Origin of the sequence: Legionella busanensis, assembly GCF_900461525.1 — a bacterium.
Classification (GTDB): Bacteria; Pseudomonadota; Gammaproteobacteria; order Legionellales; family Legionellaceae; genus Legionella_C; species Legionella_C busanensis.
The window spans coordinates 115,343-173,013 of record NZ_UGOD01000001.1; the positions used below are offsets into that span (position 1 = coordinate 115,343).

Sequence of the window (57,671 nt, forward strand, 5' to 3'; positions counted from 1 at the left end):
AAACTGGCTGTATTATTTATTCATAATATGAATTTAGTGCTAAGCTGTAACTTAGCATGATAAAATTTGATTTGTTTTAATTTTAAAATAGATGAGGTATGAGTTTTGTTTGAACGTCCGCAAGGCGGTGAGCGTGCCGTTTTGGTGCAATTGGCTTTACCAGGACTAGATACTGAGCAAGCATTATCCGAATTTAAAGAGCTTGCACTATCTGCGCAGGCTGAAATTGTTGCTTGCGTACAAGGCGCACGCTATACGCCGGAGGCTAAATATTATGTTGGCCTTGGTAAAGCAGAAGAGATTCGTGAACAAGTTCTTACACATAATGCCGAACTTGTTTTAATCAATCATGATCTATCGCCTTCACAAGAGCGTAATCTTGAGCGATTGTTACAATGTCGAGTGGTAAGCCGCAGTGGACTTATTCTTGATATTTTTGCTCAGCGCGCCCACACATTTGAAGGAAAACTACAAGTTGAACTAGCACAATTACAACACTTATCAACTCGTTTAATCCGTGGTTGGACTCACCTTGAGCGTCAAAAAGGGGGTATTGGGTTGCGAGGTCCAGGCGAAACTCAGCTTGAAACAGATAGACGTTTATTACGTGAACGTATTAAGACGATTAATAAACGATTAGAAAAAGTTCGGAAAAATCGTGATCAAAATCGACGAGCACGTAAAAAGGCAGCCATGCCAACAGTGTCTTTAGTTGGTTATACCAACGCTGGTAAATCAACTTTATTTAATACACTAACTGGCGAAAATATTTATGCTGCTAATCAACTTTTTGCAACACTAGATCCTACCATGCGGAAAGTGCAACTTTCAGGCTCTGCTTCTATAATTCTCGCTGATACGGTAGGATTCATTAGAGATTTACCACATCAATTAGTTGAGGCGTTTCGAGCAACGCTTGAAGAAACAGAACAAGCAGAGTTACTCTTGCATGTTATTGATATTGCTGATCCGAATTGGCGTGATACAGTTAGTGCTGTAGAAAAAGTATTAACAGAAATTGATACAGCAGATATTCCGATTATTCAAGTTTTTAATAAAATTGATCAACAAGAGGGTTGGCAGCCTAAAGTTGATTGGCAAAAAAATAATTGCAAAGTTTGGCTCTCAGCTAAAACAGGAGCAGGTGTCAATTTATTGTTGGAAGCTATTGCAACTCAATTGCAAGGTGTTGCATTAGAGGAAGAGTTTTTTATACCTTCAAGTCAGGCTCGCTTACGTGCCCAATTGTATGAGTTGGATGCCATAGTAAATGAGACTGTCAGGGAAGATGAAGATGGGTGGTATGTAACTGCTAAATTAACGCAGACACAAAAGCGTATGTTGTTTGCAGATAAATATAATCTTAATTAAGCACTCTATAGCGCTGTCCCCTAAACGTTGGACAAAGATAAAACTTAAGGCAGCGATATGAGATTGTCTTTTATTACTAGGGCTTAACCATGCGTTTAAAAATTTTAATTACTGGATTATTTCTTCTTAGTGTTACAGCAAGTTATGCAGCAGTGCTTACCACTCTTAATGGTGAAAAAATTCCTTTTACCAGTTTAAAAGGGAAATGGGTTTTAATTAATTATTGGGCAAGTTGGTGTCAACCTTGTTTAGATGAAATTAAAGAGTTAAATCAATTTTATCAACTTAACAAAGACAAAATTTATTTGTTCGCTGTCAATTTTGATGAGTTATCTAACCATGAACAACTAGGATTAATTAAAAAATTAAATATAAATTATCCAAGCTTAGCTCATGATCCACGCGCTATGTTAAAGTTAGGTGATTTACGAGGTGTTCCAGCGACCTTTGTTTTTGACCCGGCTGGAAATTTTCGAGAAGCCTTGTATGGCGGCCAGACAATTAATTCTTTAAAGAAAGCTATTCAAGGTTAGTTTAATTAAGTAAAACAACTAATCTTATAAATGATTGTCTAATTCCAGTATTTTGAAACTAGGAACTGGTTATGTCACAAATAGAGATTAGTCAATGTTTAGATGGTGTATTAATGCGTGAAGGCGCTGGCGTAAAATTACATCGTTACATCGGCCTTGAGCAAACCAATCACTATGAGCCTATTTTGTTATTTGATTTTTTCGATAGCAGTGAGCCTTTAGATTATTTAGGCGGTTTTCCAGCCCATCCTCATCGTGGGTTTGAAACTATTACTTATTTATTGCAAGGTAATTTACTACATGAGGATAACCATGGACATCAAGGTCTAATTGGTCCTGGCGATGTGCAATGGATGACAGCGGGGAGGGGCGTTATTCATTCTGAAATGCCTGCTCAAACTGAAGGTAAATTAACAGGGCTACAATTATGGTTAAATCTACCTGCTGCTACTAAAATGTCGCCTCCGCATTATCAGGAATATACAGCAGGCCAATTACCTATAGAGCACCATGACAATGGTGCCGTAATAAAAGTCATTGCTGGCAAAACAATAGATGGTACTGAGTCACCCATTAAGGGTATTGCAACAGAGCCCTTATTTCTTGATATTAAATTGCCTATTGATACCCATTTTACTACTCTTATTGCAGATACTCATCAATCTATTTTATTTAATTTAGCTGGAAGCGTAAGTATTGCAGGTAAAAATATTGAAAAAAATCAATTAGCTATTTTAAGTTCTGGTAGAAATTTAACTGTTAAGACTGAAGAAGATGCTCACTTTTTACTTATTGCAGCTAAAAAGCTTAAGGAACCTATTGCGCGTTTAGGACCTTTTGTAATGAATACACATGAAGAAATTATGCAAGCCCTAGATGACTTTCGTAATCAACGTTTTTAATTTATTTGCTCAAGACGACTTTCCTTAAGTAAGCTCTATTTTGTTCTAAAAATGCCCTCAAAGTATAATTTTTAACTAAATTTATCTTGGCTCCGCTGAGTAAATGATGTATAATCACTGTGCACACAGGGCTGCTAATCGTCATTAACAAGGTTTAAATCCTCTGCAGCTTCATTTATTACGATTAAATCTATATGAGAGTGTCATGGCGATAACATTAATATTTTATATCATTTTGCTGCTGAGTTTAGTCTGTGTTATAGGCATGTTTTATAAGTTAAAGCAGCAGGGTTCTGTAAGTTTATCAGTAGTAGATTATATCAAATTAATTGGCAGTGGTATTATCGCCTTTATTGCAGATACGCTAGGAATAGGTAGTTTTGCTGTTAATGTTGCACTAGCTAAGTTATTAAATACATTTCCTGATGATCAATTACCAGCTGTGAATAATGGTGCTCAAGTTATTCCCGGCGTCATTGAATCATTTTTCTTTATGAAACTTATTGATGTTGATTTGAATACATTATTAACCTTGGTCATTGGTGCCTGTATTGGTGGCTTAATTGGCGGCACTATTGTTAGTCGATTAAGTAAGCAAGCAATACGTTTAGGTATGATGTGCTGCTTTGGTGTTATCATTGCTTTACTTATTTGTCATCAATTACGTATTATGCCTGTTGGCGGCGATTTAGTAGCATTACATGGTTGGAAACTAATAATAGCGTTTATTGCTATGGTAATTTGCGGCGGCCTAACGTCCGTTGGTATAGGCTTATTTGTTATGGTGCAAGGTATTTTATTCTTATTAAATGTATCTCCCTTGGTCGCTTTTCCAATCATGACAACTGCTGGCGCTATGCAGCAGCCTCTCACTACCCTTGTATTTTTGCAACAAAATAAAATTCCTTTAAAGAAAACATTAATTTTAAGTATCGCAGGATGCGTTGGCGTTTTACTAACATTACAAGTATTTACTCATTTGACTGTTACCTGGTTACATTCCCTTCTACTTTGCATCATGATCTATAATTTATATGCAATTAGTAGAACTTATTTTTATAATAAGTCTTTGCAAGCTGAAGCTAAAGCAACAATGTCTTTGACTGTAGTGGATTAATTTTAACAATAAATATTATTGACCTTAGTCAAAAAAGCTCTTATCGTTTTTGTTAGTTACTTAACTAAAGTGCAAATTTCTTATACGAAAATTGAGTGCTTAGAGTAAAAGTATGTTAAGGACAGGTAGCGAGCTTATAATTAACGTGAGCTCGACATAAAAGAGACGTGGCTCTTTTGTGTCGCTAAACGAATGTTATCCCGTAAAATGCGAAGTATTTATACGGGATCCAGATTAAATATAACTAAATTCGACATAAACTATAGCAAATCTAATTTATGTCGAATTCACGTTAGTTAACTTTTGTATTTAGTGATTTAAGGATGATCCATGAAAAAAATAATAATGTTTTGCTTTAGTCTCTTATTAACGTTCAATATTTATGCATTTAATAATCGCTTTGATACGATGGTAATTTTTGGTGATAGCTTGTCAGATAATGGTAATTTATATAATTACATGTGGCATTATTTACCTTGGTCACCACCTTATTATTTAGGTCGTTTTAGTGATGGGCCTATATGGGTTGAATATCTTTATGCTGATCTTTTTCCTGAAAACTATACAGAAGGCTTTCAAGATTATGCCGTAGGAGGGGCAGGGGCTGTGCTTTCTTATAAAGAAAATTTACCTTTTACACTTGCGGCAGAATTAAACAATTACTTTTATTGGCATACTTACGGTAGAAAAGATACTACCTTATATACTATCTGGATTGGCGCTAATAATTATATTAATGAACCAACGAATGTCGAGGATTTAACAACTGGTGTTGTAAATGCCATTGGCAATGCTGTAGAGCGGTTGATTGCGAAGGGCGGTAATAAATTTGTGCTAATTAATCTGCCAGATTTAGCTCGCTTGCCTCATGCTAAAAATTCCTCAAGACAATGGTTATTAACTTATTTAGCTGAAACTCATAATAGTAAATTAACAGCTCGCATTGAAGAATTAAAACTAAAATATCCTGACGTTTTATTTCTTTATTTTGATGCTTATAATTTTTTTAATCGATCTATTGATCATTCAGAAGATTACGGTTTTATAAACACAGATGAGCCTTGTTATTTAGGCAGTTATACAGGTTGGCTTACTACATTAAAACCTGATGATGAAACCTTATTTGCAAGCTTAAAAGCCCATTCACCAAAATTCACGCAAACAGAATGGCTATTAATAAAAGATAATCCTCAATTGTATGAGGCAGCTTTAACCAGTTATTTGTATAATTTGTTACCTGCAAATAAAAAAAATGAAGAGATGCAATGTGGAAGTTATGTTTTTTGGGATCAAGTTCATCCCACAACAGCTGTCCATAAAATAATAGCTCAACAAGTGAGAATATTAATTGATAAGGCAGGTTTACAGCCTGTGGTACCCGATTAAACAATTAAAAAGGTTTATTGATGACAGATGATTTTATAAGTAAATCGCAACGGAAAAGAGAAGCGCATGCGCTGCAGGATATTGGTGAGGAATTAATGTCTTTATCTGAAGCAAAATTAGCTGCTCTCCCCTTGCCCGATAATTTACGCCAAGCGATAATTGATGCGAAATCGATTAAAAGTCACGGTGCTTTAAAGCGACAAACTCAGCTTATTGGTAAGATAATGCGCTCTGTAGATAGTGAGACCATAATTGCAGCTTATGCAGAAATAAAAGCAGATGAAAGTGCTAAAACCGCTGCATTTCATGAATTAGAACAGTGGCGAGATCGCTTAATTGCAGAGGGTAAATCTGCACTTACTGAATTTATTAATGCATACCCAAATGCTGATCCGCAATCTTTGCGTCAATCAATTAAAAAAGCCACGGATGAAAAACTAAAGGGACAACCTAAGGGAGCAAGCAAGGCATTATTTCGTTTGTTAAGGTCTTATCTATAATGAATTATTCTTTATTTATTAGTTGTGCAAAAGGTTTAGAATATCTGCTTGAAGCGGAATTAAAAACGATTGGATTACAAGTTACGCGGGTTAGTCCTCAGGGTGTTTATGGGGAAGCAAATGAGGCTATGATTTATCAACTATGTTTATGGTCTCGCCTTGCCAATCGAGTTCAATTGATCTTATTTAGTGGTCAGGTTTTTGAAGAACAAAGTCTATATAAACTTTGTCATCAATTCCCTTGGCAAACAGTGTTTACAGCTGATAAAACATTGGCTATCGAGTTTCATGGTACTTCAACACATATACGTAATTCTATGTATGGCGCTCAAGTTATTAAAGATGCGATTGTCGATCATTTTCGCAAATTAAGCGGACAGCGCCCTACCGTGGATAAAGATAAACCCCAGATTCGTTTGCATGCTCATTTAAAAAATGATGTATTAACTGTAAGTTTTGATTTGATAGGGTATAGCCTTCATCAGCGTGGGTATCGCTTGCAATCAGGTGAGGCGCCTTTAAAGGAAACATTAGCGGCTGCATTATTAATGCGTGCTAATTGGCCACAGTTAGCGGCTAAAGGTTATGCTTTTCATGATCCTTTCTGTGGGTCAGGCACTTTAGTTATTGAAGCAGCCATGATAGCTGGTCATATTGCGCCAGGATTACTGCGTCAAGATCAATCATTAATTTACTGGGTTAAGCATCAACCTACTTTATGGGAAAAATTGCGTGCTCATGCCCTTACTCAAGTTAAGCCTGCTAAATTTAAATTAAAAGGAACAGACACAAATCCTAAGTTAATTGCTCATGCAAAAGCTAATGCAGAGCGAGCAGGTGTATTGCCATTAATCTCCTTTACCCAACAGGCTATTAAAGATTGTCGTGCAGAAAGTGCACATGGACTGCTTATCTGTAACCCGCCTTATGGAGAACGTTTAGCGGATGCTACGCAACTTATTCCTTTGTATCAACAAATAGGTACAATAGCTTATAGCGCCTTTCAGGGTTGGCAAATGGCCTTCTTAACTTCTAATCCTATGTTAGCTAAAGCAGTAGGATTACGTGCTGTCAAGCAATATACTTTTTTTAATGGGCCTTTAGAATGTAAGTTATATTGCTTAAGTTTAAATACCGAAAATCGCTTAAAAAATAATGCCAATGCAGCCACTCTTTCAAGTGGCGCTCAAATGCTTACCAATCGTTTACAAAAAAATTACCAGCACCTAAAAAAGTGGGCCAAGCGTGAGCAAGTTAGCTGTTACCGTGTTTATGATGCAGATCTTCCTGAATATGCATATGCTATAGACATCTATAATGACTACGCTGTCTTACAAGAGTATGCAGCGCCTGCAACCATCGCGCCGCATAAAGCAGAAAAAAGAAGTTTAGAAGTAATGCAGGTTGTGCCGAAGGTGTTAGGAATTGCTGCCGATAAATTAGTTGTTAAGCAACGCAAGCAGCAGAAGGGAACAGACCAGTATCAAAAAATAAACCAAACAAAGCGAACAATCATAGTTAATGAAGGACAAGCAAAATTTAAAGTTAACCTTTATGACTATTTAGATACGGGTCTCTTCTTAGATCATCGTTTATTACGCTTAAAGTTTGCTACCTTAGCAAAAGGTGTACGCTTTTTAAATTGCTTTTGTTATACCGCTACGGCTAGTGTACATGCAGCCCTAGCAGGTGCTCTAACGACTAATGTTGATCTGTCAAAAACGTATCTTAATTGGGCCCAAGAAAACTTTAAGTTAAATAATTTAAATCTGACCCAACATCATTTTATTCAAGCAGATTGCTTAACTTGGCTAAAAACTGCTCGTGATAAATTTGATGTTATTTTTCTTGATCCCCCTAGTTTTTCTAATTCCAAACGAATGACGACTACCTTAGATATCCAGCGCGATCAAGAGACATTAATTGATAGCGCAATGCGCTTACTTACTCCTGACGGTAGCTTGTATTTTTCAACTAATTTTCGCCAATTTAAATTGCTTGCTGCAATTAACGAAAAATATAAAGTGCAAAATATTACTGCAGAGACAATTGATCTTGATTTTAAACGTAATAAACGTATTCATCATTGTTTTTTAATTAAACGTTTAGACTCAAAGTAGGTGGAGCGTGGTTAAAGTTAATTAGAGAGGTAAGCTTTTTGAATTTTACAATTATGTTAAGAATGTTGCATAATTGTAAAATTAATTATATAGTCTGTTCTTTAGACATTGGAGGACTAAAATGAGCAGACCTACTTATCCGCAACAATCAACTAGTACTATTTTAGTTGGCTTAAATTCTGTTCCAACACCTACAGTTGTCGTTACTCAAGACAATAGGAACCATCATCACCACCAACACCAATATCCTGTAGCATTACAGCCGCAGCAAATTATAGTGCCTACTTCTAATCCGCATAACTATACAACTTATCATACGCATGCACCTGTACATTACAATTCACCTCTTAGAAACCATAGTAGGCGGGATCCTCGAGAAGATTGCCATAATTCCCATACTCATAACCACTCTTATCACCCTCATAGATAGGCAATAATTCAATAACTTTGTTTGATACCGTGATTATTTTACGGTATCAAATTTTTATATCGCTATAAGCAAGAAACAAGCGCATACAATAAAAAAAGATAATATAAATTTTTAAACTTACATTAATTAGTTATTCTATTAGGCTGCCAATGCACATCATCAATAAACATATTAATGTATTTCATATTGCCAGTAAGGATTGGATCTTTGCTCATTATTTTTAATTGATAGGTAATAGTAGCGTTCTCTACATAATGTGGTTTTGATAGAAGAGCAATAAAATTTTGTGATTGGCCAGAGTTTGATATCATAACTATCGTTGCATTAGGCGGGATAGTAGAGAAGTGATTACGTATGTTTTTACCAGTTAATAATTCAATAAATTGCGATAATGGTAAAATACCTGCTTGCTTCTTTGGTTTATCAGTAAAATAACTAATATAGGTTGGTGCATCTCGTAAGGTTAAGCTATAGCTATGATCTTTATTTTTAATAAGCTCACCTGTGCTTGATTGTTGTAAAAATAAAAAATTACTGTTAATCGCCCAGGTAAAACTTGTAAATAAAAGTAAAACAGCACTTATTAAAGCTTTCATAGAGTTTCCCTCGTTTATTACCTTACTTATTGATCATAATTTATTGATTATAAAGTATTTATAAATCTCTCCTGTGAAAAATATATAGCCTTTTTGTCTAAATCTAAAATAATAAACAAGCAGCTATTAAGGTTTGCTGCTACTATTAATTTAGTTATATTTAATCTGGATCCCGTATAAATGCTTCGCATTTTACGGATAACATTCGTTTAGCGACACAAAAGAGCCTTTGTCTCTTTTATGTCGAGCTCACGTTAATTAGAATAAATTAGCCGATAGTTTATCTAATAAACGACTGCAGGGCAAAATTAAACCAGTAAAATAAATATGAGGTATTTAAACCGTCTACTCCAAATAATTTATTAGCCGCAAGGAGTTATGCGTATTAGGTTTAACTTATAAATGAGAAACTGCTCTTCAAGGAGCGTGATTAATGAGGATAAAGCAATCAGCTAAAAATTCTAGTTTGCAGCAAGAATCTGCTTACTTAAAACAAATTATTAAAATCCAATCCTTATTAGGACAAGCAAATTTTAATTTAGATGCATTTATGCAGCTTGTTGCTGAACAACTCCAATTACTTACACCAGCAACTGGGACAGTGATAGAATTGGTAGAAGAGAATGAAATGGTTTATCAAGCGGCAACAGGCATACTTGCTAATCATGTTGGTTTACGCCTTAATAAACAAGGCAGTATTTCTGGCTTATGCGTTGCGAAAAAGGAAGTGCTTTATTCAGAAGATACAAAGCAAGATGAGCGTGTTAATAGTGAAGCTTGTAAAAGATTCGGGATACGTTCACTTGTGGTTGCCCCTTTAATTTATGAGAGCAAATCTATTGGGGTTCTTAAGATTTTATCTGATAAACCACAAGCCTTCTCTATTAAAGATAGGCATATATTACAATTAATGGCTGGTTTTATCGCTTCAGGTTTGGCACATCAAATTTTATGTGAAGCCAATGAACATATTTTAAAGGAAAGAACTAAAGCCTTGAAACAATTACATGAAGCACAAGAAAAATCATCTTACTTAGCGCATCATGATTATTTAACACAACTTCTTAATAGAAAATCATTTGATGAAATATTACAGCGCTCCATGGCACATGTAAAACGTCATGGCTGTTTATTAGGTTTAATGTATTTAGATATTGATTATTTTAAATCGATTAATGATACCTACGGACATGTTATAGGGGATAAATTATTAAAGGCATTTAGTGCTCGTATTAAACGCAGTATACGCGAGTCTGATACTTTTGCTCGTCTAGGTGGTGATGAGTTTATCATTCTTTTAGAGGAATTAACTGCCGAGCAAGATGCTATTGTTATAGCCAATAAACTTATTAAAAAGGTAAGTGATCCTTTTAAATTTAATGATTTGACTCTAGTGCTTACCACAAGTATTGGTATCGCTTTTTATAGAGGAGAAGAGGATTCTGCTACTAAGTTGTTGGCAGACGCTGATTATGCACTTTATCAAGTTAAACAAGCAGGTAGAAATAATGTTAAAATTTATAAAAGTAGTGACTAACTAATTAGCAAGTTTAAATATGAGCGAATGTCCATTTTCCTATGATAAACAATACGTTCCCCGCGCCTACAGCACCAGGAATATACGTCGCTGATAAGGTTAATTGGCGATAAGAAAAGGATGCCCAAGGCAATATGCCAGGAAAAGGAATATTATTAAATATATCAGGGCGAGCTGTAACTAAAATTGAATAACCTATACCAATGCTTGTATGTTCATTGAAATGAGCCATTTTTAAAAAAGCATAGCCTACTGCTGGTTCAATGTTTTTATGAGAATCAAGGAAGGCGATAGCAGATAATCCATGCCAATCTCCTTTTTCGTCATAAAAACCTTTTCCTAAGCCGCCTCCCCATGCTTGCTCATTATAAGATTTAATTTTTTTAGCACTATAAGTATAACGGTTATGCCAAGCATACCCAGAAAAATAGAGTTCGTTATCTCCTTGTTCCCATACTTGATAAAGCCGCTGGCAAGCAGCTTTGAACCAATATGGCCAATTTACACAATGCTCGATTTCTCCAGCATGGCTATATTGCAAAAAGAATGTTAGCAACAGCACAATGAGGGCTCGTTTCATAAGCTTGCAATTAAATTTTTGTCTTAATTCCCAGATAGAATATTTAGTGCTAAAGTGACTTTAACATACTATTGTTATAAAGCTAATATTTACATAGGAAAGAGAGCATAACATGGACTTGTTTCGTAAAAAATTAATTATTGAGCATAGTCATTCCGAGGGTCATTTAGCGAAATGCTTATCTGCTTTTGATCTAATCTTTCTTGGTGTTGGTGCCATTATTGGCGCAGGTATTTTTGTTTTAACAGGAATAGTCGCTGCTACCCAAGCAGGACCTGCGATTATTTTTTCTTATGTAATGGCTGGATTAGCGTGTGCATTCTCAGCTTTATCTTACGCTGAATTAGCTTCTTTAGTAGGCGGCTGTGGAAGTGCTTATGGTTATGCCTATGCTGGATTTGGTGAGTTAATTGCTTGGATTGTAGGATGGGATTTAATTTTAGAATACTCAATTGCTGTTTCCGCAGTATCAACTGGTTGGAGTGGTTATTTTAATGATTTATTAAAAACAATGCGAATTGGTTTGCCGGATTATTTACTGAAAGGACCATTCGATGGCGGCTGGATTAATATTTTAGCGCCAAGTATTATACTTTTGTTAGCTGTCTTATTGATTTGGGGTGTCAAAACAAGTTCGCGATTTAATAATTTAATGGTTTTCATTAAATTAGCTGTAATATTATTATTCATAATTATAGCAAGTATTAATGTTGAACCAGCAAATTGGTCACCATTTATGCCTTTTGGCTGGGTAGGCGTAATGCATGGCGCTTCTTTAATTTTTTTCGCCTACATTGGTTTCGATGCTGTATCAACAGCGGCTGAAGAAGCGATTAATCCGCAGCGTGATTTACCTTTAGGTATTATGGGTTCATTAATTATATGTACAATTCTATATATTATTGTTTCAGGGTTATTAACTGGAATAGTGCATTATTCTTCATTAAATGAACCTTCGCCTATAAGTCACGCTATGTTACTTTTAGGGCATAAGGTTGCTGCAGGTTTAATTGGTGTTGGCGCAATTGCTGGGTTAACGACAGTCATGCTTGTTATGTTTTATGGACTTACACGTATTTTTCTTGCTATGGCCAGAGATGGCCTATTACCTAAGCTCTTTGCACATACCGGCACTCATTCTAAAACGCCTGTAAGAATTATTTTAATTTGTGGCATTCTTATGGCTTTAATTGCCGCCCTAATACCAATAAGTGATTTAGCTGAATTAGTTAATATTGGTACCTTGTTTGCTTTTATGATAGTTTGTATAGGCGTGATTATTTTACGCTATCGCCATCCAGAATTACCTCGTCCTTTTAAAACACCATTGATGCCCCTTATTCCAGTCCTTGGTATAATAAGTTGTATGTATCTTGTTATCCACTTACCATGGGTTACAATGCTACGCTTTATTCTATGGATGGTTATAGGCTTAATTATTTACTTTGCTTATGGCCAATTTAATAGTACGTTAAATAAGCAAGAACTTAAAAATTAAGACCAAGGATCTATTTTGGCTAAGGAAAGTAAAGAAAAAATTTACCCGATGTCGCGCGCATTAAAGCGATTAGCCGAAAGCGCAGTAAAAGAAAAAAAAATGACCTATGGGAGTATTGTTAAAGAATTAGGTGAGCAAGGATTAGGTCTTATCATTGTTCTTTTTGCTTTGCCAAGTGCTCTTCCCATTTCAGCTGTGCCCGGCTTCTCTTTTATTTTTGGACTTCCCATTGTTTTTGTTGCATTGCATATTATTATTGGAAAGCATCGAATGTGGCTACCAAAATTCTTATCAGAAAAGGAAGTTAACACTGAAAAGCTTGTTAAAATTATTAACAAAACTTTACCCTACTTAAAATATATTGAAAAGTTATTGAAACCCCGATTGTGCTTTATGACTTCCCCTATTATGGTGAGAGTACATGGTATTGTGTTACTTCTATTAAGTCTACTTCTGTTATTACCTATCCCTATGAGTAATTTTATTTTTGCCGGTCTTATCATTTTGTTTGGATTGGGTTTAACAGGTGAAGATGGTTTGTGCTTATTAGTAGCTTATTTGGGCGCTATCTTATATAGCATATTTATTACTACTTTATTTAAAGCTATTTTTTAATAACTTTTAATGAGGTCGAAAGCTTAAAATAATAGGCTACTTAAGCAGCAACATAATAGCAGCAGCTACGATCCCGGCCCCAGGAATTGTTAATAACCATGAGAAAAATATTCTTTTTAAAATAGGTAGGTGAATCTTTTCTAAGCCGCGGCTTATACCAGTACCGGTAATAGCTCCGGTAACAGTATGAGTAGTAGAGACAGGAATTCCAGATTCAGTAGCTATAAAAATGATAAAAGCGGCACCTGTTTCGGCCGCGCAGCCACGTAGAGGGTTTAGCTCAGTAATTTTGGTCCCCATCGTATGTACAATACGCCAGCCTCCGGCTAAAGTACCTAAACTAATAACTAAATGACAACTCACTACCACCCAAAAAGGCACATAAAAAGTATCGCCAAGCCACGAAGAAGAAAATAGCAGTACTGCAATAATACCCATTGTTTTTTGGGCGTCATTACCACCATGCGTTAAACTTAAGAATGCAGAAGAGATTAGTTGAAAGCCTTTAAAAGAGCGTTGTAGGGCTTGTTCATTGTGATGCTCAGTAAACTTATTTATCAGGGTTGTCAAAAAAAATCCCAATAACAAACCAGCAAGAGGCGAAATAATAATACCAGATAATACCTTAAAAAGGCCTAAAGGCTTTAACACGCCTAATCCAGCTTTAGCTAAAGCAGCACCTGCAAGTCCACCAACTAAGGCATGTGAAGAGCTTGAGGGTAAACCATAATACCAGGTTACAAGATTCCAGAAAATTGCACCACATAAGGCAGCGAGAATTAAATAGGGTTCAACAATACTTGTATCAATAAGTCCACTACCAATCGTCTTAGCAACAGTCAAATTAAAAACTAAAAATGCAATAAAATTAAAAAAAGCTGCCCAGATAACAGCTTGCTTTGGCGTTAAGACACCGGTAGTAACAATGGTAGCAATTGAATTAGCTGCATCATGAAAACCATTGATAAAATCAAAAATAAAGGCAACTAGGATAACAAATAATATAAAAAAAGGTTCCGAAGCCATCATCTATCCATGTTTTTAAATTTTTTTATTTTTAGGGAAAATTCTAATCTGGGTAATTCTAGCCTTCTTCATCGTTTCAATAACAGCAGAAAAATCTACAAATTCAACTTGCTGCCCAATTGTTGGTACAGAGCCAAGTTGATTTAAAATTAAACCGCCAACTGTTGTAATTTCTTCTTGCTCACTTGTGAGTGTCAATGGTGTTTGTAAAGCTCTTTCTAAAGCAAATATGGGACAATTTCCTTTAACAGTCAGACTACCGTCTGGATGTTTTATCCAGGCATCTCGAGTTTTATGAAATTCATCTTTAATAACGCCAAGCACTAAGTGTAATAGATTATCAAGCGTAACAAAACCAGCAATATCACCTTGGCGATTATAGACTAAGGCAAAATGTGGCATTCCACTTTGAAATTGACGTAATAAGGTTAAAGCAGGTAGTCTGTGTGAAATTTTGGGAATAGGTCTAGCAAAAGCCCGTAAATCTACTAATTCATTGTCATCTTTATTATGCAGTAAGGGTTGTATATCCTTAACATGTAAAAGGCCAATTATTTTCTTTTCTTGCTGACTGTAAACAGGGTAGCGGCTATAGCGATAACGTTCTAATGTAGCAAGCAGTTCTTTTTCTAAGATAGTGCTATCTAATGTTACCATATCATGATAAGAGCACATAACATCAATTGCTTGTAATTTAGCAAGTTCAAGTGTGTGAGCCAAGATATTACTTTCTTGAGAGGTAAGCTCACCATGTAATTGGCTTGAGCGAAGTATAAGTTTTAATTCCTCAGTAGAATGGGACTCTTCACCAGGATGCACTTCATCTAAACGTAGTTTTTTTAAAAAGAAATTAGAGCAAGAATTAAGAAGCCAAATAATTGGATACATTAGCCAATAAAAAAAATACAGAGGTACAGCTGTCCACAAACTAATTCGCTCACTTTGCCTGATTGCCCAAGACTTAGGAAGCAGTTCACCAATAACAATATGAAGAAAAGATAACAACGTAAAAGCGAAAGCAAAGCTAATAAATTCAATCAATCCTGGCCTAGTTATACCAATGTATATTAATAAAGGCGATAATAAATTTGCAAAAGCAGGTTCGCCTACCCATCCTAAGCCTAAAGAAGCTAGAGTAATGCCTAGCTGGCATGCAGATAAATATGCGTCCAATTGTTTGTGTACACGGGCTAAAATGACACCACGCCAGGGGTACTGAGTTGCAATAATTGCCACCCTTGTTGATCTTAGCTTGACCATAGCAAATTCTGCTGCTACGAAAAAAGCATTTAGAACAACAAGTATAAAGCCAACGAGTATCAAAATAATGTTGATCATAATTAAATATAATAACTTGTTTTAGTCATTATTTGAGATGTTTTATTCATTAAATACTTTAAAAATGTTGGGAATTCAACTGCGCCTGCTTGCTTAGCCATTTCAGCATGATGTGCTTCATCTTCTTGCATTTGTTTTAAAATAAGTGCTGTTTTTTTATCTTCTGCAGGTAGTTTTTCTAAATGTTTTTGTAAGTGAGCACTTACTTGTAATTCTGTTTCTGCTAAGAAGCCTAAGCTAAATCGATCACCGATTAATCCTGCAAATGCACCTATTGTAAATGAACCGATATACCAGATTGGATTTAATAAGCTAGGTGTGCTGTTTAATTCAACTAAACGCTCTTCACACCATGCAAGGTGATCAATTTCTTCTTCTGCTGCACTTATCATTTGTGCTTTTACATCAGTTAAACGTGCTGTTAATGCTTGCCCTTGATACAAAGCTTGCGCACAAACCTCACCGGCATGGTTCACTCTCATTAGACCTGCAACATGTTTTTTCTGATTCTTTGTTAATGTTTCTGTAAAATTCTTATTTTCAGTTGGAGATGATCGCTGACTAATCCGTTTTTGTGGCGGTAAAAGCGTACGTAGAGCCACGTCAACTTCATGAATCATTTGATCAAGGAGACTAAATTTTCTCATATGGAGCTCACTTACATTAGCTAAACTGAACTATTTTAAATTTATAAATCTAAGTTTAACATTAAAATACCCTTATTTAGATAATAAGGAATTATGACTTTTAATTCTAACTGTCAAATACTTTTTCAGCAGACAATTCTCTATTTAAAGAAAATATCAAACAACGCAATTATTAACCCAGTAATTTTTGTATACTTATTAATATTTAATGCCAGGGTACATACTTTTAATTGAGTTTTTATTAAAGGTTAGTTAGAGTGTTTATTCTTTTGGTGAAAAGGACTTAACTATGACGCTTTTACATTTAATTATTTTAATTATTATTGTAGGTGTTGTGCTTTGGGGGATTAATGCATTTATTCCTATGGCACCTATGATAAAAGGCTTATTAAATTTCTTAGTTTTTATTTTATTACTTATTTATATTTTGCAATTCTTCCATCTTATTCCAACTATAATACCCTTCCCAAATTTCCCTAGGGCGGGATAGGTATTGATTACTGCCAAATAGCAACTATTTGGCAGTAAGAACTATTTACGGCCCAGGAGAGTCATTCATATTATTGCTTGGTGGAATAACAGGGCCTGCTGGTGCATCTTCATCTACCATACTATCATCTACGGTTTTTTCATCTTTATTTTCAGCTTTTTTTGCAGTTTCTGGAGATTTACTGCCGACCTTTGGCATTGTTTGTGTAGTAGTGTCCTTCTCAGTAGGACTCGCTGTAGGTGGCTGTAAGTCAGCATGAACTAATAAAGGTATAGCAAAGGTAGCTCCCAATATTGAGAGTAATTTTTTTTTCATACTATCTCCTTGTAATTTAATTTTAAAAATATTTAATAGCGCCAAATGAATTTTAGCGCTATCTTTTATTAGTGTTGATTTGGGTGAGATAAATAACTTCCATAATAATTGGTCATTGTTTTTTTCCAAGCTTTAGTAGACATATCTGGCCAATTTTCTTTATCAAAACCAGGTGACGCTTGTAAAACCTTTTTATCAATAGATACAATAAAGCATTCTCGCTTTAAATCATAAGAAAATAAGCCCCAAGGAAGAGCAAATAATTTTTTGCCTACACTTAAAAAGCCTCCATAAGATAATACTACATAAGCGACTTGTCCTTGTAGTTTATCAATCATAAGTGTTTCAATTGCACCTAAATTTTTGCCTCGCAAATCTTTAACGTCAGCACCAATAACATTGTCTGTATTAACTATTTGCATGTTCATAACTAACCTCCACTTATTATATTAATAACATATGTAGGTTTTATCCTTTTAATGGAAAGTTATTTAATAATTATATAATCTTCTATTTCTGAGTACTCAATAAAGTAATAGTTATATCTTTTATAAATTATTTTCTTGCAGTGAAAAGGCTTTACAAAAAGACTTAGCATGATTTATGCCTATTTTTATTTAATGATGGTAATGATAAGTCATAAGTAATTCTTCAAAAGCAAAATACATACATAGCTTCCCATTTAACTACCCATGTGTTTATTGCGTTCTACTCTTTAATTAATATCTTAATAATAAGGATAAGGTGAGTAATGTTTCCAATGTTTATATGGCCCATATTTGCCTTTATAGTACCAATTATTATATTTGTAGCCTTTATGCCAGCCATGATAACCATTCTTCCACCAAATCTTTTTGCCATGATAGTTATGGTATTTCCAGGAATTATTATATTTCCAATAATTATGCCCATAATGGCCAGCTAACATCATCTTATTACCTACGGAAAGCGCTTGATTAGAACTAGAGAAAACAACAGGTGTTATAATAAATGATCCCGAAAGAACAGCAATTTTTACTATCTTTGTTATCTTCATATCCGACTCCTTAAATAATTGTTAAGTCTTCAATGAGCTAATAAAAATAAGCAGTCATTATCTAGCATTATAGGTAGGTAAACCCCTAAGTTCAAATATTATACAAAAAATTTTTACCAAAGGACTTATTTAATAAGCTAAGAAAAAAAGCTAAAGAAACAAGATTATAAATAATATCTAGTTAGCCTTAAGTTAGAAAAAAGAGAAAATATAATGACTACCATTAATAAATTATTTTTTATCATTTAACTTCTTAATAATTTGCTGACAAAAAAAAGGTAAATCAACTGGGGTTCTTGAAGTAATTAGATTATTATCTACTACCACTTGCTCATCAAGAAATTGTGCACCTGCATTAATCAAGTCATCCTGAATAGATTTAACGCCAGTTACTTTTTTACCATTTAAAATTTTAGCAGAGATTAACACCCAACCAGCATGACAAATAGCTGCAATAATTCTACCTTGTTCATAGGTATTTTTCACTAAACGTATCATTGCTGATTGTATACGCATTTTATCAGGGGCATAACCGCCAGGAATAATGATGGCATCAAAATACATACTGCTTGCCTCTTCTGCCGTAACATCAGCTTTAGCTTCATAACCTAGTTTACTGGTATAACTTTTGATTTCTTTCCCTATAATTAAAGGTTCTATTCCTTCCTCTTGTAGGCGTAGGTAGGGATACCAAAATTCTAACTCTTGATAGTCATTTTCAATTAAAATGCCAACTTTTTTATTCGTTAGTGCCATGGCCTTACCTCAATTAGTATGATAATCAATTTAAAATCGATAGGACTCACCAATTTCTTCGTTAAAAAACATTTTTAATTCGCTCATTTAATCTAGCTAAACTCTCTCATTAAAAATATTTTTTGTCTTAACCTTGATATTTTTGGTAAGTTCTATTGAGAGTTGTTAAGCCTTTGCTAATCATAGTACAAAATTAACATTCGTCTTGTGATCAAGCAACGTTTATTGCCAAGCTAATTATTATATAAACTTAATTATAAATCATTATACAGATTTAACTGTGAAATTTATAAATTAATTAACTAATCAAAAATTATTGTTATGATGTAAGTTTAATTTTATAAGTGTTGCTGTGTTTAAATTTCCACAGATAAAAATTGCCGATGGTACAATTGAGTCCTTAAAGTGGTTAGCTTTGCTGTTTATGACTGTTGATCATGTTAACCGTATTTTTTTTAATTCAAGCTATTATTCTGCCTATAGTATTGGACGATTAGCGATGCCTTTATTTGCCTTTGTTTTTGCTTATAATCTGGCTAGGCCTGCAAATCTTACCAGTAAAATTTATTTAAAGATGAGTAAAAGGCTCTTATTATTCGGGCTTTTAGCAACGCCAGGGTACATTACGATGTTACATTTAAAAAGTATTCTGCCGTTAAACATCATGTTTACTCTTTGGGTCGCTGTAACGACTATTTTTATTTATTTGCAGAAAGGAGGGCAACCTCTGGCTTTTTGTATATTTTTTCTAGGAAGCTTATTGGTTGAGTTTAGCTGGCCTGGAGTAGCTTTAAGTGTTTCATTTTGGCTGTATTTGCGTAAACCTTCAGGATTATTTGCTGCCTTTATTTTAATTTCATATTTTTTATTAAACCCAGTTAATAATAACAACTGGGCTATGGCAACAATCCCTATTATTTTTTTAGCAACTTTAATAGATATTCACTTTCCACGGTTAAGATATCTATTTTGGATTTATTATCCTTTGCATTTAACAGTATTAGTACTAATTAAAATGTTGATACAGCATTAATAATTATTTGATTAATAATTATTCAATTTCCTTACTTGCCTTAAATGCTTGCCAATCTTCATCATGTTTAAAAATGTAGCGGCATGCATGTTCAATAAAGAAGTCTCTATAGCGGATACCAGCACGTTCACAGTATTCTGTTATTTCGTCATAAACTGCTTTACTTATTCTAATACGAAATTGGGTCTTCTTTTCAGCAGCAGGTTCCTGCGAAATAAGCATCTTATTCCTCACTTTAACACGTAAAACAAGCAAATAATTATAATCAATCACTGATTTAATTCAATTAACTAATGAGAAGTTGTTAATATGAAATAGTCATGATAAGGTCTGACAGTTGACTTAACTAAGGAGAACCCATGAAAAATTGCTTCAAGATAGCGGTTATAGCAACGTTACTGATGTCGTTGTTTGGGTGCCAAAATAATATGCTGTCTAGCAATAATGTACCTTTTATGAATTCTGATGGTGCAATCATTGATTCAGTGCGCGCTACTTTTGCTAACAATAATCAACTTGCAGGAATACCTATTGAGGTACAATCCAATAACGGTATTGTCGAACTAAGTGGATATGTTAAAACTATTCGACAAAGTGATACTGCTCTTGAATTAGCGACTAAGGTGCCTGGTGTAAAAGGTGTACAAAATAATTTAATTGTTAGAAAGTAGAACTAATTTCTTATATCAAATACTTTTTTAGTCCAAGGTGTTTTTTACTTAAGCCCTATGTTTTAAAACTTAGGGCTTTAAGTTTAAAATTTAACGTGCAAATTCTTGCTTACTAAAGGCCACTCTATCAAGAATAGTTTCTTTATTAGCTGCACGTGCCTCGATTAATTTATATCGTTTAACAGCGCCTTCTCGATTAGCAATTTGTATATTTAGCCCTGGCCTTGCGTTTAATTCAAGCATTAAAGGGCCATGATCTCTATCAAGAACAATATCTACTCCTAAATACCCTAAACCAGTTAGCTCATAACAACTTGCAGCAATTTCAAGAATCTTATCCCAATGTGGAACTTCAATATCTACAATTGGATTTAAGGTATCAGGATGATAATCAATTGCGTCATTATGAAAAACCCCACCTAAGGTCTTTCCGGTCGCAAGATTAATACCTGCACCAATGGCACCTTGATGTAGATTGGCTTTTCCGCCTGACAAGCGTGTTGGTAAACGAACCATAGCCATAGCTGGGTAGCCTAATAAAGTAATAACACGGATATCAGGTACACCCTCATAACTTATTTCTTTAAAAACTGAATCAACGATAACACGATGTTCTATAATGGCATAATCAGCATGGCCACCAAGGCTATACGCACCTGATAATAAGGATGAAAGGTGATAGCTTAATTCTTGCTCAGTGAGTAATTTACCATTTATTTGTCTATAACGTCCAAAGACTCGCTCTGTGACAACAATAATGCCATCGCCCCCTGCTCCATGAGCAGGTTTTATGACAAAATCTTTATAAGGAGATAAAAGTTGTTTAATTTCTTTTATCTGATGCTCTGTTTCTATAATTTTATAAAGCGGGGGCACAGCAATACCCGCTTTTAAAGCCAAGCGCTTAGTTTGTAATTTATCATCTACTAACGGATAAAGCTTGCGGTGATTATAACGTAATACATAATCACTATTACGTTGGTTAATACTTAAAATGCCTTTGTGTTTCAAACGACGATAAACCTGCCACATTAAGGACCTCCAGCTCCAGCTAGCACTTTAAAGCGGAAGAGTTCAAAGAGCCGATAACCTCTATATTGGCCAACAAATAAAATTAAAGCCAATAAAACTAATAATAATTCTGGAAAGGCAAAAAATAAGTATTGGATTGGCGAGTAACTCATAGCCCAAAAAGCGATAATAGCTGCACATAAGCTACCTAGACCTGATTTAAAGGCTTCACTCGGACCCCGTTCATCCCAGGTTATGCACATTCTTTCAATAGTCATGGTTAAAATAACCATAGGAAATAATGCAACAGAAAGGCCAGATTCAAGGCCTAAGTTTTGACTCATCACGCTGATAAAGATCATTAAAAGAATAACAATCGTTAAGATAGCTGCAAGCCTTGGTACTAAAAGAAGTCTAAGCTGGTCTAAGTAAAAACGAGCTAGTAGACCAAAAGAGACTATAAGGATAAATAACGATATACCCCAAATAACATGTGTTTCTCGAAAGGCAAGTGCGATTAACACAGGCATAAATGTTCCAAATGTTTTTAAGCCAACAAAGTTACGCAATAACAGAATAATAAATGCGCCAATGGGTACAGTAAGTAAAATTTTATAAGTTTCTTGGGCATTAACTGGTAGTTGAAGCAAGGAAAATCGTAGCATTTCCGAATCGGTTTGTAAGCCTCGGGCTTTAGCAATAGTTAAAGCATTTATAGGTGTAGGTGAGATAGTTAAATTAAACGCCACTCGTTTACCGCCAACTACCGTGTATAAAGGTTCAGAACCATATTGCCAGACTAAAAAGTTTTTAGGTAAACCTGCACTACCAGTACGTGGATTAATGTATAACCATTCTTTACCGTTATAAACGGCCATAAAAGACTTAAACTCAGCTTTACTTTGCTGGCTTAAGTAAACTCCTTTTACAGACATTGCATAGATCTTAGCTTGATTTAATATCAATATTGCTGCATTAAGGACATTATCTTCAGAAAAATCACTGCCGATTAAAAGTTTAGCATTGCCTTCTTTTTTATTGAGTTCTTTAATTGTTCCTTGGGCAAAGGTTTGAATATCTGCTGAAGATTGGCGGACTAAGTTAGTAATATTATTGACCGCTGATTTTTGGTTTTCTGCTAAAGATAGCATTTTAATAGCAGGTGGTTTAGGTAATGTTGCTTCATTAGTATCTGTTTCACGAAATATGGCTCGATAATAAAGGGATTGATCACCTGCACCTCGGCGTAATGACCAGACTGTCTGACGATTATAACCAACTAAATTTGTTGTAATGCCGTAATTATGTGAAACAAAATATTCATCCAAAATAGCAAAATAAGGGGGCATATAGGGAATAATAAAATTTGCTTTAACTGGCGTATTTCGCTCGGCTGTGAAACGAAGGTTTGCCTCAACCATCCAGCTATTAACAGTTTCCGTATCAGTAAGGGGTACATCTAAAAATATATGGCGATATAAAAATAATCCTATGCCTAAAATAAACAAGGTTATAATTAAACCGTAGACATGACGTTTATTTGATTTCATTATTATTCAACACTGGTTTAATAGTAAAAGTAGTGCTTGGATCTACCAAACCTGAGAATGCTTTAATAGCATCTCGCCCTAACAAAAGCGGATATAAAAACCGCTTACGGTTAGCTAAATTAACAGGAATAGCACGTTCTCTATCACCGATTCGAATACGTACTAATACCACAGGTCTATTTAAAGGCTCTTTTTTAGATTTTAAATTTTCACCAGCTCTTACTTTAATTTTTACATTCCCTAGGTATTCCGCTAGAAATGGGATATCGCCTTCTTTGGTAGGTATAAGAAAACTTAAATAAATTTTATTATTCTTTTCAACTTGTTGAATATGAATTGCACTCAGTGAAGCTGACTTAGCGCCGGTATCTAGCTTAGCTGACAAGGGAAGGTTTTTATCGACCAGAATGGCTTTTTCAACATAGCCATAAATAATTTTATTTTCTCCAGCCATTGTATGTCCTGAAAATATTATGCAAACTAAAATGAGCAATGTAGATAACTTCATCTCTTCCTCTCTAGTTAACGTAAGTTCAACTTTAACAGATCTCATAGTCTGTTGAACTGGCTTTTTATAATGTTTGTTTAGCGGTAATAAAGCGACTTAGTCTCTTTATATCGAACTCTCGTTAGTTAAATCTATAAATCTTACCAGTTTAGTATGATTATGCCCAGGCTCACATAATTAACTTCTTTGGAAACTCTACTGCAATGGCCAATTTGTAGGCCGCGGCAATACTCGAATCCTTAGGTGCACTCCAGTTTTGTGCGCCGGCGCAGTCTACAACTTGGCTCCTTGCAGCAAATTCCGAAGGAAGTCTATTTAGGGCCACTAACTATGTTCTTTAATTTGCTAAATGCAAAGTAGTAATTCCAATTAACCCGGTAATAAAATAAAAACTTGCCATCTTAAACCGCTGTCCTTTACGTAAAAATAGGCACAGCACTGTTAGTACAATTAATGCAGGATAAGTAAGTTGTAAAATAGGGTTTAGAAAAGCTGCAATACCTTTAAAATCTAATAAAGATATAATAAATGCAAAGCCTGTTGTAATTGATAAAAAGATAAAAAACTTATCCTTACTTACTTTGCAGGCTGTAGCAAGATAACGCGCAAATAAGTTATTTAAAGCAACTGCGGTTGTTAAACAAGAAAAAAACATGGTAATAGCCATAAACAAAGTAGCTTGGCTACCTAACGCTCGCGCAGCAATAGTAGGCAGAATTAACTCAGGCCTGATATTTGAGAGTAAAGCGGCATAGTGGGAGCCTAAATAGACTAAACCTAAATAAATAAGGCCTAATAAAGTAGCTCCTAAAATACTCGGTTTAATTGCAAAACGAATAATTTCTTGATTAGAAGATTCCGGAAATTCTCTTTGTATTTGCTTAAAAATGAGTGATGAGAAGAAAAAAGCAGCAAAAAGATCCATCGTTTGATAGCCAGTTAAAAAGCCAGTACTGAAGGCTCGACTAGCTACAGTTTCATGAAGATTCGCTGGCGCTTTTATTACTGCAATAAAAATTAAAATAATAAGAGTAGATAAAAGTAGGGGGCTCATCCACTTGCCTAATGCTTTAACCATAAAGGTATCATTTAAACAGAGGAAAAAAGTGATAAGACAAAAAGCTAAGCTAAACCATATTAAAGGTATTTGCGGGAAAAGATAACTTACGCTGCCATAAGCAACCGTAATACAGCGAGGTACAACACCAAATGAGCCTAGAAGAGATAAAATAAGAAAAGGCAAGAACGTGCCTGCTAATTTTCCTGCTTCATTAAAAAAATGTAAGTAATTACCATGATAAAGTTTTATTACAAATAAACCTAATAAGGGTAAGAAAATACCTGTCAATAATAAACCTATAAATCCTAACAACCAATGTGAACCAGCTGTGTGGCCAATTTGTAAAGGAAATACTAGATTACCAGAACCAAAAAACATTACAAAAATTGCAAAGCCATAGATTAATGTTAATTTATACTGCTGTTGCATGAAAAAATTTTCCCACTGATTAAAATTAAGGTTTAGCCTAAGGCTCTATTTAAGAGTTTTAATAGATGATTTAAGCTAGAGCAAAGTTTGAATATTAAGCGAACATAAATGGCCTAAACGGCCACATAATTAATTAATCGAAGGTTAAAATTATAAATCACTCTTTTTTTAATCCTTAATAAGATAGCTAGCTGCATAATTTTAAGTGTGCAATTATATATCACAGTAGTTTCTTTATACTCATTTATTGGCCATTTGGCAAGCGATAATTGTATATCTATGCAGTAAGATAAGAAATCTTAAGACAATGATGATATTTTAGAAAAAGCCATCTAAAGATGGCTTAGTTAACGATGTGAGTAAATATAGTTGATAGAAAGTTTACTAGCGAAGCTAAAATATTTCTTATGTAATCATGTTAATTATAAGGATGGTAAGAGCTAGTTGGCTAAATAATAAAAAATTTACTTTTAATTTTGGATAATTATGGTAATATTGTCGATGGACTAGCTATTTTGTTTTTTTTTAAATCAAGCTGAAAAATATATTGCCATTTGTGCGGAAGTTATGTAAAATGCGGCCCATCTTAGCCGTTGCATTAATTCCATGACGACCAAGACCAATTTAGCTGATGATAAAGACTCTTCAAGTGACAATGAAAGTTCTATTTATGCTATCGCGGGTAGGCTAGATGTACAAAGCCGCTTGTTGGCTAGGCAACTGCATGAAGCTGGCCATATTTATCTCCTTTATGGTTTACTTGATGGTTTAAATCTTTCTTACAGTACTCTTAAATGCCTCTTCGACGTTATTTTAACTAATAGTAAAACCTCCTCTTCTGATGCAATGCATGAATGGACATTAACGCCTGCAGGCATATTAGTTGCAGCAACAGAATCCATTACATTAATTGTCTTTTCCATGCTTGCTAATCATTTTAAAGACAGTGACAAGAATCTTTTTAAACGTTATATCTCTGTGATATGGCCTTACCTTCGTGATTCATTAAAAGGGCTAAAAAATAGTTACAAAGGGGTCCGTAGTGCGATTCAGGTTGCTAATTTATTAGGCGGGACGAATTTAAACCTTTTAATTCTTCCGGTAGGTTTAGCAATAAGTGGTCTCACAATTTTAAATCGTATTTGGCTGCGTCATATGATAAATCTGCGCAAAGATATGATGAGAACAAATGCTATATTATTGCAATCTATTGAGAATAATGAAAATTTATCAAGAGAGGATTATCAACGAATAAAAAACTCTATTTTTAAACAAACTCAAGAAATAAAAAATAAACATCAATTTGCTTATGTAGTAGCAGCATATTGTGGTATAGCGGATAGCCTTTATTATTATATAGGCGTACTTACATTGTGCTCATTTAATTGGCCATTACTATTAGCAATGGCTAGCCTTTGTATTACGTATTCTCTAGTTTGTATTGCGACACGAATATATGAGGAGTATGACAATCAGCGTAAACTGAAAATTTCGCAATTAAAAATTGAGCTAACATTATTTATTAAAGAAAATACGCCGATTTTGCAAGCTAATTTTGGAAGATTACAAGAAATCTCTGAACTTATCGCGCTAGGTAATAAATCACAAGAGTTGCTAGACGAGCAAGATAAATTAACTATTAATATAAAAGCAACTTTGTTAGAGCTTAAAAATAAACGTGCTCAGCTTAAATCTTTATCAACGCTATCACCCCTGCAAGCATGTCTAGAAGGAATGAGACATGGTTTAGCTGCGTATGGTGCGCTTTCTAGTATACTGTTTGCTATTGCAACAATCATTGTTTTTACCACGGCGACATTTCCACCAGCGTTAATTATTAGTTGTATTTCTGTAGGCATTCTATTTCTAGCTGGCTTTGTTGCTTATTCAATGTATCAACATTACAAACATAGACAGAAAGAAGGGGTTGTGGTTGATAAACCTTATGAGCAGCTAAATGACATGTTAAAAGATTTAAAACAAATACAACAACGCAATATTAGCCTATTAAGAGAGCCAGAGCAGACTCCAAAAACTAGGAATTTTAAAGAGGAAGTAAAAAAGGTTATTGATGATGGTAAAAAAGTGCCAAATGCGCCTGAATTTGTTTTTCAACAGTGGTTTGAAACGATACGCTCTTTTTTTTCTGGATTAAGTAAAGGTAATAAAGCTGTAGATTATACACTTAATCCATTGCAAGAGTTAGCAAGTGATGGGCATTATCATGATACGCCCGTTATGATAGGTATTTCATTTGCAGCATCAGCATTATATGCTTTCACCATGGCGCTACGTGCTCATGCTCGAAGCTTCGGCCGTCCTCCTATTTCTCAGCCTAAATCCGTAAATAGCAAGCAAACAGCTGCTGTTGAAACAAATCCTAAAGTTGACACCGTGCCAACAAAAGATGACAAACCGTATCATACTCCTCCGATAATTCGTCAAATTAAAGGTGAAGGGGAAGAAGAGCCCTTGCCTTTTGAACAGGAGCTACAACCGCCGCCCTCTAAAGGTCAAGACTCGATAGTGGCTGGGGGGGTGCCTGATAATTCTCAAATTATTCAACATGCCACTCAAACTCCTACCCAGCCGACCCCCCTTTCTCGTTTTACTTCCTTATTTCACCGCACTAATCAAAGCTCAAATGCTCAAACCGAGGGACCTAGATTAACAACAAGCAGCTTCCCAAGTAAAAATGTAGTCGCGACAGAGAAATCAGAGGCATTTAATCAAGATAACATTGTTAGTTCTTCCGAATCTGATATTCGTATAGTTAAAAAACAAAATTTCTCTAAGTCTTTTAGTTTAGGTTTATCTGGCTTTTCATTATTTTCAAGGAAAGAAAATTTCGTCCCACCAACTATAAGTGCTATGACACCAAGTTAGGTAGTTTTTAATAGCTTTTCTTACAAGGATGAAGTCAAGCCTTCTCTGACTGATAAAGTTGGGGATTTAAACTAGGATCATTGTACATTTTTAATTGTCGATAAATTTTAAATGTTCGTGTTTGGCCTTTAAATTCGTTAAGTAATTGTTCTAAACAGAGGTATAACTGATTTTGCTGTTGTAATAAAATATTAAGCTTTTGTTGGCACTGAAAAATATGTTCTTTATTGACCTCTTGACGCAAGGTTTGTTGTTTCATGTGATAAATTTTAAGAGCAAGAATAGAAAGTCTATCAATGATCATACCTGGTGTTTCAGAATGTATAGGGCAGCTGTCTGAGTGAGGGCCTGGTTTTAAGTCATTAAAAAGCCATTCATCAATTGCTTCCATTCGATTATTACGTTGCTGATTGTAATAGTCAATTTCTCGTTTTGCGCGATAAACGAATTCATAACCCATATCATCACGGCGTGCTTTATCTTCAGCATGCCAGAGTTTATAGTTAAAGCCGTGATTTTCTTCAACTAAAGCAAGAAAGTTTTCATGACTATAAGTTACTTCATCACTTTTCCATGCAATAATGCTACTACGATGTAAGTTAACAATTTCTGCAACTAATACATTAAGTTTCATAATGAGTTTATTACTGTAAAAAACTTCAGTGTATCATAATTTTTAAATGTAAAATTGCAGAAATTAAATAAACTTTAATAAACCTCTTTTTAAACGGCCCTAGACGGCTAATCTCTTTAGAAAAAATAGCTTCAAAGCTTGTCCCATGTAAATGGGGGCTGCTCATGTACTTGTTGCACACTGCGCTTTTTCAGTTCTTCTTTCTAAAGACCTAGCCTTGCCTTTGACACTTTGAAAAGAGGTTTAATAAAATCTTTAAAGATGTTAATTACCAATTTCTGCGCAAAAAGTGTAGTATTAATAAAATTAATAAATTTTGTTATAACTTAAGAAGCTAATTGCTAACTTATTGGAAAGTAGTCTTTATTTATAGAGTGGCTTCATTAAGAGACGAAAGGAGATTTTCATGAAAATTTGGTGCACAATGCTGCTATCATTGATTGTAAACACCCTAGTTTATGGCCAAGTTGCATTCCCTACGGGTTGTAATCCAGTTGCTGTAGAAGGTGAAACAGTCACATTAAAAACTAAACAGCCAACGCTTTATTTAATTTACAATAATTCATCTAATGATTTATGGATTACGCATCCTGTTTCAGAACCAAGTGCTAGCGCAGGATGGAGCAGCCGTCTTGAAGCGCAGCACTGGTCAGCGTTAGCTCTAGATAAAAATTCTTTTGAACTAAGCTGTATTGAATCAAGACCGGGTCATGAGCAGCAAATTCCTTGTACTGGTATATTAGCTGTATGCCATTGGCCAAAAGTAAAATTACCAGGGAATGCAACCGGTACATTTTGGGCTGGTGAAAATATGACTTTAGAATCTTTAAGTGCATACTTAGGAGGAAGAGGCTTTCAATTACCAATTGCTCAATAGGTAGTAAATTATAGCTTAATAAACTAAGTAACTTTTTATAATGAATTTAACAATGTGGTGCTTGTGAGTAAAAAGAAAAAAGATCCTCACTATCAACGTGAGAAAGAAAAATATGGTTTACCTATTCCTAGCCGAGAATTAATTATGCAAGTGCTAGAAGAATATGGTCGCCCTATGTCTCGTAATCAATTAATAAATAAACTAGAAATTCATTCAGAAAATGAACAAGAGGCATTAGGTTTTCGCTTAAAGGCGATGCTCCGAGATGGACAAATCATGCAAGATCGTCGTAATAGATTTTGTCTGTTACAGCGTATTAACTTAAAAAAAGGGACAATTCAGGGGCACCCTGATGGTTATGGTTTTTTTATCCCGGATGATGGTAGTGATGATATGCTCTTATCAGCAACTGAGATGCGATCTGTTATGCATGGGGATATGGTCCTCGCTTATCAAAGTGGACAAGATAGACGCGGGCGGCTAGAGGGAAAAATTCATGAAGTTATTGAACATGCTAATGTAACCGTCGTGGGACGTTTTTTCACTGAACAAGGTGTAGGTTTTGTTATTCCTGATAATAAACGCTTAACTCAGGATGTTTCTATTCCCTTAGAGTTTGCTAATAATGCAAAGCAAGGCCAGATTGTTTTAGTTGAAATCATTGCATTTCCTAGTAAACGCAACCAAGCAATTGGAAAAGTAATTCATATTCTTGGTGAGCATATGGCGCCAGGTATGGAAATTGAAGTGGCTATTTTCGCTCATGGTATTCCACATCAATGGCCTGAAGATGTTTTAGGTTTTGTTGCTAAAATTTCTCAGCATGTGACGCCAGAGGAATGTATTGGCCGTACCGATTTAAGGCATCTCCCTTTTGTTACCATTGATGGTGAAGATGCAAAAGATTTTGATGATGCTGTTTACTGTTATAAGAAGCCGAAAGGTGGTTATCAACTTTATGTTGCCATCGCTGATGTAAGTCATTACGTTCCAATTGGTTCACCTTTAGATAAAGAAGCTGCACGTCGTGGCAACTCTGTGTATTTTCCCGGTAAAGTTGTTCCTATGCTTCCAGAGGCATTATCTAATGGGATTTGTTCTTTAAATCCACATGTTGATAGATTATGTATAGTTGCGGAAATGGCAATCAATGGAGAAGGTAAGATTACTCGCTCGAAGTTCTATCGAGCTGTCTTTCATTCTCAAGCACGTTTAACTTATACACAGGTAGCAAGTTGGTTAGAGAAAAATGAGGTTGACTCTGATAAACAAGCCATTTGGGCAAACTTACAAGATTTATATAGCCTTTATAACATACTGCTGCAAGCACGTAAAAAACGCGGGGCAATGGATTTTGATACAACAGAAACGTCAATAGAATTTGATGAAAATAGGAAAATTCAGCGTATCGTACCAATTGTGCGTAATGATGCACATCGTTTAATTGAAGAATGTATGTTAGCTGCTAATGTTGCAACTGCTCGCTTTTTAGAGAAATCCGGAATGCCAGCGTTATATAGAGTACATGCTACGCCTGATGAAGAAAAAATTATAGCATTACGGCAATTTTTAGGTGAATTAGGCCTACGTTTGGGTGGTGGTAAAAAACCGCATCCCAAGGATTTCCAAGCCACGATTGCTTCAATTGGCGATAAGCCTGAGAAGCATCTAATAGAAACCGTTATTTTACGCTCTTTAAGGCAAGCTCAGTATGCTGAAAAAAATGATGGTCATTTTGGGTTAGCCTATCCAGCGTACACTCATTTTACTTCTCCTATTAGGCGTTATCCTGACCTACTTATTCATCGCGCTATTGGTCATTTAATTGATAACCAACCGATTGAAGAGTTTGTTTATACAGAGGAGGATATGAGCCGATTTGGTAAAGTCTGTTCAGGAACGGAAAGACGAGCAGATGAGGCGACTCGAGAAGTGATTGCTTGGTTAAAATGCGAATATATGCAAGATAAACTTGGTCAAATATTTGAGGGGACTATTTCAGCTGTTACTGGCTTTGGAATTTTTGTTGAGTTAGATGAAATTTTTGTTGAAGGACTAGTTCATGTAACTTCTTTAAAAAATGATTACTATGAGTTTGATCCTATTAAGCATCGCTTACGAGGGACGCGCTGTGGCCAAACCTACCAACTTGGCGATAAAATTACAGTACTTGTATCTCGAGTAGACTTAGATGAGCGAAAAATTGATTTTGAATTAGCTGAAGCTGGAGATGCTAATAATGAGTGAGCAAATTATGTATGGCATACATGCTGTAACTGCTCTATTAAAGCAAGAGCAACGGCCTATAAGAAAGTTGCTATTGAATATGGAACGTCGCGATCAACGCCTACAGCAAATACTTGATTTAGCAGCAGCACGCCATATTTCTATTGAGCGCTTAACAGCTCAACAGATGAATCAACGATTTGCAGAATACACTCATCAAGGCATTGTGGCCTATGTGGAGGCGTTACCTACTTTTAGTGAGAGTGATTTGTCCTCCTTGCTTCATAAAAGTAAAAAACCACCCTTATTATTAATTTTAGATGCTATTACTGATCCACATAATTTAGGTGCTTGCTTGCGGACTGCAGATGCAACAGGTGTTGATTTTATTATTTTGCCAAAAGATAAAAGCGCAAGCCTGACACCGGCCGTAAGTAAAGTAGCATGTGGTGCTGCTGAAACAATACCTTTAGTACGGGTCACTAACTTAGTACGTAGCTTAGAATTTTTAAAGCAGGAAGGTGTCTGGATTTATGGCGCGGCTGGTGAAGCTAACAAAACGATTTATACCCTAGATTTTAAATTACCTATTGCCCTTATATTCGGTGCTGAAGGTCAGGGGATGCGCCGTTTGACACGCGAACATTGTGATGAGTTATTTTCCATTCCAATGTTAGGAAATGTAGAAAGCTTGAATGTCTCTGTAGCAGCTGGTGTTTCTTTATATGAAGTAGTTCGTCAACGTACTGTCTAATAATAGACTTCTGCGGAAACTGCCATTGAGAGCCAATTTCATCTGAAAAAGGCCTTCAAAATGCTCATGTACTTCATGTACACTGCGCTTTTTCAGCCCTTTTTCAACTGACTTTGTCTCCTCACTAGACCTCTATTGAGCTTGTTCCTTAGCAATATACTATAATTTCAAGCATAGCTTAATTTTAAGTTAAGTATTTCTAATACTAATAAAAAGGCTAATATGACCCAGCTTGGAAATATAAATATTAATCAAAGGCGATATCACGAATTTGATAAACGTCTTCGAGCCGAAACTAATCTTCTTGAACAATGGTTTATTGAGCAAATTTTTATTGAAAGAGAGCTAGAAGCTGGATCAGAAATTGAATTATTTTTATTAGATAATCAGTATAATCCAGCACCTAATAATTTAAATTTTATAAAAAAAGTAAACCAACCAGCATTAATCCCAGAAGTAGGTGCCTCTCATTTAGAAATTAACTCTTGTCATGTACATTTATATACTGATGGACTAAGTAAGCTACATCAAAATATTTTAAATTTATGGCGCAAATGCTGTAATATTGCGCGCCAAAATCAATATCATTTAGCATTAATAGGCACATTACCAACAGCAACCGAAAAACATCTTGATATAAAATACATGACTAATAAAAAGCGCTATCATCTCATTAATGATAGTATTCAAGATCAATGCGCTGGGCAGCCCATCTTAATTAATCTTGTAGGTGCTGAACAACTTAAATTTCCCTTACATTCTCTGACTGTTAATGGACTAATTTCCGCATTTCAAATACATATTCAAATTGGACTAAGTCAATCCGTTAAATATTACAATATTGCTCAAGCTATTGCAGGCCCAATGCTGACATTAGCGTGCAATAGTCCTTTTATTTTAGGTAAACATATTTGGGCAGATTCTCGTGTTTTTCTTTTTGAGCAAGCGATGACTTTACCCCGTTTCGATAGGGCTTCGGGATTTAAATGCTGTTTTTTTGGTATTGGTTATTTAAAAAATTCTTTCTTTGAGTTATTTGATCAAAATTATCATTTTTTTCCAAGGCTTATACCGGAAATATCTTATCAATCATCTGAAGATCAAATGTTTCACGTAAGACGGCAAAATGGCGTCATTTATCGTTGGAATAGGCCAGTTATTGATTTTAATGATAAAGGTCAACCACACTTAAGAATCGAGCACCGCGGTTTATCGTCTGGGCCTACCATTATAGATATGATAGCCAACGCTGCGTTTTTTTATGGTTTATTAAGTTATTTTTCGTTACAAGCTACTCCGATAGAATATTTATTACCTTTTTATTTGGCAAAGAAAAATTTCTTTGAGGCAGCAAGATATGGCTTTAACGCTGAATTTGTTTGGTTTTTAGGAAAAAAGATTAATGCCGCGCTTTTATTAAAAGAATTAATTCCCTTAGCTCGTCAAGGATTATTAGCACTAGGCATAAATTATGATGATATTGAGCTATATTTAAACATTATAGATGAGCGTATTACAACTAGAATGAATGGAAGCGCTTGGCAATGCCAATTTATAAACAAATACGGTTGCGATTTTCACAATATGCTAGATAGCTATCTGAATAATCAGTATCAAGAATTACCTATAGCACGGTGGACTATCTAATATGGGGACTGTAAGCCAAATCAATACGATCAAATTTTTTTTCCAAAATTTTACGGAAAAAGAATTGATTTTTCTTGTTAATTTTATAAGTAAGGAATCATTTGAACCAGGCGATTTAATTATTTCGCAAGGTAATATTAGTGATTCTCTTTATATTATTGAAAAAGGTAGCGTTGATGTCTATGTTACTTTGCCCGGCGATCTTATAAAGTCTACTTCCGTTTTAACGGCACCACAAATTTTTGGTGAAGAAGCTTTCTTAAGTAATGAACTGATGACTACAACTATCGTTGCTAAAACATCCGTTCATTGCTTTTTGCTTAAACGATCTGTTTTAAATGCGTTACGCCTGACTCATCCAGAAATTTCATTTAAAATTGAGTGCGCTATTATCAGGCAAACTAATGAAAAAATTATAAATAATGGAAAAAAATTAATAAACTTTCTTTTATCATTGCAAGTTAAGCATAATTTACGTTCGAATCATGCAGACTATTTGCTAAATAAAGAAGCGACGTATCAAGATTTAAATATCAAGTCTATAAATAGGCAGCTTTTAGATAAGTTAGCTTTTTTAAACGCACTTACCAAAACGCAGATTGATGAGCTGGTTATAATAATGCGAGCGCGATTATATGAAAAGGGATATTTATTAGATAAACAAAGTTCAGGCAAGATTAGTTTAGTTTTCTCAGGTGCCGTTATGTTTTTTTTAACTAATCAAACTAAGCTAGTTAAATCAATAGGTATTATTGGCATAGGTGAGTTGTTTTTACAGTCGTTATTGGCGCAAAATTCAAAGTCACTTTTTAAATTTGTGACTTGTGAGGAAAGCATCATTTTAGAGCTAGATATTCAACAATATCAGAAATTAAAGCATTTAAATCAAGAGGTATTTTATAAGGTAAGCCAATACATTCATACGGCTTTTGTGCGTTCGCTTTATATGATAAATCGTCAGTTTATAAGAATAGACTGTGAATACATGAATTCCATTTCATGAGGTTAAAATGTGTAGGGTTCTTATGTATTTAGGTAAACAACAGGTGCCCTTATATGATTTATTATATGGGCCTGACAACTCTTTGGCTCATCAGAGCTATGCGCCTAAATTAATGCAACATATTCAAAATTTAGCTGGTTTAGGTTTCTGCGCTTGGTCATCTAGCCCTCCTGAGCCTCTTATTCCTTTCTATTATAAAACAACCTCATTACCTTTTTTTGATAAAAATCTATATCGCTTATCCAAAAAAATTTGGGCTAATTGTTTGTTGGCGCATGTAAGAGGGGTTGAATATAGTATGAGTGAGGTTATTTCAGAGCAAAACATACATCCTTTTAAATTAGAAACTACACAAATCGCGTTTGCTCATAATGGCAGCTTAGCTAATATAGCTGAAATGAAATATGCATTAAGTCAGGAAATGAAACCTTCTATTTTTGCGCAGATAAGAGGAACGACAGATAGTGAATGGCTATATGCTCTATTTCTATCGCAATTAACCGACTATACAATTGAGGTTACTTTAGATGAAGCCTTTAATGCGGTTATTAAAACGTTAGCAATTGTTCGCCATATTAGGAAAAAGTGCGGTATTAAAATTGCATCACCGGTTAATTTATTTTTAACGAATGGTAATTATTTAATTGTCACTCGTTTTGTTTATAACTTTGGCCATAATGAAAATAGTGTCCAAAAAGCCCACTTAGGATATCACAGCTTATGGGCTACTTTTGGAGAGTCTTATGGTAGTAGTGGCGGTATTTATAAAATGTCAGGTAGTAGCAAGCGGCAAAATATTTTATTCGCTTCTGAGCCTTTGACTTCGGATAGAACTACGTGGATTGAGCTACCTGAGTATTCAATTACCAAAGCTTGGTTTGAAAACGATGAAATTGTATTTAGGACTTCTGATTTAACTATCTGAGCGTAGTTATTGTTAGAATGCTTTCCTAATTAACGTAAGTTCGACATGAAAGAGATAAAGACTCTTTTATGTCGCTAAACGAACGTTATCCCGTAAAATGCGAAGCATTTTTAGGGGATCTAGATTATATGATTAAGTTAGATAAGGACAGGGAATAGTTGTTTATAAATAGGATTAAATTATGCCATTAAAAATAACTTTTCTTGGAGCAGGATCAGCATTTACTGTGGGTGATGATAACTTCCAATCTAACGTACTGTTGGAAAGCAATGGCGATTCCTTATTAATTGATGCAGGCGCTGATTTACGTCTTTCACTTTTTGCATTAAATCGCAGTTATCACGATATTCATAATATTTACATTACCCATTTACATAGCGATCATATTGGTGGTTTAGAGTGGCTTGCATTAGCTACCTATTTTGATGACACTTATCCAGGAAAGCCAACTTTGTATGCTGAAGAAAAATTAATGCAAGCACTTTGGCACTCGCTGGCTGGAGGTCTTAGCACCTTAGCTTATCAACAAGCTTCTTTAAATACATATTTTAATGTACAGGCCATCGGTAAGGAGCATGCTTTTACTTGGCAGAAAATTCAATTTAAGTTAATACAAGCTATTCATGTATATAGTAACTATCACTTATTACCTTGTTATGGACTTTTATTTTCTTATGGTACTTCTCGTATATTTTATTCAGCCGATACCCAATATAACCCTTATTTAATTCAACAATTAAATAAAGAGGTAGATTTGTTTTTTCATGATTGTGAGACTCAAGAAATTAAGTCTGGTGTGCATGCACATTATAGTGAATTAAGACAATTACCAACAGAAATTAAGCGTAAAATGTGGCTTTATCACTATAATAATGTGCAAGCTTTACCTGATGCTAAAGCGGACGGTTTTCTGGGCTTTGTAACTAGAGGTCAAAGTTTTAATTTTAAATAAATTTCTTGCAAGAACATTAATGATTTCTATCAGTAACTATTATGAGATATTTAAAAAGAATAATATAGTGCTACCAAATTTTACCTTATAACGCTCACTCTAAAGTACGTAAGTAGCACTATATAAACTAATTAAATTTCCAGAAATTGATGCAACGTTTTCGTCAAGCGTTTCACGAGTTCATCTATCTCTTCTTCACTAATGATAAGAGGTGGCAATAAACGAATAACATTATCAGCGGTAACATTAAAAATAACACCATGTTCAAGCCCAATCTTTCTTGCTTCTGCCGCAGGCCGGTCAAGTTCGATGCCAAGCATTAAACCTCGACCACGAATTGCACATAAGCTTGAGCCTAACTCTTGCATTAATTTTTCTTTAATTAAGTTACCATTGTGCTTTGCTCTTTCACATAAATTATCACGCTCAATAACGTTTAAAACGGTAAGAGCAGTAGCACAGGCTAATGGATTACCACCAAAGGTAGATCCATGATTTCCGGGTTTAAAAAGATTGCAAGCTCTATCACGCATTAAACAGGCGCCAATAGGTACGCCATTGCCTAAACCTTTAGCGGTTGTTAATATATCAGGGTGAATATTATTATGCATGTAGGCAAATAACTTTCCTGTACGGCCATTACCTGTTTGTATTTCATCTAAAATAAGAAGCCATTCATGTTGATCACATAGTTCTCTTACAGCACGTAAATAAGAATCATCCGCTACATAAATACCGCCCTCACCTTGAATGGGTTCAATCATGATAGCAACAATATCATCTCGATTTTGCGCAATGATTTTTAATGCTTCAATATCATTAAAGGGCGCTCTAATAAAGCCTGGTACTAAGGGCTCAAAGCCTGCTTGAACTTTACGACTGCCAGAGGCAGTTAACGTTGCCATTGTTCGCCCATGAAAAGCTCTATCCATAACAATAATAGATGGGGTTTCTATCCCCTTCATATGTCCATAAAGTCGGGTAAGTTTAATGGCTGCTTCATTGGCTTCAGCGCCGGAATTAGCAAAGAAAGCTTGCTCCATTCCAGTGAGTGAAGTTAATTTTTCAGCTAGCTGTTGTTGTTCTTTGATTTGAAAAAGATTTGAAGTATGAAGTAGTTTAGCTGCCTGCTGTTGAATTGTACTAGTAACATCAGGATGCGCATGTCCTAAACCACATACTGCAATACCGCTTAAACCATCTAAATAGGCTTTTCCTTGCTCGTCATAAAGCCAGACACCTTCACCATGCGTGAAAGTTATAGGAAGCGGGCTATAGCTCGTAATTAATGTCATTACAACTCCTTATATACAAAAAGCCACCATTAATATTTATCTTTAAATAGATTTAAACGGTATACCTATATTTTAATAAGATTATACTTGATTATTTGATACAAAATCCCAATTCACAAGAGACCAGAAAGCTTTTACGTAATCAGGTCTTGCATTACGATAATCAATATAATAAGCATGTTCCCAGACATCGCAAGTAAGTAATGCTTTTTGGCCTTTAGTCATAGGGGTGTCTGCATTACTTGTACTAATAATTTGTAGCGCACCGTTTTTATCTTGAACTAGCCAAGCCCACCCAGAGCCAAAAGTGGTAATAGCTGTTTGGGTAAATTTCTCTTTAAACTCATCAAAGGATCCAAATGTTTTAATAATAGCATTTGCAAGCTCCCCTTGTGGCTCACCACCACCATTTGGACTTAAACAGTTCCAGTAAAAGGTATGATTCCAGACTTGGGCTGCATTATTAAATATGCCACCTTGCGAATTTTTAATGATGTCTTCTAAGCTTGAGTTTTCAAATTCAGTATTTGTGATTAACTTATTCAAATTTGTCACGTAGGTATTGTGATGCTTACCATAGTGATATTCTAGTGTTTCTTTAGATATATGAGGTGCAAGAGCATCCATTGCATAAGGCAGAGGAGGAAGAGTAAAAGCCATAAAGAATCTCCAGTCAAAGTTAAAGTGTTAAGTTTAGCAGGATGTTTAACATATTCAATGTAGATAAAGTTATAACATTTCGCTAAAAATGCTATTGCAACGGCCAATTTGGCGGCTCAGCTGTGCTCAAATCCTCATGTACATTTATGTATACTTAAACTTTGCGCACCGGCGCAACCTACAACTTAATCCCTCGTATTGAATTTTGTAAGCAATCTAATGAAGGAAGTGATAGTAAAAAATAACTTAATTTATTCTATACTAAGAAAGTGGTATTGAATCTTCATTTCGTAAATTTCTAGTATGTAGCTTAGCTTCGTAGGCAATCTTTAGTTGCGAATTGTTCGTATTTTCGCCATAATTAGACTCATTTAATCGTAGAGGTAACTTCAGTGGATACAACGGAAACACTTAATAAAATTAAACAGCAAATTGCTGAGAATGCAGTTTTACTTTACATGAAAGGTACGCCAAAACTACCCCAATGCGGTTTTTCTGCCCGTGCTGTACAATGTATTGATGCTTGTGGTGTTGATTTTGCTTATGTTGATATATTAGCTAATCCCGATATTCGGCAAACCCTACCTCAATACGCCGATTGGCCTACTTTTCCTCAGCTGTATGTTAAAGGTAAATTAATTGGCGGATCTGATATCATTACTGAACTTTATCAACAAGGCGAATTAGAATTAATATTACGTGAAGCTGTTGCTCTCTAATTAATTTATTTATTTAAATAGATTAAATTCATCGTTTTATAAGTTATAGCTATAAATTGTTTTAAGTTGTAAAGTGCATTTGCACTTAACTCAGGAGATTAAGATGAGCGTTTTAGTTGGCAGAAAGGCCCCTGATTTTACTGTACCTGCTGTACTAGCCAGCGGCGAAATAACTGATAAGTTTAATCTACATACTGCTTTACTCAATAAATATGGTTTAATTTTCTTTTATCCTCTTGACTTCACTTTTGTATGTCCATCTGAATTAATTGCCTTAGACCGGCGTATGGATGAATTTAAGAGTCGTAATGTGGAAGTGGTCGCAGTATCTATTGATTCGCAATTTACACATAATGCCTATCGTAATACGGCTTTAAAGGATGGCGGTATAGGCCCTGTGAACTTTACTTTAGCTGCTGATATTACTCATAATATTTGTCAATCTTATGGGGTTGAACATCCAATTGCAGGTGTTGCATTTCGTGGTGCTTTCGTTATCGATAATAAAGGTATTGTTCGTTCACAAGTTGTTAATGATTTACCGATTGGTCGTAACATAGACGAGTTAATTCGAATTATTGATGCGGTGCAATTTTTTGAAGAAAATGGTGAAGTTTGTCCTGCTGGTTGGGAAAAAGGCAAAGCAGGTATGAAAGCTTCTCCTAAGGGCGTAGCTGAATATTTAACTACTTACTCTGAAGAACTATAAAATAAAAACGACTTGGATTCCTAAGCAATAAATACCATGTTTTGAGCATGGTATTTATAAAATGTGATTTTAAATCATTCCCGAAAATTTTTCTCCCATGCATTTAACATGGTACAGAAAAGATCAGCAGTTTTCTCGGCATCATAAATGGCAGAATGAGCTTCACTTTTATCAAATGGAATCCCTGCAGCTTCTACCGCTTTAGCTAATACTGTCTGACCATACATAAAGCCCGCCAAAGTTGCTGTATCAAAACATGTAAAAGCATGAAAGGGCGATTTTATATTAGTTCTTTTAATTGCTTCCTTTAAAAAAAGGAGATCAAACCAAGCGTTATGTCCAACCAAAACAGCTCTTTGGCATTGATTTATCTTTAACGCCTCTTCAATAGGTGCAAATAAATTTTTTAAAGCTTCTGCTTCACTAATAGCAAATCGCAAAGGTTGAAAAGGATCAACCTGAATAAAGGCTAAGGATTTTTCATCTAACTCTGAGCCTTCAAAAGGAATAATATGCTCGAAATAAGTAGCTTCTCGATTAAACAATCCTTGCGCATTTTTGTTGATTAAAACAATACATATTTCAAGCAGTGCATTTTTAGATGGATCAATGCCAGCAGTTTCTATATCTACTACTACGGGTAGGAACCCGCGGAAACGATGTTTTAAAGTTGGTTTAACTTTACCTTCACTCCCTTTCATCTAAGATACTCCAAGGTATAGTACTGCCAGCAGCGATAGGAATAACTAACTGGTCGCCTAGAGGCAAGGTGTTTGGCACTTCTTGGGATTGTTTAACAAGGGTAATTTTTTGCTCATTAACGGGATAATCATAAAAACTGGCGCCAAATAGACTCATAAAAGCATTAAGCTTATCAAGCTTATCTAATTTTTCAAAAATTTGTGTATAAAGTGCTACAGCATAAGGAGCTGAATAAATACCTGCACATCCACAGGCAGTTTCTTTAGATTGCTGGCTATGAGGAGCACTATCAGTACCTGCAAAAAATTTTGGATTGCCACTGACTGCTGCTTGCTGTAGAGCTTTTTGATCGTTCTCATGTTTTAAAATAGGTAAACAATAATAATGTGGCTTAATACCGCCAGCTAATAATTGATTTCGATTATAAAGAAGGTGATGTGGCGTTATCGTTGCTGCCACATTATTCGGCGCAGTATTTATAAAGTCAGCAGCTTCTCGGGTAGATATATGCTCTAGAACGACCCGTAATTTAGGAAAATTCGCAATAAGGGGCTGTAACTGTTCTGTTATAAAATTAGCTTCTCGTTCAAAAATATCACCATGCACTATTTCACCGTGAATCTGCAAAACTAAGTCCTGCTGTTGCATAAGATCAAGGAGAGGGTAAAGATTTTTTAAGGAACGTGCACCAGCCTCTGAATTTGTTGTAGCGCCTGCAGGATAAAGCTTTGCTCCAATAATAAAAGGATAGTTCTTGCTTTCAATAAGATCTTCAGGTTTTACTTCCTCATTAAGGTAAAAAGTCATTATAGGTGTGAAACTATATTTTTCTGGGACGTTTAATAAAATTCGTTCTCGATAAGCTAATAGGCTGCTGAGTGATGTTAATGCAGGTTTCAAATTAGGCATCACGAGTGCACGCTCAAAATACTTAGCAGTCGCTGCGACTGTATCTTTTAAAGCTAATCCATCTCTTAAATGAAGATGCCAGTCATCAGGACGATTAATAATTAATTGCAACATAAAACTTATTACCTAAATTAAAAGGGTTATTAATTTTTTTATTATAGGAATTACGGAAAACACCAATCTCTTGGTTAAAAAACAGGTTTAATTCGGTTATTTAATCTATCTAAAATCCCTCATTAAAAATATTTTTTACCTTAACTTTAGTATTTTTCTTAAGTCCTATGTATAAGAAATAAACCTTGCCAAAAAAAAATTTTCATTAATTTAAAAATTTCTGTTTACTAATTTAAATTAATCTTTTATAAATGCTTATAGCATGAAGAAAAGATAATACCAAATTTTCAACAACTTGTGTTTTTTATTTAAATTAAAAAGTATTATTTTTAGAATTCAAAAGATGAGATTGTACATTAAATGGCTTGCTTTTAGTTAGATATAAATTTTATAGATGGCGGGCAATTAATAACTATGCGCATAAAAGAGACATATATTGGCTTGTAATATCTAATTAAGTAAAATTATGATGAAATTCAAGCGAAATAGTGTTGACTTTGCGAAAGTGGCGTTTGATAATTTGCCCATGTACGTTCTCGGTTAGAGCGATGATTGCGTACTGCGGTCAACACCATGTTTGGTTTGGCAATAAAAACCGGAAATTAATAATAAAAAAGTGGAGATGAAGCATGTTAAATCTAAAAAAAACAGCAGTAGCTGTCCTTGCTTTAGGTAGCAGTGCAGTATTTGCTGGAACAATGGGGCCTGTGTGCACCCCCGGTAGCGTTACTGTTCCTTGCGAAAGAATGGCTTGGGATTTTGGTGTGCAAGCATTGTACCTCCAACCTGTTGTTGATCATTATGCAGGTTACTATTTAGACCCAATTGGTGGCCGTCACTATAATGAAGTTGAACCAGATTGGGATTGGGGCTTTAAATTAGAAGCTTCTTATCACTTCGGAACTGGTAATGACCTTAACGTGAATTGGTACCACTTCAAGAGCGATGATAACCGTTCAAGCTACTTAGTTTACAGTCCAGAAATTATTGGTACTCCTAGTACTTTACCTGTTCCTGCTGGAAACTATCCTGTTGGCGTGGTTGCTGAACCTTCATGGGATGCTGTTAACGTTGAATTAGGTCAACACGTAGATTTTGGTGAGTTTAAAGACATTCGTTTCCATGGCGGTGTTCAATTCACCCGTATTAAGCATGAAATGGGTATTGCTGCATTCGCAACTTCAGTTAGTCCTTTCCCAGCTGCAGCTGCTGCGGGTTATACTAAATTTGATGGTTTCGGTCCTCGAATTGGTGCGGACATGATGTTCAACCTAGGTAACGGTTTACAAATTTATGGTAAAGGCGCTAGTGCTCTCTTAATTGGTGAGTCTAAGTTCCGTGACGCTGTTACTACTTTAGGTACATTCTCTGGTGCTGGTTATGGTGAAAGAGATGCATTAGTTCCTGAATTAGAAGCTAAATTAGGAGTTGCATATACTTACGCAATGCCACAAGGTGATGTGACTTTAGACGTAGGTTATATGTGGATCAACTACTTTAATGCTCAACATACAGCTCTTACAACTAATGACTTTGCTCTCCATGGTCCATTCGCTGGTTTGAAATGGGTTGGCAACGTCTAATCTAACTTAAAAGCTTTTTAACCCATCACTTGCTGATGGGTTTTTTTTTACCAAGGGAGTAAAAATGGTGAAGAAATTATCTTTAATGATACTGGGCTTATCGGTAAGTGGAATTGCCGCCGCTGGTATGTATTCTACTCCGCCTGTTCCTACTTGTGTTCCAGGTGATGTCACGGTGCCTTGTGAAGCTAGTTTATGGAATTTTGGAGTACAAGCTTTATATTTACAGACTGAGTATAATGGATCTCGAGCGTACTTACCTGCTCCAGGCGGTTTAAAAGCTGTTGAGCCGAATGGAGGTTGGGGTTATCGTGTAGAAGGTTCCTATCATTTTAGTACTGGCAATGATATTACCATGAACTGGTTACATTATGATGTTGATGATGATAATTTAGGTACGTTTAATGGTCAATATGTGCAAGTGCTATCTAGTGGCTCAGCTGCCGTATTGCCAGCTACTTTTAGAGGCTTTGTTTCTAATAAGTTAGAACAAGTTAATTTAGTTTTGGGTCAGCATGTTGATTTCGGATTATTTAAGAAAATTCGTTTTTATGCAGGCGCTCAGTACTCAGATATTCAAGCTGACGCAGAATGCTTTTATAATATTAGTCCCATTTTTGCTGCTGCAATTGGCGGTGTAAGAGGGCCTGTTAATTCAGATTTTAATGGTTTTGGACCAACCATCGGTGTTGATTACGCATATGTATTACCTTATGGATTTAGCCTTACTGCAAATGCATCTGGTTCTATTTTATATGGGTCAGCTCGATTTGAAGCGATGAATATTTATAATAATGGTTTAATTGTGAGCTCTCAATATGCAAGTCGTAAACAAATCGTACCAAGCCTCGAAGCTAAAGTTGGCGCGGCATATACGTACCCAGTTGCTCAAGGCTTATTGAAGATTGAAGGCGGTTATGAAGCTCTGAATTATTTCAACGCGTTACAAGGCCCTTCATTAGTAGCACCAACATTGCTTACCAATAGTGACTTTGGATTGCATGGCCCTTATTTAGGGGTTAAATGGCTAGGTGTTGCATAATTTTTATATAATTTAATATTATAATGGTTGAGTGCAACTTTAATAAATTTAAAGCTTAGGTCACTCAATCAATTTTATAGCAACAGTAAGAGAAGCCTATTAAATAGTTAAATTGAAACATCTTACTCGAAAATAATGTTTTATTTTAAAGCTCTAAAATAAATAACTCTGCGGTGCTTTTTTAAAAATTATTTTCATTCAGCCTATAACTAAATCAACCTTTACTAAGTTATGGTTAAGTTACTTACCTATCTATTCCTCTAAATTTATTTTAAAAAAATTATATTAAGAGGGCCAGTAAATTAAATTCTAAAATAACCGACTAAAACTCGCACAATTGGCATTATCAGGTATATAATCTAGCAGCGTTTTTGTTAAAAATTTGTTTAGTTAAACAAGATATGTATAAGTCATATTTTTAGAAAGCAATCAATTGGCAAGCGCAATGACCAAGAAGTAAAAAAATAAGTCAGGAGTATAGCGCGTGAAACCTAAAGCAATTATTTTGGCCTTAGCCACTATTCCCTTATCTACAACACTTATTGCTGCCGACTCGGATCATCTGCAAGCAAAAATTAAACAGCTACAAGAACAGACAAAAACTTTACAGACTCAGTTAAAGGATTTAAAAAAACAACTAGTAAATAAGTCTGCTAATGCAAAGAGTAATGTCCCTAAACAGGGAAAAAAATCAATATCTTCTAAAAATGCACAAGATTTATCTGCACCAATTAATAAGGCAACATCTCCTACACCGGAAGCGCAAACTAAGGGTAAAGGAAGTAAAATAGTTAATTTTCAAGAAAGCCATCTTATCGTTCATACTCTTGAGTCACATCCAGAGTCAATTAGTTTTTATCCAACCGCGTTAATAGCAGATAATCGAGTTATTACCTACATTGCAGGAACACCGGTTGTGGCATCTCCTTATTTAGGAGATAGGCCTGCTTTTGATGGTTCAGATTATATTGTTAATATTTCTAGTATTAACCGTGATATACGATTAATGCAACAACGCCGCCGTTTATTTCGTGCTTATCAGCAAATAGGTTACCCTATTCCAAATATTCCGATTATTGCTGTCAGCGGTAAATCAGAACCAGTTGCTACTCTAAATAGAACAGAAAGTGGTAATTCTCAAGGTGATTTTAACCTAGGCTCAAGTGAGTTGGACGTTGCTGCCATTTTAAATAAAGATGTAGAAGCGTATATATCGATTGCTTATGATGAATCCCCACCTGCGATAGGCGGGCCAAGAATTACAAATTCTGCATTTAGCTTAAACTTAGGATTTGTTAATATTGGTGATTTAGATAAGTCACCTTTTTACTTTACTGCCGGACAACTCTATGCGCCCTTTGGAAAATATGCGAGTTCCATGATTAGTGCACCACTTACAATGAGTTTGGCGCGCACTAAAACTAGACCCTTTATTTTAGGCTATAAATCACAAACTGATCCAGGGCCTTATGCCGCAGCATATGGTTTTGTAACAGATACAACGCGAGGTCATGACGGAGTAGGTGGTGTTAACTTGGGTTATATCTTTGGTGAAGGTGATTTTCTTGGTGAGCTTGGCGCTGGGTTAATTGGCTCTCTTAATGATTCGCAAGGAATGCAAATTAATGGTTCGCCTCCACTTACTACGTTTGGTGGCTTTGGATCGCCTACGAATGGCTCTGAATATGTTAAAAAGGTTAATGGTTTAAATTTACATGGCAATGTTAGTTTTGATCGCTATAGTTTAACTGCTGAATGGGTAGGAGCTAGTAAGTCATTTAGAGCACAAGATTTAAGCTATAATGGGCGAGGGGCTAAACCTCAAGCATTTCAACTCGAAGCTGGTATGACTTTCAGAGCATTTGATAAACCAGCCTCAGTAGCAATTGGTTATCAAAGATCAAAAGAGGCTTTGGCGCTAAACTTACCTAAGCAACGCATCAGTGGTGTATTTAATATATCAATTTGGAAGGATACTGTTGAAAGTATTGAGTATCGTCATGATATAGATTATGGTGCCAATAGTTATGCGAATGGCGCTGCACCTCCAGGTATTATTAATGCTAATACTTTGGGTACTGGTCGAGCTTCTGATGCCGTAGTAGCTCAGATAGGGGTATATTTCTAGTTTGTATAAGAAGATTTAAGCTTATTGTAACCGCTTAAATATAGTAAACATTATAAAAAGATGGCTACATTAGCTTAAGTCTACTACCGTCAGCGCTAGGTCTATTGAAATACCAAGTTTAGTTGATGGTTTTAGGTTAATTATGTGGATGGAGTAGATATGACAATTAAATCTGATCGCTGGATAGAAAAAATGGCTCGCGAACATGGAATGATTTCTCCATTTCAATCAGGTCAAGTACGTGAAAATGATCAAGGGCGCATTATTTCTTACGGTGTATCAAGTTATGGATATGATGTACGCTGTGCCGATGAATTTAAAATATTTACTAATATTAATTCTGCTATTGTTGATCCTAAAGCTTTCGATGCGAATAGTTTTGTAGATATTCAATCTGATATATGCATCATTCCTCCTAATTCATTCGCTTTAGCTCGAACGGTAGAATACTTCCGTATTCCCCGAAATGTTCTCACAATCTGTTTAGGAAAATCTACCTATGCACGCTGTGGCATTATTGTAAATGTCACACCTCTAGAACCTGAATGGGAGGGGCATGTTACTTTAGAATTTTCTAACACTACACCACTACCTGCAAAGATCTATGCCTATGAGGGTGTAGCGCAGATGTTATTTCTAGAGTCGGACGAGGTTTGTGCTGTTTCTTATCGAGATAGGGGTGGCAAATATCAAGGTCAGACAGGCGTAACTTTACCTCGTACCTAACGTTAACGTAGGTGATCAGCTCTTAGTGCCGAAGAGCTGTTTTTTAGTATTTAGCACGAAAATAACCCTTAAGGCTAGAGAGTCTATGCAATGTTTAAGTGTTATTTTCTTGTAACCTGCGCTCAAATCCCGCCTTTTTCAAGATAATAAGATACTTTTATCCATTTAAATAGAGCCGCAAATGATGTTTTATCGCTGCAAAACTATTCTTCAGCCTCTAAATCAATTTTATCACGTGAAGCATCAACACGTTCACGTAACTCTTTCCCTGGCTTAAAGTGAGGGCTATATTTGGCTTCAGTAACCACTTTTTCGCCCGTTTTAGGATTATGAGCATTACGCGGAGGACGATAGTGAAGAGAAAAACTACCAAATCCTCGAATTTCAATCCGTTGACCATTTACTAAAGCATCGCTCATTAATTCAAGAATGCGATTAATACTATCTGTGACTTGCTTTTCAGGAAGATGTGTCATTTTGGAAGCAAGGCTTGCTATGAGTTCAGATTTAATCATACCCACCTCGGTTAGCCGCGTTTTCATATCGCTATCCCTTAAGACACCATAGTAGATAGCAGTTATCAATATCTTTAGTATAGCCTCAGAACAAAATTATTCAATTTATCAATTAACTGTACCAATACTTTGTTTATTATTGCAATATAATTAATATAAGTTAAGCACAAATGAGTTAAAGGCTTTGTATGTCTCTAAACAAATATTATCCTATAAAATGCATAGTATTTGTGCGAAATGCAAAGCGAAATAGACAAATTTGGCTATACCCTAAGTTTAGTATTCTACTTTAAACACCTACATACACATTAATTAATATTAGATAGTTTTTAAATTTAGGGATCTTCATTAGTCTTATATCCGTTGTTGAATATAAGCATTTATGATTCCCCAGCTCACTTTAAGTGGCACAATTCTTACTACAGTAAAACATTTTGAAGTAAGCATCTTACTTGTTGAAATGACTAAAGTCCCTGATTTAACTTGTTCAACATGATTGCTTATTTGTTCCCAAAGTTCAGCAATGAACGTTGTTGCATTAATAAAAATAATAGTTCCATCATCGATAGATGAATTTAAAAAATTTTCGTGTTTTAAAATTATTTTTTTAGCCTTATCTTGATAAATTTCTATTTGTGCTAAGCGTTGTAGTTGTTTTTGAGCGCATTTATGTAGAGGCAAAAATAATTCAATACCATAGCTTTTACAAATATCAAACACCATTGTGCAGGCAATAACAGCCTTACCAGTACCACTACCCAAATCATAAAAGACGGCATTTGATTGAGGTTTACAAAGCGATAATAAGGCGATAAACGATTCGAATTCAATTTCGCCATAAGTATATTCAATAGCATCTTGATGAGCTCGTGCTGCTTTAGAAAGGGCAAAACCATTAATATCTTGGTATAACCTATCAAAAATAGGCTGATGAACATGGAGCTGAAGCGCGCGCTGCCATTTTTTTATCTTTTTAGGGGTTTTATTCTGGTAAAAGAATAGCAGAATAAGACTTATCAATATTACGATGATTAAAGTAATTAACATATTAACTTTTTTGTTGCATGTAGCTAGCTAGGATTTTATCCTTTTCTAGATGGGAAAGATGTGGCCACGCTTTAATTAAAACTTGTCCCGCTTGTCGCTCGCTTAACGCCTGTTGGTGACTTTCCCAAGGCGTCTCATTGCTTACATATAAATTAATTGCAAACGCAATTATAAACGTAGTTGCTAAAGCTAAAGCAATTGAGCGCCATTGGAAAGCTTTTAATAAATTAGCAACTTTACGCATAGTTAAAGTAGCTACTTTTTCAACATGTAAGCAGTTTTCGCTCGAGACACGACGAAAATGATCAATATCATTAGCTGCTAATTTATTATTAATTTGTTCGAGTGCTTGTAAGGTGTGTTCCTCTATTTGCTCAAGTCGTAATATCATGCGATTGTTAGCTTCTTGTTGTTTTAAGTCGGAGTTAGCTAAAATTTTTTGGCTTATTTTCTCTAATAAACCAAGATGTGATTCGCTATCCTTTAATATTTTTTCCAGATTAACTCTTAATTTTTCTATACCTGCCTGAGCTAAGATTTCCTGTAAGCTTTCAAGTTCTTGTTGTAGGTGCTGTAATTGATAATTTATTTTTTTTTTCTGCATCTGGGCCTGGGTTTCTAAATCCTGTTGCCAGGCCATCATCTTAGACTCAGCTATTTCAAAATAGGCAATAAACTCCCCTAAGTGACGTAATAGTTCTTTTAATTTCGTTATATCAGAATCATGAAGTGTTTCCATAATTCTTCTCCTACTTTTGTTTACCGTTAATACCTTAAGGTTATTGTTAATTGTGCCATGCAATTATATTTGTATCATTGTTACATGCAGATTAATAATCTATCTTTAAAGATAAATAATGGCTGGCAATTAACCCCTTTAGTAGAGGAAACGATGCTAAAGCAAACGCTTATTTTTTTAATAACTTTTATCATTGTGGCACTGGTAAGTATGTATTTGCTGCAGCGTCAATTTATTTATTTTCCAGCAAGACTAATGCCAATTCGCCAATTTTTTGCTGCTAATGATATGGCAGAAATCTATTTAAAGACGGAGGATAGATTAAAGCTTCTATCTTGGTATAAACCAGCAGAACCTGGCATGCCGACTATCATTTACTATCATGGTAATGCAGGGCATATCGGTTATCGCATGCCATTTATTCGTTATTTTTTAAATGAAGGGTATGGTGTATTACTTGTTGAGTATCGAGGTTATGGCGGTAATGAAGGCAAAATTAATGAGCGGGGATTATATTTAGATGGGCAGGCAGCAATTAAATTTTTACTAGAACAAGGTATTTTGCTTTCAAAGATAATTTTATATGGGGAATCATTAGGTACAGGTGTTGCTACCAAAATTGGATCACAATATAAAGTTTGCGCAGTAATTTTACAGTCTCCTTATACAAGTTTATCTGCTTTAGCAAAGGTGCACTATCCTTGGCTACCTATTCCTGTACGGGATAAATTTGATTCACTTAAGCGGATTCAGGAAGTTACCTCTCCCATACTCATTTTGCATGGCCTACAAGATAATATTGTACCCTATGCCCAAGGCCTTGAACTCTATAAAAAAGCCAATGAGCCTAAAGAATTTATAGATTTTGAAAAAAGAGGGCATAATGATCTTTGGAATATGCAATTTTTTGGTATTATTAACAAATTTATACACAAACATTGTCTTTTTAGGGCTTCTTAACTATAAATTAAGTGCAAGGCTGATAATTTTACTTAAAAATTATCCTATTTGTTTGTTTTTTAAAAAATATTAAAGATTAGTATTAATATTTTCTTAATCTTGATGAAATAAAATATAGATATAACTTTTATAAATGAGCAGGGTATGGCAACATTTTTTGCAAGCACAAATCAGAAATTACCGGAACGTCAATTATTTGAGGGCATAAGTCATGTTGATAGTGCTCTAGTTGATAGTGCTTTTCGTGCAGTGGCTGCTACTCTTATTGATAACATATTAACAGATCGCAGGATAACAGCTAATAAACCTTTACTAGATAAAATTTTAGAGCGCCACCGTAAGTATTTTAACTTGACAGAAGGTGCAGGTTTATTAACACCGAATGAGCGGTTGTTCCAGCTTATTAATAGACCAGAAAAAATGGCAAAATTTGTAGCGGAATTTGCTTATACTTTAAGACAAATTGCTGTTGATCAATTAATTAAAGATCCTGAGCGCTATATGCTCGTATTTTTAGAGGAAAATGAGGGCCGCTCATTAAAAGAAATACGTGATCCTAATACGTCAAATGGAAATACACTGATTGCTGCGTTAGCGGATGCTCTCGCTATTCCCGTTTTAATTGAACATACCTTACCTAAAAAAGATTTACCAGAATCAATAGAGTATGGCCCTAATGCTATGTCAAGTTTCAATGCGCCCCAGGGCATAAAAATTCATTTACAGGGTGAAGTTTATATTCCGTATCTAAGAAATGCTGCAAACTTTAAATCAATTTACTCTTCTACTCAAGAAATTCATCCCAAAGAAGCTTTGGAAAATGATCCGTCAATAGATACTATTATTGATAAGGTTAATACAAAAAAGCAGAATCTACTAAAGGATTTTAAAGGGCATCAACGACGTTTGGAATATGCTATTCAAGATATGGGTGATATTCATAATAGAAAAGCGATTAAGGATAAGTTAATCGCTATTTATATCAGTCCAAAAAATAAGAAGCAGCTAGCAGAAAATACCAAATATGTAGGTACTGAGCACGGTAATGAGCGTTTTTTTGAAGTTATACAAGGTAAACAAAGTCAGCGCCCTATAATCGCTTCTTTTAATACAACGAATAACCCAAAAGCCGATAATTATAATAATTATGTTATTCAAGAGCTTATTATTGCCTTAGCACGTGAAATGACTATTGGGCAGCTAGATGAGAATTTAGTTTACGAAGCTCTAGAAGCACCATCAAGTGCTCCTAGACAAAGCCTTGGTAGCAGTTAAGTTAAGAAATAGCAAAACCCTCTGCCTCCATCCAAGTATCACTTACAAACTTAGACATATAATTGCGGATTGAGTCAGGTAGCATGACCAAACATTTCTGGCCTTTACTTAAAGTTTTAGCTGCTTGTAAAGCACCCCACATTGCAGCGCCGCTAGAACCTCCAATAAGTAGACCTTCTTCACGAATAAGACGTCTAGCAGTTATAAAAGAATCGGTATCATTAATTTTAATGTATTCATCAATTAACTTATTATCCAATACGTCAGGAAAAAAATCATAACCTATCCCTTCTACATGATAAGGCTTAACTTCCTGACCTCCTCCTAAAATTGAACCTATGGGATCAACTCCAATAATTTTAATATCTGGATTAAATTCTTTTAAACGCTTAGCAATACCTGTAATGGTCCCGCCAGTACCTACACCTGCAACAACCATATGTAAATCAGTACCAAAATCATCAATAATTTCTTGAGCGGTACCATAATAATGGGCATTGGGATTATAAGGATTGGCATACTGATCTAAAATATGTGCATTAGGAATTTCTTGTTGTAATTTTTTGGCAAGCGAAATATGACTATCCGGATCATTCCAAGCAGCTTCACTAGGTGTGCGATAAATCGTTGCCCCTAAGCGTTCTAAAACAAATTGTTTTTCCTGGCTCATCTTTTCAGGCATAGTAATAATCACATTATACCCTAAAACAGCGCCTGCTAGAGCAATTCCTATTCCTGTATTACCTGAGGTTGGCTCAATTAAAGTATCGCCTGGCTTGATGATACCATCACGCTCAGCTTGCTTTACCATTTCATAGCCAATCCGATCTTTAACGGAACCGCCAGGATTAAAAAACTCACACTTTGCATATAGCTCGCAGGCAAGTCCTTCGCTGAGTCGATTAATTTTTATTATTGGCGTCTTACCTATCGTTTCGAGAATATTTTGATAAATCATAATTAGGCCATAAATAATGGAGATAAAAATAGTATAACGGCCAAAAAGATTGCCGCATATTAAAATTAATAACTTTTATGAATTATTTGTTAAATGTGGTTTTTCTTCTTTAACATAGGCGTCAACATCAGGCTTAACTTTTTTTCCATGTTTAGTTACATGCATTTTAGTTAATTCCGCGCCAATAAAAAGGATTTGAGCTGTATAATAAACCCAAATTAGAATAATAATGAGTGAGCCTGCCGGGCCAAAAGCATTGGCAACATGACTTTGTCCTAAATAAATACCTAATAACGTCTTACCAATAGTAAATAAAACAGCTGTCCAAAACGCGCCCCAAATAACATCGCGCAGCGTTAATTCTACATCGGGTAGAATTTTAAAAATCATAGCAAATAAAAGAGTAATTACGGCTAATGAAATAGCAAAATTTAAACCCCAGGCAATTAAATCGCCTCCTGGTAATATGTGGCTTAGATAGTCACTCATAAAAGTAATTACAACGCTTAAAATCAGTGATACAAGCAATAAGAAAGCGACACCTAATACGATAGTAAATGATAAAAATCTATCTTTTATAATTCCCCATACACCGCGTCCTGGTTTAGGCTCAACACCCCAAATATAGTTTAAACCCATCTGTATTTGTCCAAATACTCCTGAGGTTGCAATAATTAAAAGAATAATACTTACAATTTGTGCTGTGATGCCAGAGCTAGGCTTACTAGCATTGACAATCATTGTTTGAATTAAATCAGCGCTATCTTTTCCTACTAATGAACGTATTTGATCAATTATTTGCCCTTGGGCTGCATCATGACTATAAACTAAACCTACTACCGAGGTACAAATAATTAAAAAAGGTGCTAATGCAAATGCAGTATAATAAGCTAGGGCGGCAGCAAAAACAGCAATACGATCTTCACTATAGTTTGCATAGAGATCTTTTAAGTAATTAATATATTTATTTGACATAATCTTCCCTTATAAACTTATTTTTTGCAGTATAGCGTCACTTAACTAAGCTTTATTGTGTAGTTTACTCAGCTCAGTTATATAATCGTATGTCCAATCCTTAGCTTTGTTTCACTTATACTTGTCTAGAGAATAATGGCCAGCGCTATACCTACTTCTATAAAAGCGAGTCCTTTATTTTTAAATTTAAGTTCGCATCCATTATTTATAATTTTTTCTATACTATTAAGTAGATAGTATGAAGTATAGTTTATTCTTAATTTTACATCTGTTAACAGTAGGACTAAACTTTAAAATAAATAATAACAAGGATGATACTATGAAAAAAAATCATTTATTTATAGGGACTTTTTATGCTGCTTTATTTGGCGCGCCATTATTGCTTGTAGGTTGTGATGCATTACCAAGTTTATGGGGCGATAACAATAGACCCTATTATTCAAATCCTAAAAATAATACTCACTATCGGAATAATTATAATTCTAATAGAAGAATGTCTAGAGATGAAACTAATCCTACTTATGGTTCATCGGTGAGGACTAAAGCAGCCAACACAACGACACATGCAGCAAGAGCAGCTACCTCTAATGACAATAATAATGCAGGGAGTTCTAGTGTAAGTTCTGCAGCAATGACTGCACCTAAAGCAAGCACTACAGCAGGAAGTTCGCTAGATTCGCCAGTAGTACCAACCATGACACCCGCAGTTCAGTAACTGTTAATAACCAGTATAATATCCTAGTAAGGAAAAAAATATTATACTGGTTGATTATTAAGAAAGATAAAATCTTAATTAGTGTAAATACAGTTAAAAATTTTAATAGTAGTAATAATTATGAATGAATTAAAACAAAAAGCCGCAGTAGCTGCCTTAGATTATGTAGAAGATAACAGTATCTTAGGTGTAGGGACAGGTTCGACAGTCAATTTTTTAATAGACGCGTTAGCAAAAATTAAACATCGTATTGATGCTTGTGTTTCAAGTTCTAAAGCAACTGAAACGCGCCTTAAAACAATTGGCATTCCCGTGATTGATTTAAATGTTGCTGGTGAACTACCACTTTACATTGATGGCGCAGATGAAGTAAATAAGCAAAGAGAAACAATTAAAGGTGGGGGTGGCGCTTTAACCCGTGAAAAGATTTTAGCCACAGCTGCTAGGCAGTTTATATGTATTGTTGATGACGCCAAAGTCGTTTCACACCTGGGTAAATTTCCTATTGCAGTTGAAGTATTACCTCTGGCCCGCAGTTTTGTAGCTCGTGAAATTGTAAAATTAGGGGGAGATCCCGTTTACCGCGAAGGCTTTATTACCGATAATGGTAATATTATTTTGGATATTTACAATTTAACTATCAATCAACCTCAAACGTTAGAAAAAGCAATTAAAATAATTCCCGGCGTAGTTGAAAATGGATTATTTGCTCAACGCTTAGCTGATAAAGTTATTGTTGCTAGCTTAAATGGGGTTACAACCTTCTAGAGGTAAAATTCTACTTCCTTAACGCAACAAGGTATTGTTGCGTGGATGAATTTATAAAAAGGATAGGTAGCCTGGTGCAGGCTTAAAGGGCCGAAACCCGGGGTTCACTTCGTTTCACCCAGGCTACTACTTTAGAAGAATTCACTTGCCTAATTTTACTTTAATCTGGCTGCGTGAAAACGTAAGTGATCTTCAATAAAACTAGCAATGAAATAGTAACTGTGATCATACCCCTCTTGCATACGTAAATTAAGCGTAACTTGAGCTTGCTTACAAGCTTTTTGCAATAGGTCTGGTTTTAATTGTTCTTCTAAAAAAGGATCTTGTGTTCCTTGATCAATTAAAATAACCTGATGAGGCCATCCTCTAGATGCGATTAATTCACAACCATCATATTGTTGCCAAATCGCTTTATCCGTTCCTAAGTAACCGGTGAATGCCTTTTGTCCCCAAGGGCATTGGCTTGGTGCACAGATAGGTGAAAAAGCAGAAACAGAACGATATTGTTTTGGATTCTTTAAAGCCAAGGTAAGCGCACCATGTCCTCCCATTGAATGACCAAAAATACCACAGGCTTTTTCATCAAGTGGGGCAAAGGTTTGCAAAAGCTTGGGTAACTCCTCTTGAACATAAGTAGCCATACGGTAATATGTTGACCATGGCATTTGGGTGGCATCAAGATAAAATCCTGCACCAACACCAAAATCATAATTGTCTTGATCATTGGGTAAATTAATACCGCGCGGGCTAGTATCGGGAACAACAAGAGCTAGACCTAGTTCAGCTGCAACTCGTTGTGCCCCTGCTTTAGTAATAAAATTTTGCTCATTACAGGTTAACCCTGAAAGCCAATATAAGACTGGCACTCTATGTTTAGCTGCTTGAGGCGGCAAAAAAAGTCCAAAACGCATGGTGCACTGCGTAGTTATAGATTGATGAGCATAAACCCGTTGCCATCCACCAAAACAAAAATGTTCTTCAATAAGTTCAACAGTCATTAAAATACGTCCTCAATATAAAAATTTAAAAAGTAACTACTGTACGAATTGATTTACCATGGTGCATTAAATCAAAAGCATCATTAATTTGCTCTATGGGCATAACATAGGTAATTAAATCATCAATATTAATTTTTCCATCCATATACCAATCAACAATTTTAGGTACGTCTGTACGTCCTCGGGCGCCCCCAAATGCTGAGCCTTTCCATACTCTACCCGTTACTAATTGAAAAGGTCGAGTAGATATTTCTTGGCCTGCGCCAGCGACGCCAATAATAGTGGAAACGCCCCAACCTTTATGACAGCATTCTAAAGCTTGACGCATTAAAGTAGTGTTTCCCACGCACTCAAAACTATAATCAGCGCCGCCTTTAGTGAGCTCAACAAGGTAGGCAACTAAATCTTTATTACCTATTTCTTTAGGATTTACAAAATCGGTCATTCCCATTTTTCTTGCTAATATCTGACGCTCTGGATTAATATCAACCCCAATAATCTGTTCTGCTCCAACTAAGCGTGCACCTTGAATAACATTCAGGCCAATACCACCTAAGCCGAAAACAACTACTTTAGAGCCAGGCGTAACTTTTGCTGTATAGATGACGGCACCAATGCCTGTAGTGACACCGCAACCGATATAACATACTTTCTCAAAAGGAGCATCCTCACGAATTTTTGCTACAGCTATCTCTGGCAATACTGTGTAGTTAGCAAAGGTTGATGTGCCCATATAATGAAATAATTTTTTACCATTTATACTAAAGCGACTAGTGCCATCGGGCATTAATCCTTGTCCTTGAGTACTACGTATTGCTTGACAAAGATTTGTTTTTTGAGAAAGACAATATTCACATTGACGACACTCCGGTGTGTATAAAGGAATAACATGATCACCAGGTTTTACAGAAGTGACACCCGTACCTACGTCGACTACAACGCCTGCTCCCTCGTGGCCTAAGATAGCTGGAAATAGCCCCTCGGGATCATCACCTGACAAAGTAAATAAATCTGTATGGCATACGCCTGTTGCTTTAATTTCTACCAGAACTTCTCCCGCTTTAGGGCCTTCAAGATCAACCATTTCAATCGTTAGTGGTTGTCCTGCTGCATGTGCTACAGCTGCTTTTACTTGCATTAATTTATCTCCACAAAATAGATATTTTAGGGTTAAT

At 35.3% G+C, this 57,671-nt stretch carries 58 protein-coding genes; 32 read left to right on the top strand and 26 right to left on the bottom strand.

The window, feature by feature from the left end; all coding sequences use genetic code 11:
* Positions 1-105: 105 nt before the first annotated feature.
* The 8 genes from hflX (at position 106) to DYH30_RS00565 (ending at position 8,359) form a co-directional block, all read left to right on the top strand.
* Positions 106-1,371 (top strand): ribosome rescue GTPase HflX, encoded by a 1,266-nt coding sequence (gene hflX / locus DYH30_RS00530; RefSeq protein ID WP_115329516.1) that lies wholly within the window; start codon positions 106-108, stop codon positions 1,369-1,371.
* A gap of 89 nt (positions 1,372-1,460) precedes the next feature.
* Entirely contained in the window at positions 1,461-1,904 is a 444-nt protein-coding gene (locus tag DYH30_RS00535) for a TlpA family protein disulfide reductase (RefSeq protein WP_115329517.1), read from the top strand.
* A gap of 71 nt (positions 1,905-1,975) precedes the next feature.
* On the top strand, positions 1,976-2,806 hold the full coding sequence (locus DYH30_RS00540; protein WP_115329518.1) for a pirin family protein: 831 nt from the start codon (positions 1,976-1,978) through the stop codon (positions 2,804-2,806).
* Positions 2,807-3,011: 205 nt separating this feature from the next.
* Entirely contained in the window at positions 3,012-3,923 is a 912-nt protein-coding gene (locus DYH30_RS00545) for a sulfite exporter TauE/SafE family protein (RefSeq protein WP_115329519.1), read from the top strand.
* Between the two features lie 330 nt (positions 3,924-4,253).
* Positions 4,254-5,309 carry an SGNH/GDSL hydrolase family protein gene (locus DYH30_RS00550; protein WP_115329520.1) on the top strand — a complete coding sequence of 352 codons (1,056 nt, stop codon included), beginning with the start codon at positions 4,254-4,256 and terminating at the stop codon, positions 5,307-5,309.
* Between the two features lie 20 nt (positions 5,310-5,329).
* A complete protein-coding gene (gene yjgA / locus DYH30_RS00555) occupies positions 5,330-5,809 on the top strand; it encodes a ribosome biogenesis factor YjgA (protein WP_115329521.1) in 480 nt (159 codons plus the stop codon).
* Entirely contained in the window at positions 5,809-7,929 is a 2,121-nt protein-coding gene (rlmKL, locus tag DYH30_RS00560) for a bifunctional 23S rRNA (guanine(2069)-N(7))-methyltransferase RlmK/23S rRNA (guanine(2445)-N(2))-methyltransferase RlmL (protein WP_115329522.1), read from the top strand. The genes yjgA and rlmKL overlap by 1 nt, the downstream gene beginning before the upstream one ends.
* 121 nt (positions 7,930-8,050) lie before the next feature.
* Positions 8,051-8,359: a hypothetical protein gene (locus DYH30_RS00565; RefSeq protein ID WP_115329523.1), complete on the top strand. Its 309-nt coding sequence runs from the start codon at positions 8,051-8,053 to the stop codon at positions 8,357-8,359.
* Positions 8,360-8,481: 122 nt separating this feature from the next.
* Here the strand turns inward: DYH30_RS00565 and DYH30_RS00570 are convergent, their stop codons facing one another.
* Positions 8,482-8,955, bottom strand: a complete 474-nt coding sequence (locus DYH30_RS00570; RefSeq protein ID WP_115329524.1) for a hypothetical protein — start codon at positions 8,953-8,955, stop codon at positions 8,482-8,484.
* Positions 8,956-9,388: 433 nt separating this feature from the next.
* Between DYH30_RS00570 and DYH30_RS00575 the strand changes: the two genes are divergently transcribed.
* Positions 9,389-10,492 carry a sensor domain-containing diguanylate cyclase gene (locus tag DYH30_RS00575; RefSeq protein ID WP_115329525.1) on the top strand — a complete coding sequence of 368 codons (1,104 nt, stop codon included), beginning with the start codon at positions 9,389-9,391 and terminating at the stop codon, positions 10,490-10,492.
* A gap of 13 nt (positions 10,493-10,505) precedes the next feature.
* Here the strand turns inward: DYH30_RS00575 and pagP are convergent, their stop codons facing one another.
* On the bottom strand, positions 10,506-11,072 hold the full coding sequence (gene pagP / locus DYH30_RS00580) for a lipid IV(A) palmitoyltransferase PagP (protein ID WP_115329526.1): 567 nt from the start codon (positions 11,070-11,072) through the stop codon (positions 10,506-10,508).
* A gap of 112 nt (positions 11,073-11,184) precedes the next feature.
* Here pagP and DYH30_RS00585 point away from each other — a divergent pair, with 112 nt between their 5' ends.
* Positions 11,185-12,570: an amino acid permease gene (locus tag DYH30_RS00585; protein WP_115329528.1), complete on the top strand. Its 1,386-nt coding sequence runs from the start codon at positions 11,185-11,187 to the stop codon at positions 12,568-12,570.
* A 15-nt stretch (positions 12,571-12,585) separates the two neighbouring features.
* Positions 12,586-13,185, top strand: a complete 600-nt coding sequence (locus DYH30_RS00590; RefSeq protein ID WP_115329530.1) for an exopolysaccharide biosynthesis protein — start codon at positions 12,586-12,588, stop codon at positions 13,183-13,185.
* A gap of 36 nt (positions 13,186-13,221) precedes the next feature.
* Here DYH30_RS00590 and DYH30_RS00595 read toward each other — a convergent pair whose 3' ends face one another.
* Genes DYH30_RS00595 through coq7 form a run of 3 tightly spaced genes read right to left on the bottom strand, consistent with a single transcriptional unit; the run spans position 13,222 to position 16,196 of the window.
* Positions 13,222-14,211: an inorganic phosphate transporter gene (locus tag DYH30_RS00595; protein WP_115329532.1), complete on the bottom strand. Its 990-nt coding sequence runs from the start codon at positions 14,209-14,211 to the stop codon at positions 13,222-13,224.
* 15 nt (positions 14,212-14,226) lie between these two features.
* Positions 14,227-15,549: a hemolysin family protein gene (locus DYH30_RS00600; RefSeq protein WP_115329534.1), complete on the bottom strand. Its 1,323-nt coding sequence runs from the start codon at positions 15,547-15,549 to the stop codon at positions 14,227-14,229.
* 2 nt (positions 15,550-15,551) lie between these two features.
* Positions 15,552-16,196, bottom strand: a complete 645-nt coding sequence (gene coq7, locus DYH30_RS00605; protein ID WP_115329535.1) for a 2-polyprenyl-3-methyl-6-methoxy-1,4-benzoquinone monooxygenase — start codon at positions 16,194-16,196, stop codon at positions 15,552-15,554.
* A gap of 289 nt (positions 16,197-16,485) precedes the next feature.
* Here coq7 and DYH30_RS00610 point away from each other — a divergent pair, with 289 nt between their 5' ends.
* Positions 16,486-16,686, top strand: a complete 201-nt coding sequence (locus DYH30_RS00610; protein WP_115329537.1) for a Thivi_2564 family membrane protein — start codon at positions 16,486-16,488, stop codon at positions 16,684-16,686.
* Positions 16,687-16,731: 45 nt separating this feature from the next.
* Here the strand turns inward: DYH30_RS00610 and DYH30_RS00615 are convergent, their stop codons facing one another.
* The 4 genes from DYH30_RS00615 to DYH30_RS00630 form a co-directional block, all read right to left on the bottom strand.
* The gene (locus tag DYH30_RS00615; protein WP_115329539.1) at positions 16,732-17,001 is read right to left on the bottom strand and encodes a hypothetical protein; all 270 of its coding nucleotides are present in this window, start codon (positions 16,999-17,001) and stop codon (positions 16,732-16,734) included.
* 68 nt (positions 17,002-17,069) lie between these two features.
* Complete coding sequence (locus DYH30_RS00620; RefSeq protein ID WP_115329541.1) at positions 17,070-17,429, bottom strand: PRC-barrel domain-containing protein; 360 nt, start codon at positions 17,427-17,429, stop codon at positions 17,070-17,072.
* A 299-nt stretch (positions 17,430-17,728) separates the two neighbouring features.
* Positions 17,729-18,037 carry a hypothetical protein gene (locus DYH30_RS00625; protein ID WP_115329543.1) on the bottom strand — a complete coding sequence of 103 codons (309 nt, stop codon included), beginning with the start codon at positions 18,035-18,037 and terminating at the stop codon, positions 17,729-17,731.
* A gap of 231 nt (positions 18,038-18,268) precedes the next feature.
* Positions 18,269-18,793, bottom strand: coding sequence for a type 1 glutamine amidotransferase domain-containing protein (locus DYH30_RS00630; protein WP_115329545.1), 525 nt, complete (start codon positions 18,791-18,793; stop codon positions 18,269-18,271).
* A 352-nt stretch (positions 18,794-19,145) separates the two neighbouring features.
* Here DYH30_RS00630 and DYH30_RS00635 point away from each other — a divergent pair, with 352 nt between their 5' ends.
* Positions 19,146-19,826: a TraX family protein gene (locus tag DYH30_RS00635; protein WP_115329547.1), complete on the top strand. Its 681-nt coding sequence runs from the start codon at positions 19,146-19,148 to the stop codon at positions 19,824-19,826.
* 18 nt (positions 19,827-19,844) lie between these two features.
* Here the strand turns inward: DYH30_RS00635 and DYH30_RS00640 are convergent, their stop codons facing one another.
* Positions 19,845-20,048, bottom strand: a complete 204-nt coding sequence (locus tag DYH30_RS00640; protein WP_115329549.1) for a hypothetical protein — start codon at positions 20,046-20,048, stop codon at positions 19,845-19,847.
* A 137-nt stretch (positions 20,049-20,185) separates the two neighbouring features.
* On the opposite strand from DYH30_RS00640, the gene DYH30_RS00645 reads away from it, so the two are divergent.
* Complete coding sequence (locus tag DYH30_RS00645; protein ID WP_115329551.1) at positions 20,186-20,497, top strand: BON domain-containing protein; 312 nt, start codon at positions 20,186-20,188, stop codon at positions 20,495-20,497.
* 90 nt (positions 20,498-20,587) lie between these two features.
* On the opposite strand, the gene DYH30_RS00650 is transcribed toward DYH30_RS00645, so the two are convergent.
* The 4 genes from DYH30_RS00650 to DYH30_RS00665 all read right to left on the bottom strand — a co-directional run bounded on the left by DYH30_RS00650 (position 20,588) and on the right by DYH30_RS00665 (position 25,055).
* Positions 20,588-21,529 carry an alpha-L-glutamate ligase-like protein gene (locus DYH30_RS00650; protein ID WP_115329553.1) on the bottom strand — a complete coding sequence of 314 codons (942 nt, stop codon included), beginning with the start codon at positions 21,527-21,529 and terminating at the stop codon, positions 20,588-20,590.
* Positions 21,529-23,058, bottom strand: a complete 1,530-nt coding sequence (locus DYH30_RS00655) for an inactive transglutaminase family protein (protein WP_115329555.1) — start codon at positions 23,056-23,058, stop codon at positions 21,529-21,531. The genes DYH30_RS00650 and DYH30_RS00655 overlap by 1 nt, the downstream gene beginning before the upstream one ends.
* On the bottom strand, positions 23,045-23,611 hold the full coding sequence (locus DYH30_RS00660; RefSeq protein WP_242604694.1) for an ATP-dependent zinc protease family protein: 567 nt from the start codon (positions 23,609-23,611) through the stop codon (positions 23,045-23,047). Before DYH30_RS00660 ends, DYH30_RS00655 begins: the two co-directional genes overlap by 14 nt.
* 292 nt (positions 23,612-23,903) lie before the next feature.
* Complete coding sequence (locus DYH30_RS00665) at positions 23,904-25,055, bottom strand: branched-chain amino acid transport system II carrier protein (protein ID WP_115329559.1); 1,152 nt, start codon at positions 25,053-25,055, stop codon at positions 23,904-23,906.
* 606 nt (positions 25,056-25,661) lie between these two features.
* Between DYH30_RS00665 and DYH30_RS00670 the strand changes: the two genes are divergently transcribed.
* Complete coding sequence (locus DYH30_RS00670) at positions 25,662-27,941, top strand: hypothetical protein (RefSeq protein ID WP_115329561.1); 2,280 nt, start codon at positions 25,662-25,664, stop codon at positions 27,939-27,941.
* Positions 27,942-27,975: 34 nt separating this feature from the next.
* On the opposite strand, the gene DYH30_RS00675 is transcribed toward DYH30_RS00670, so the two are convergent.
* Entirely contained in the window at positions 27,976-28,575 is a 600-nt protein-coding gene (locus DYH30_RS00675; protein WP_115329562.1) for a DUF4254 domain-containing protein, read from the bottom strand.
* 406 nt (positions 28,576-28,981) lie between these two features.
* On the opposite strand from DYH30_RS00675, the gene DYH30_RS00680 reads away from it, so the two are divergent.
* The 7 genes from DYH30_RS00680 (at position 28,982) to DYH30_RS00710 (ending at position 36,959) form a co-directional block, all read left to right on the top strand.
* Positions 28,982-29,452: a hypothetical protein gene (locus DYH30_RS00680; protein ID WP_115329564.1), complete on the top strand. Its 471-nt coding sequence runs from the start codon at positions 28,982-28,984 to the stop codon at positions 29,450-29,452.
* A gap of 63 nt (positions 29,453-29,515) precedes the next feature.
* Positions 29,516-31,699: a ribonuclease R gene (gene rnr, locus DYH30_RS00685; protein WP_115332456.1), complete on the top strand. Its 2,184-nt coding sequence runs from the start codon at positions 29,516-29,518 to the stop codon at positions 31,697-31,699.
* The gene (gene rlmB / locus DYH30_RS00690) at positions 31,692-32,432 is read left to right on the top strand and encodes a 23S rRNA (guanosine(2251)-2'-O)-methyltransferase RlmB (RefSeq protein WP_115329566.1); all 741 of its coding nucleotides are present in this window, start codon (positions 31,692-31,694) and stop codon (positions 32,430-32,432) included. The genes rnr and rlmB overlap by 8 nt, the downstream gene beginning before the upstream one ends.
* A gap of 222 nt (positions 32,433-32,654) precedes the next feature.
* Positions 32,655-34,079, top strand: coding sequence for a glutamate-cysteine ligase family protein (locus tag DYH30_RS00695; RefSeq protein ID WP_115329568.1), 1,425 nt, complete (start codon positions 32,655-32,657; stop codon positions 34,077-34,079).
* Between the two features lies 1 nt (position 34,080).
* Entirely contained in the window at positions 34,081-35,082 is a 1,002-nt protein-coding gene (locus tag DYH30_RS00700) for a cyclic nucleotide-binding domain-containing protein (protein WP_115329570.1), read from the top strand.
* Between the two features lie 7 nt (positions 35,083-35,089).
* Positions 35,090-36,007 carry a class II glutamine amidotransferase gene (locus tag DYH30_RS00705; protein WP_115329572.1) on the top strand — a complete coding sequence of 306 codons (918 nt, stop codon included), beginning with the start codon at positions 35,090-35,092 and terminating at the stop codon, positions 36,005-36,007.
* Between the two features lie 181 nt (positions 36,008-36,188).
* Positions 36,189-36,959 (top strand): MBL fold metallo-hydrolase, encoded by a 771-nt coding sequence (locus DYH30_RS00710; RefSeq protein WP_115329574.1) that lies wholly within the window; start codon positions 36,189-36,191, stop codon positions 36,957-36,959.
* A gap of 131 nt (positions 36,960-37,090) precedes the next feature.
* Here the strand turns inward: DYH30_RS00710 and DYH30_RS00715 are convergent, their stop codons facing one another.
* Both DYH30_RS00715 and DYH30_RS00720 read right to left on the bottom strand, forming a co-directional pair.
* Entirely contained in the window at positions 37,091-38,254 is a 1,164-nt protein-coding gene (locus DYH30_RS00715; protein WP_115329576.1) for an aspartate aminotransferase family protein, read from the bottom strand.
* An 81-nt stretch (positions 38,255-38,335) separates the two neighbouring features.
* Positions 38,336-38,914, bottom strand: coding sequence for a superoxide dismutase (locus DYH30_RS00720; protein ID WP_115329577.1), 579 nt, complete (start codon positions 38,912-38,914; stop codon positions 38,336-38,338).
* A gap of 392 nt (positions 38,915-39,306) precedes the next feature.
* Between DYH30_RS00720 and grxD the strand changes: the two genes are divergently transcribed.
* Together grxD and DYH30_RS00730 are read left to right on the top strand one after the other, a co-directional pair.
* Positions 39,307-39,633, top strand: a complete 327-nt coding sequence (grxD, locus tag DYH30_RS00725) for a Grx4 family monothiol glutaredoxin (RefSeq protein WP_115329579.1) — start codon at positions 39,307-39,309, stop codon at positions 39,631-39,633.
* Between the two features lie 103 nt (positions 39,634-39,736).
* Positions 39,737-40,342 carry a peroxiredoxin gene (locus tag DYH30_RS00730; RefSeq protein WP_115329580.1) on the top strand — a complete coding sequence of 202 codons (606 nt, stop codon included), beginning with the start codon at positions 39,737-39,739 and terminating at the stop codon, positions 40,340-40,342.
* 74 nt (positions 40,343-40,416) lie between these two features.
* On the opposite strand, the gene rnt is transcribed toward DYH30_RS00730, so the two are convergent.
* Together rnt and pyrC are read right to left on the bottom strand one after the other, a co-directional pair.
* On the bottom strand, positions 40,417-41,043 hold the full coding sequence (rnt, locus tag DYH30_RS00735) for a ribonuclease T (RefSeq protein ID WP_115329582.1): 627 nt from the start codon (positions 41,041-41,043) through the stop codon (positions 40,417-40,419).
* Positions 41,030-42,067 (bottom strand): dihydroorotase, encoded by a 1,038-nt coding sequence (pyrC, locus tag DYH30_RS00740; protein ID WP_115329584.1) that lies wholly within the window; start codon positions 42,065-42,067, stop codon positions 41,030-41,032. Before pyrC ends, rnt begins: the two co-directional genes overlap by 14 nt.
* A 629-nt stretch (positions 42,068-42,696) precedes the next feature.
* Here pyrC and DYH30_RS00745 point away from each other — a divergent pair.
* The 4 genes from DYH30_RS00745 (at position 42,697) to dcd (ending at position 47,546) form a co-directional block, all read left to right on the top strand.
* Positions 42,697-43,650, top strand: coding sequence for an Lpg1974 family pore-forming outer membrane protein (locus DYH30_RS00745; RefSeq protein ID WP_115329586.1), 954 nt, complete (start codon positions 42,697-42,699; stop codon positions 43,648-43,650).
* A 64-nt stretch (positions 43,651-43,714) separates the two neighbouring features.
* The gene (locus DYH30_RS00750; protein ID WP_115329588.1) at positions 43,715-44,692 is read left to right on the top strand and encodes an Lpg1974 family pore-forming outer membrane protein; all 978 of its coding nucleotides are present in this window, start codon (positions 43,715-43,717) and stop codon (positions 44,690-44,692) included.
* Between the two features lie 484 nt (positions 44,693-45,176).
* Entirely contained in the window at positions 45,177-46,820 is a 1,644-nt protein-coding gene (locus tag DYH30_RS00755; RefSeq protein ID WP_115329590.1) for an LbtU family siderophore porin, read from the top strand.
* Positions 46,821-46,979: 159 nt separating this feature from the next.
* Positions 46,980-47,546: a dCTP deaminase gene (gene dcd, locus DYH30_RS00760; RefSeq protein ID WP_115329592.1), complete on the top strand. Its 567-nt coding sequence runs from the start codon at positions 46,980-46,982 to the stop codon at positions 47,544-47,546.
* Positions 47,547-47,749: 203 nt separating this feature from the next.
* On the opposite strand, the gene DYH30_RS00765 is transcribed toward dcd, so the two are convergent.
* From DYH30_RS00765 to DYH30_RS00775, 3 genes are all read right to left on the bottom strand, one after another.
* Positions 47,750-48,088, bottom strand: a complete 339-nt coding sequence (locus DYH30_RS00765) for an integration host factor subunit beta (RefSeq protein ID WP_160116132.1) — start codon at positions 48,086-48,088, stop codon at positions 47,750-47,752.
* 327 nt (positions 48,089-48,415) lie between these two features.
* The gene (locus DYH30_RS00770) at positions 48,416-49,108 is read right to left on the bottom strand and encodes a class I SAM-dependent methyltransferase (RefSeq protein ID WP_115329594.1); all 693 of its coding nucleotides are present in this window, start codon (positions 49,106-49,108) and stop codon (positions 48,416-48,418) included.
* A 1-nt stretch (position 49,109) separates the two neighbouring features.
* Complete coding sequence (locus DYH30_RS00775; RefSeq protein WP_115329596.1) at positions 49,110-49,847, bottom strand: hypothetical protein; 738 nt, start codon at positions 49,845-49,847, stop codon at positions 49,110-49,112.
* A gap of 84 nt (positions 49,848-49,931) precedes the next feature.
* Between DYH30_RS00775 and DYH30_RS00780 the strand changes: the two genes are divergently transcribed.
* Together DYH30_RS00780 and DYH30_RS00785 are read left to right on the top strand one after the other, a co-directional pair.
* Positions 49,932-50,807 carry an alpha/beta hydrolase gene (locus DYH30_RS00780; RefSeq protein WP_341273180.1) on the top strand — a complete coding sequence of 292 codons (876 nt, stop codon included), beginning with the start codon at positions 49,932-49,934 and terminating at the stop codon, positions 50,805-50,807.
* A gap of 144 nt (positions 50,808-50,951) precedes the next feature.
* Complete coding sequence (locus DYH30_RS00785; protein WP_115329598.1) at positions 50,952-52,082, top strand: hypothetical protein; 1,131 nt, start codon at positions 50,952-50,954, stop codon at positions 52,080-52,082.
* A 1-nt stretch (position 52,083) separates the two neighbouring features.
* Here the strand turns inward: DYH30_RS00785 and DYH30_RS00790 are convergent, their stop codons facing one another.
* Positions 52,084-53,040, bottom strand: a complete 957-nt coding sequence (locus DYH30_RS00790; RefSeq protein WP_115329600.1) for a pyridoxal-phosphate dependent enzyme — start codon at positions 53,038-53,040, stop codon at positions 52,084-52,086.
* A 75-nt stretch (positions 53,041-53,115) separates the two neighbouring features.
* Positions 53,116-54,015: a YihY/virulence factor BrkB family protein gene (locus DYH30_RS00795; protein WP_115329602.1), complete on the bottom strand. Its 900-nt coding sequence runs from the start codon at positions 54,013-54,015 to the stop codon at positions 53,116-53,118.
* A gap of 319 nt (positions 54,016-54,334) precedes the next feature.
* Here DYH30_RS00795 and DYH30_RS00800 point away from each other — a divergent pair, with 319 nt between their 5' ends.
* Together DYH30_RS00800 and rpiA are read left to right on the top strand one after the other, a co-directional pair.
* Complete coding sequence (locus DYH30_RS00800; protein WP_115329604.1) at positions 54,335-54,730, top strand: hypothetical protein; 396 nt, start codon at positions 54,335-54,337, stop codon at positions 54,728-54,730.
* A gap of 120 nt (positions 54,731-54,850) precedes the next feature.
* Complete coding sequence (gene rpiA, locus DYH30_RS00805) at positions 54,851-55,498, top strand: ribose-5-phosphate isomerase RpiA (RefSeq protein ID WP_115329606.1); 648 nt, start codon at positions 54,851-54,853, stop codon at positions 55,496-55,498.
* Between the two features lie 155 nt (positions 55,499-55,653).
* On the opposite strand, the gene fghA is transcribed toward rpiA, so the two are convergent.
* On the bottom strand, positions 55,654-56,496 hold the full coding sequence (gene fghA, locus DYH30_RS00810) for an S-formylglutathione hydrolase (RefSeq protein ID WP_115329608.1): 843 nt from the start codon (positions 56,494-56,496) through the stop codon (positions 55,654-55,656).
* Between the two features lie 25 nt (positions 56,497-56,521).
* Complete coding sequence (locus DYH30_RS00815) at positions 56,522-57,634, bottom strand: S-(hydroxymethyl)glutathione dehydrogenase/class III alcohol dehydrogenase (protein WP_115329611.1); 1,113 nt, start codon at positions 57,632-57,634, stop codon at positions 56,522-56,524.
* Positions 57,635-57,671 lie beyond the last annotated feature (37 nt).

What these genes read in the sequence shown, in the direction of transcription:
- DYH30_RS00535 (WP_115329517.1), top strand. Translation starts at nt 1,461, where the DNA reads ATGCGTTTAAAAATTTTAATTACTGGATTATTTCTTCTTAGTGTTACA.
- DYH30_RS00540 (WP_115329518.1), top strand. Translation starts at nt 1,976, where the DNA reads ATGTCACAAATAGAGATTAGTCAATGTTTAGATGGTGTATTAATGCGT.
- DYH30_RS00545 (WP_115329519.1), top strand. Translation starts at nt 3,012, where the DNA reads ATGGCGATAACATTAATATTTTATATCATTTTGCTGCTGAGTTTAGTC.
- DYH30_RS00550 (WP_115329520.1), top strand. Translation starts at nt 4,254, where the DNA reads ATGAAAAAAATAATAATGTTTTGCTTTAGTCTCTTATTAACGTTCAAT.
- yjgA (WP_115329521.1), top strand. Translation starts at nt 5,330, where the DNA reads ATGACAGATGATTTTATAAGTAAATCGCAACGGAAAAGAGAAGCGCAT.
- rlmKL (WP_115329522.1), top strand. Translation starts at nt 5,809, where the DNA reads ATGAATTATTCTTTATTTATTAGTTGTGCAAAAGGTTTAGAATATCTG.
- DYH30_RS00565 (WP_115329523.1), top strand. Translation starts at nt 8,051, where the DNA reads ATGAGCAGACCTACTTATCCGCAACAATCAACTAGTACTATTTTAGTT.
- DYH30_RS00570 (WP_115329524.1), bottom strand. Translation starts at nt 8,955, where the DNA reads ATGAAAGCTTTAATAAGTGCTGTTTTACTTTTATTTACAAGTTTTACC.
- DYH30_RS00575 (WP_115329525.1), top strand. Translation starts at nt 9,389, where the DNA reads ATGAGGATAAAGCAATCAGCTAAAAATTCTAGTTTGCAGCAAGAATCT.
- pagP (WP_115329526.1), bottom strand. Translation starts at nt 11,072, where the DNA reads ATGAAACGAGCCCTCATTGTGCTGTTGCTAACATTCTTTTTGCAATAT.
- DYH30_RS00585 (WP_115329528.1), top strand. Translation starts at nt 11,185, where the DNA reads ATGGACTTGTTTCGTAAAAAATTAATTATTGAGCATAGTCATTCCGAG.
- DYH30_RS00595 (WP_115329532.1), bottom strand. Translation starts at nt 14,211, where the DNA reads ATGGCTTCGGAACCTTTTTTTATATTATTTGTTATCCTAGTTGCCTTT.
- DYH30_RS00600 (WP_115329534.1), bottom strand. Translation starts at nt 15,549, where the DNA reads ATGATCAACATTATTTTGATACTCGTTGGCTTTATACTTGTTGTTCTA.
- coq7 (WP_115329535.1), bottom strand. Translation starts at nt 16,196, where the DNA reads ATGAGAAAATTTAGTCTCCTTGATCAAATGATTCATGAAGTTGACGTG.
- DYH30_RS00610 (WP_115329537.1), top strand. Translation starts at nt 16,486, where the DNA reads ATGACGCTTTTACATTTAATTATTTTAATTATTATTGTAGGTGTTGTG.
- DYH30_RS00615 (WP_115329539.1), bottom strand. Translation starts at nt 17,001, where the DNA reads ATGAAAAAAAAATTACTCTCAATATTGGGAGCTACCTTTGCTATACCT.
- DYH30_RS00620 (WP_115329541.1), bottom strand. Translation starts at nt 17,429, where the DNA reads ATGAACATGCAAATAGTTAATACAGACAATGTTATTGGTGCTGACGTT.
- DYH30_RS00625 (WP_115329543.1), bottom strand. Translation starts at nt 18,037, where the DNA reads ATGAAGATAACAAAGATAGTAAAAATTGCTGTTCTTTCGGGATCATTT.
- DYH30_RS00630 (WP_115329545.1), bottom strand. Translation starts at nt 18,793, where the DNA reads ATGGCACTAACGAATAAAAAAGTTGGCATTTTAATTGAAAATGACTAT.
- DYH30_RS00640 (WP_115329549.1), bottom strand. Translation starts at nt 20,048, where the DNA reads ATGCTTATTTCGCAGGAACCTGCTGCTGAAAAGAAGACCCAATTTCGT.
- DYH30_RS00645 (WP_115329551.1), top strand. Translation starts at nt 20,186, where the DNA reads ATGAAAAATTGCTTCAAGATAGCGGTTATAGCAACGTTACTGATGTCG.
- DYH30_RS00650 (WP_115329553.1), bottom strand. Translation starts at nt 21,529, where the DNA reads ATGTGGCAGGTTTATCGTCGTTTGAAACACAAAGGCATTTTAAGTATT.
- DYH30_RS00655 (WP_115329555.1), bottom strand. Translation starts at nt 23,058, where the DNA reads ATGAAATCAAATAAACGTCATGTCTACGGTTTAATTATAACCTTGTTT.
- DYH30_RS00660 (WP_242604694.1), bottom strand. Translation starts at nt 23,611, where the DNA reads ATGAGATCTGTTAAAGTTGAACTTACGTTAACTAGAGAGGAAGAGATG.
- DYH30_RS00665 (WP_115329559.1), bottom strand. Translation starts at nt 25,055, where the DNA reads ATGCAACAGCAGTATAAATTAACATTAATCTATGGCTTTGCAATTTTT.
- DYH30_RS00670 (WP_115329561.1), top strand. Translation starts at nt 25,662, where the DNA reads ATGACGACCAAGACCAATTTAGCTGATGATAAAGACTCTTCAAGTGAC.
- DYH30_RS00675 (WP_115329562.1), bottom strand. Translation starts at nt 28,575, where the DNA reads ATGAAACTTAATGTATTAGTTGCAGAAATTGTTAACTTACATCGTAGT.
- DYH30_RS00680 (WP_115329564.1), top strand. Translation starts at nt 28,982, where the DNA reads ATGAAAATTTGGTGCACAATGCTGCTATCATTGATTGTAAACACCCTA.
- rlmB (WP_115329566.1), top strand. Translation starts at nt 31,692, where the DNA reads ATGAGTGAGCAAATTATGTATGGCATACATGCTGTAACTGCTCTATTA.
- DYH30_RS00695 (WP_115329568.1), top strand. Translation starts at nt 32,655, where the DNA reads ATGACCCAGCTTGGAAATATAAATATTAATCAAAGGCGATATCACGAA.
- DYH30_RS00700 (WP_115329570.1), top strand. Translation starts at nt 34,081, where the DNA reads ATGGGGACTGTAAGCCAAATCAATACGATCAAATTTTTTTTCCAAAAT.
- DYH30_RS00705 (WP_115329572.1), top strand. Translation starts at nt 35,090, where the DNA reads ATGTGTAGGGTTCTTATGTATTTAGGTAAACAACAGGTGCCCTTATAT.
- DYH30_RS00710 (WP_115329574.1), top strand. Translation starts at nt 36,189, where the DNA reads ATGCCATTAAAAATAACTTTTCTTGGAGCAGGATCAGCATTTACTGTG.
- DYH30_RS00715 (WP_115329576.1), bottom strand. Translation starts at nt 38,254, where the DNA reads ATGACATTAATTACGAGCTATAGCCCGCTTCCTATAACTTTCACGCAT.
- DYH30_RS00720 (WP_115329577.1), bottom strand. Translation starts at nt 38,914, where the DNA reads ATGGCTTTTACTCTTCCTCCTCTGCCTTATGCAATGGATGCTCTTGCA.
- DYH30_RS00730 (WP_115329580.1), top strand. Translation starts at nt 39,737, where the DNA reads ATGAGCGTTTTAGTTGGCAGAAAGGCCCCTGATTTTACTGTACCTGCT.
- rnt (WP_115329582.1), bottom strand. Translation starts at nt 41,043, where the DNA reads ATGAAAGGGAGTGAAGGTAAAGTTAAACCAACTTTAAAACATCGTTTC.
- pyrC (WP_115329584.1), bottom strand. Translation starts at nt 42,067, where the DNA reads ATGTTGCAATTAATTATTAATCGTCCTGATGACTGGCATCTTCATTTA.
- DYH30_RS00745 (WP_115329586.1), top strand. Translation starts at nt 42,697, where the DNA reads ATGTTAAATCTAAAAAAAACAGCAGTAGCTGTCCTTGCTTTAGGTAGC.
- DYH30_RS00750 (WP_115329588.1), top strand. Translation starts at nt 43,715, where the DNA reads ATGGTGAAGAAATTATCTTTAATGATACTGGGCTTATCGGTAAGTGGA.
- dcd (WP_115329592.1), top strand. Translation starts at nt 46,980, where the DNA reads ATGACAATTAAATCTGATCGCTGGATAGAAAAAATGGCTCGCGAACAT.
- DYH30_RS00765 (WP_160116132.1), bottom strand. Translation starts at nt 48,088, where the DNA reads ATGAAAACGCGGCTAACCGAGGTGGGTATGATTAAATCTGAACTCATA.
- DYH30_RS00770 (WP_115329594.1), bottom strand. Translation starts at nt 49,108, where the DNA reads ATGTTAATTACTTTAATCATCGTAATATTGATAAGTCTTATTCTGCTA.
- DYH30_RS00775 (WP_115329596.1), bottom strand. Translation starts at nt 49,847, where the DNA reads ATGGAAACACTTCATGATTCTGATATAACGAAATTAAAAGAACTATTA.
- DYH30_RS00780 (WP_341273180.1), top strand. Translation starts at nt 49,932, where the DNA reads ATGCAGATTAATAATCTATCTTTAAAGATAAATAATGGCTGGCAATTA.
- DYH30_RS00785 (WP_115329598.1), top strand. Translation starts at nt 50,952, where the DNA reads ATGGCAACATTTTTTGCAAGCACAAATCAGAAATTACCGGAACGTCAA.
- DYH30_RS00790 (WP_115329600.1), bottom strand. Translation starts at nt 53,040, where the DNA reads ATGATTTATCAAAATATTCTCGAAACGATAGGTAAGACGCCAATAATA.
- DYH30_RS00795 (WP_115329602.1), bottom strand. Translation starts at nt 54,015, where the DNA reads ATGTCAAATAAATATATTAATTACTTAAAAGATCTCTATGCAAACTAT.
- DYH30_RS00800 (WP_115329604.1), top strand. Translation starts at nt 54,335, where the DNA reads ATGAAAAAAAATCATTTATTTATAGGGACTTTTTATGCTGCTTTATTT.
- rpiA (WP_115329606.1), top strand. Translation starts at nt 54,851, where the DNA reads ATGAATGAATTAAAACAAAAAGCCGCAGTAGCTGCCTTAGATTATGTA.
- fghA (WP_115329608.1), bottom strand. Translation starts at nt 56,496, where the DNA reads ATGACTGTTGAACTTATTGAAGAACATTTTTGTTTTGGTGGATGGCAA.
- DYH30_RS00815 (WP_115329611.1), bottom strand. Translation starts at nt 57,634, where the DNA reads ATGCAAGTAAAAGCAGCTGTAGCACATGCAGCAGGACAACCACTAACG.